Annotated in this window: 45 protein-coding genes, 1 tRNA gene and 3 rRNA genes; 31 read left to right on the forward strand and 18 right to left on the reverse strand. The window is 70.7% G+C overall.

Annotated features, from left to right (window positions below):
• The first annotated feature begins 12 nt into the window (after window positions 1-12).
• The 8 genes from F4556_RS09765 (at window position 13) to F4556_RS09800 (ending at window position 9,566) form a co-directional block, all read left to right on the forward strand.
• Window positions 13-1,137: a mechanosensitive ion channel family protein gene (locus F4556_RS09765; RefSeq protein ID WP_184913446.1), complete on the forward strand. Its 1,125-nt coding sequence runs from the start codon at window positions 13-15 to the stop codon at window positions 1,135-1,137.
• A 211-nt stretch (window positions 1,138-1,348) separates the two neighbouring features.
• Complete coding sequence (locus F4556_RS09770; RefSeq protein WP_376775676.1) at window positions 1,349-2,536, forward strand: ROK family transcriptional regulator; 1,188 nt, start codon at window positions 1,349-1,351, stop codon at window positions 2,534-2,536.
• Between the two features lie 92 nt (window positions 2,537-2,628).
• Window positions 2,629-3,975, forward strand: a complete 1,347-nt coding sequence (locus F4556_RS09775; protein ID WP_184913448.1) for an ABC transporter substrate-binding protein — start codon at window positions 2,629-2,631, stop codon at window positions 3,973-3,975.
• A gap of 7 nt (window positions 3,976-3,982) precedes the next feature.
• On the forward strand, window positions 3,983-4,942 hold the full coding sequence (locus F4556_RS09780; protein WP_184913450.1) for a carbohydrate ABC transporter permease: 960 nt from the start codon (window positions 3,983-3,985) through the stop codon (window positions 4,940-4,942).
• A 3-nt stretch (window positions 4,943-4,945) separates the two neighbouring features.
• Window positions 4,946-5,830 carry a carbohydrate ABC transporter permease gene (locus tag F4556_RS09785; protein ID WP_184913452.1) on the forward strand — a complete coding sequence of 295 codons (885 nt, stop codon included), beginning with the start codon at window positions 4,946-4,948 and terminating at the stop codon, window positions 5,828-5,830.
• 8 nt (window positions 5,831-5,838) lie between these two features.
• Window positions 5,839-7,119 carry a 6-phospho-beta-glucosidase gene (locus F4556_RS09790; RefSeq protein WP_184924462.1) on the forward strand — a complete coding sequence of 427 codons (1,281 nt, stop codon included), beginning with the start codon at window positions 5,839-5,841 and terminating at the stop codon, window positions 7,117-7,119.
• A gap of 54 nt (window positions 7,120-7,173) precedes the next feature.
• Window positions 7,174-8,193, forward strand: coding sequence for an N-acetylglucosamine kinase (locus F4556_RS09795; RefSeq protein ID WP_184913454.1), 1,020 nt, complete (start codon window positions 7,174-7,176; stop codon window positions 8,191-8,193).
• 362 nt (window positions 8,194-8,555) lie between these two features.
• Window positions 8,556-9,566, forward strand: a complete 1,011-nt coding sequence (locus F4556_RS09800; protein ID WP_184913456.1) for a quinone oxidoreductase family protein — start codon at window positions 8,556-8,558, stop codon at window positions 9,564-9,566.
• Window positions 9,567-9,657: 91 nt separating this feature from the next.
• On the opposite strand, the gene F4556_RS09805 is transcribed toward F4556_RS09800, so the two are convergent.
• Complete coding sequence (locus tag F4556_RS09805) at window positions 9,658-10,602, reverse strand: GlxA family transcriptional regulator (protein ID WP_184913458.1); 945 nt, start codon at window positions 10,600-10,602, stop codon at window positions 9,658-9,660.
• A gap of 71 nt (window positions 10,603-10,673) precedes the next feature.
• Between F4556_RS09805 and F4556_RS09810 the strand changes: the two genes are divergently transcribed.
• Window positions 10,674-11,264: a cysteine hydrolase family protein gene (locus tag F4556_RS09810; protein WP_184913460.1), complete on the forward strand. Its 591-nt coding sequence runs from the start codon at window positions 10,674-10,676 to the stop codon at window positions 11,262-11,264.
• A gap of 25 nt (window positions 11,265-11,289) precedes the next feature.
• Here the strand turns inward: F4556_RS09810 and F4556_RS09815 are convergent, their stop codons facing one another.
• Entirely contained in the window at window positions 11,290-11,865 is a 576-nt protein-coding gene (locus F4556_RS09815; protein WP_184913462.1) for a nucleosidase, read from the reverse strand.
• 253 nt (window positions 11,866-12,118) lie between these two features.
• Between F4556_RS09815 and F4556_RS09820 the strand changes: the two genes are divergently transcribed.
• From F4556_RS09820 to F4556_RS09855, 8 genes are all read left to right on the forward strand, one after another.
• Complete coding sequence (locus tag F4556_RS09820) at window positions 12,119-13,498, forward strand: GlnX family signal transduction membrane protein (protein ID WP_313068228.1); 1,380 nt, start codon at window positions 12,119-12,121, stop codon at window positions 13,496-13,498.
• Window positions 13,499-13,519: 21 nt separating this feature from the next.
• A complete protein-coding gene (locus tag F4556_RS09825; RefSeq protein WP_184913464.1) occupies window positions 13,520-14,458 on the forward strand; it encodes a glutamate ABC transporter substrate-binding protein in 939 nt (312 codons plus the stop codon).
• A 99-nt stretch (window positions 14,459-14,557) separates the two neighbouring features.
• Window positions 14,558-15,910, forward strand: a complete 1,353-nt coding sequence (locus tag F4556_RS09830) for a hypothetical protein (protein ID WP_246511428.1) — start codon at window positions 14,558-14,560, stop codon at window positions 15,908-15,910.
• Window positions 15,903-18,386, forward strand: a complete 2,484-nt coding sequence (locus F4556_RS09835; RefSeq protein ID WP_184913466.1) for a serine/threonine-protein kinase — start codon at window positions 15,903-15,905, stop codon at window positions 18,384-18,386. The genes F4556_RS09830 and F4556_RS09835 overlap by 8 nt, the downstream gene beginning before the upstream one ends.
• Before the next feature lie 4 nt (window positions 18,387-18,390).
• On the forward strand, window positions 18,391-19,530 hold the full coding sequence (locus tag F4556_RS09840; protein ID WP_184913467.1) for a PP2C family protein-serine/threonine phosphatase: 1,140 nt from the start codon (window positions 18,391-18,393) through the stop codon (window positions 19,528-19,530).
• Window positions 19,531-19,592: 62 nt separating this feature from the next.
• A complete protein-coding gene (locus F4556_RS09845) occupies window positions 19,593-20,921 on the forward strand; it encodes a vWA domain-containing protein (protein ID WP_184913469.1) in 1,329 nt (442 codons plus the stop codon).
• A gap of 46 nt (window positions 20,922-20,967) precedes the next feature.
• The gene (locus F4556_RS39030; protein ID WP_184913470.1) at window positions 20,968-22,176 is read left to right on the forward strand and encodes an FHA domain-containing protein; all 1,209 of its coding nucleotides are present in this window, start codon (window positions 20,968-20,970) and stop codon (window positions 22,174-22,176) included.
• A gap of 101 nt (window positions 22,177-22,277) precedes the next feature.
• Window positions 22,278-22,661: a globin gene (locus tag F4556_RS09855; RefSeq protein WP_184913471.1), complete on the forward strand. Its 384-nt coding sequence runs from the start codon at window positions 22,278-22,280 to the stop codon at window positions 22,659-22,661.
• Between the two features lie 21 nt (window positions 22,662-22,682).
• Here the strand turns inward: F4556_RS09855 and F4556_RS09860 are convergent, their stop codons facing one another.
• The 5 genes from F4556_RS09860 to F4556_RS09880 all read right to left on the reverse strand — a co-directional run bounded on the left by F4556_RS09860 (window position 22,683) and on the right by F4556_RS09880 (window position 28,152).
• Complete coding sequence (locus F4556_RS09860) at window positions 22,683-23,366, reverse strand: DUF8010 domain-containing protein (protein WP_184913472.1); 684 nt, start codon at window positions 23,364-23,366, stop codon at window positions 22,683-22,685.
• A gap of 49 nt (window positions 23,367-23,415) precedes the next feature.
• The gene (locus tag F4556_RS09865; RefSeq protein ID WP_184913473.1) at window positions 23,416-23,868 is read right to left on the reverse strand and encodes an acyl-CoA thioesterase; all 453 of its coding nucleotides are present in this window, start codon (window positions 23,866-23,868) and stop codon (window positions 23,416-23,418) included.
• A 120-nt stretch (window positions 23,869-23,988) separates the two neighbouring features.
• Entirely contained in the window at window positions 23,989-25,653 is a 1,665-nt protein-coding gene (ettA, locus tag F4556_RS09870; protein WP_184913474.1) for an energy-dependent translational throttle protein EttA, read from the reverse strand.
• A gap of 186 nt (window positions 25,654-25,839) precedes the next feature.
• Window positions 25,840-27,165 carry a Cys-Gln thioester bond-forming surface protein gene (locus F4556_RS09875; protein WP_184913475.1) on the reverse strand — a complete coding sequence of 442 codons (1,326 nt, stop codon included), beginning with the start codon at window positions 27,163-27,165 and terminating at the stop codon, window positions 25,840-25,842.
• Window positions 27,166-27,489: 324 nt separating this feature from the next.
• The gene (locus F4556_RS09880) at window positions 27,490-28,152 is read right to left on the reverse strand and encodes a single-stranded DNA-binding protein (protein WP_221503574.1); all 663 of its coding nucleotides are present in this window, start codon (window positions 28,150-28,152) and stop codon (window positions 27,490-27,492) included.
• Between the two features lie 556 nt (window positions 28,153-28,708).
• Between F4556_RS09880 and F4556_RS09885 the strand changes: the two genes are divergently transcribed.
• Window positions 28,709-28,784: transfer RNA gene (locus F4556_RS09885), tRNA-Arg, on the forward strand.
• A gap of 59 nt (window positions 28,785-28,843) precedes the next feature.
• Here F4556_RS09885 and F4556_RS09890 read toward each other — a convergent pair.
• Window positions 28,844-29,443: a TetR/AcrR family transcriptional regulator gene (locus F4556_RS09890; RefSeq protein ID WP_184913477.1), complete on the reverse strand. Its 600-nt coding sequence runs from the start codon at window positions 29,441-29,443 to the stop codon at window positions 28,844-28,846.
• 63 nt (window positions 29,444-29,506) lie between these two features.
• Here F4556_RS09890 and F4556_RS09895 point away from each other — a divergent pair, with 63 nt between their 5' ends.
• Genes F4556_RS09895 through F4556_RS09905 form a run of 3 tightly spaced genes read left to right on the forward strand, consistent with a single transcriptional unit; the run spans window position 29,507 to window position 31,334 of the window.
• Complete coding sequence (locus F4556_RS09895) at window positions 29,507-30,055, forward strand: GNAT family N-acetyltransferase (RefSeq protein ID WP_184913479.1); 549 nt, start codon at window positions 29,507-29,509, stop codon at window positions 30,053-30,055.
• Between the two features lie 51 nt (window positions 30,056-30,106).
• Complete coding sequence (locus F4556_RS09900; protein ID WP_184913480.1) at window positions 30,107-30,526, forward strand: RidA family protein; 420 nt, start codon at window positions 30,107-30,109, stop codon at window positions 30,524-30,526.
• 31 nt (window positions 30,527-30,557) lie between these two features.
• Window positions 30,558-31,334: an enoyl-CoA hydratase/isomerase family protein gene (locus tag F4556_RS09905; protein ID WP_184913482.1), complete on the forward strand. Its 777-nt coding sequence runs from the start codon at window positions 30,558-30,560 to the stop codon at window positions 31,332-31,334.
• On the opposite strand, the gene F4556_RS09910 is transcribed toward F4556_RS09905, so the two are convergent.
• Complete coding sequence (locus F4556_RS09910; RefSeq protein ID WP_184913485.1) at window positions 31,331-32,548, reverse strand: acyl-CoA dehydrogenase family protein; 1,218 nt, start codon at window positions 32,546-32,548, stop codon at window positions 31,331-31,333. The genes F4556_RS09905 and F4556_RS09910 overlap by 4 nt on opposite strands.
• A 128-nt stretch (window positions 32,549-32,676) precedes the next feature.
• Here F4556_RS09910 and F4556_RS09915 point away from each other — a divergent pair, with 128 nt between their 5' ends.
• Entirely contained in the window at window positions 32,677-33,306 is a 630-nt protein-coding gene (locus tag F4556_RS09915; RefSeq protein ID WP_184913487.1) for a TetR family transcriptional regulator, read from the forward strand.
• 97 nt (window positions 33,307-33,403) lie between these two features.
• A complete protein-coding gene (locus F4556_RS09920) occupies window positions 33,404-34,909 on the forward strand; it encodes a cellulase family glycosylhydrolase (protein WP_313068232.1) in 1,506 nt (501 codons plus the stop codon).
• A 6-nt stretch (window positions 34,910-34,915) separates the two neighbouring features.
• Here F4556_RS09920 and F4556_RS09925 read toward each other — a convergent pair whose 3' ends face one another.
• On the reverse strand, window positions 34,916-36,946 hold the full coding sequence (locus tag F4556_RS09925; RefSeq protein ID WP_184913489.1) for a M3 family metallopeptidase: 2,031 nt from the start codon (window positions 36,944-36,946) through the stop codon (window positions 34,916-34,918).
• Window positions 36,947-37,209: 263 nt separating this feature from the next.
• On the opposite strand from F4556_RS09925, the gene F4556_RS09930 reads away from it, so the two are divergent.
• Window positions 37,210-38,898 (forward strand): bifunctional 3'-5' exonuclease/DNA polymerase, encoded by a 1,689-nt coding sequence (locus tag F4556_RS09930; RefSeq protein WP_184913491.1) that lies wholly within the window; start codon window positions 37,210-37,212, stop codon window positions 38,896-38,898.
• A 7-nt stretch (window positions 38,899-38,905) separates the two neighbouring features.
• On the opposite strand, the gene dhaM is transcribed toward F4556_RS09930, so the two are convergent.
• Window positions 38,906-39,298, reverse strand: coding sequence for a dihydroxyacetone kinase phosphoryl donor subunit DhaM (dhaM, locus tag F4556_RS09935; protein WP_184913493.1), 393 nt, complete (start codon window positions 39,296-39,298; stop codon window positions 38,906-38,908).
• 130 nt (window positions 39,299-39,428) lie between these two features.
• Between dhaM and dhaK the strand changes: the two genes are divergently transcribed.
• Entirely contained in the window at window positions 39,429-40,424 is a 996-nt protein-coding gene (gene dhaK, locus F4556_RS09940) for a dihydroxyacetone kinase subunit DhaK (protein WP_184913495.1), read from the forward strand.
• Window positions 40,425-40,436: 12 nt separating this feature from the next.
• On the forward strand, window positions 40,437-41,018 hold the full coding sequence (gene dhaL, locus F4556_RS09945; RefSeq protein ID WP_184913497.1) for a dihydroxyacetone kinase subunit DhaL: 582 nt from the start codon (window positions 40,437-40,439) through the stop codon (window positions 41,016-41,018).
• Here the strand turns inward: dhaL and F4556_RS09950 are convergent.
• The gene (locus tag F4556_RS09950) at window positions 41,015-42,187 is read right to left on the reverse strand and encodes a PP2C family protein-serine/threonine phosphatase (protein WP_313068233.1); all 1,173 of its coding nucleotides are present in this window, start codon (window positions 42,185-42,187) and stop codon (window positions 41,015-41,017) included. The genes dhaL and F4556_RS09950 overlap by 4 nt on opposite strands.
• A gap of 129 nt (window positions 42,188-42,316) precedes the next feature.
• On the opposite strand from F4556_RS09950, the gene F4556_RS09955 reads away from it, so the two are divergent.
• From F4556_RS09955 to F4556_RS09965, 3 genes are all read left to right on the forward strand, one after another.
• Window positions 42,317-43,267 carry a PrsW family intramembrane metalloprotease gene (locus tag F4556_RS09955; protein WP_184913501.1) on the forward strand — a complete coding sequence of 317 codons (951 nt, stop codon included), beginning with the start codon at window positions 42,317-42,319 and terminating at the stop codon, window positions 43,265-43,267.
• A 212-nt stretch (window positions 43,268-43,479) separates the two neighbouring features.
• Window positions 43,480-43,698, forward strand: coding sequence for a heavy-metal-associated domain-containing protein (locus tag F4556_RS09960; RefSeq protein WP_184913503.1), 219 nt, complete (start codon window positions 43,480-43,482; stop codon window positions 43,696-43,698).
• A gap of 68 nt (window positions 43,699-43,766) precedes the next feature.
• The gene (locus tag F4556_RS09965) at window positions 43,767-46,028 is read left to right on the forward strand and encodes a heavy metal translocating P-type ATPase (protein WP_184913505.1); all 2,262 of its coding nucleotides are present in this window, start codon (window positions 43,767-43,769) and stop codon (window positions 46,026-46,028) included.
• Between the two features lie 197 nt (window positions 46,029-46,225).
• Here the strand turns inward: F4556_RS09965 and F4556_RS09970 are convergent, their stop codons facing one another.
• From F4556_RS09970 to recD2, 3 genes are all read right to left on the reverse strand, one after another.
• On the reverse strand, window positions 46,226-46,945 hold the full coding sequence (locus tag F4556_RS09970; protein WP_184913506.1) for an SDR family NAD(P)-dependent oxidoreductase: 720 nt from the start codon (window positions 46,943-46,945) through the stop codon (window positions 46,226-46,228).
• A gap of 464 nt (window positions 46,946-47,409) precedes the next feature.
• Complete coding sequence (locus tag F4556_RS09975; protein WP_184913508.1) at window positions 47,410-48,699, reverse strand: citrate synthase; 1,290 nt, start codon at window positions 48,697-48,699, stop codon at window positions 47,410-47,412.
• A gap of 225 nt (window positions 48,700-48,924) precedes the next feature.
• Window positions 48,925-51,162, reverse strand: coding sequence for an SF1B family DNA helicase RecD2 (gene recD2 / locus F4556_RS09980; protein ID WP_184913510.1), 2,238 nt, complete (start codon window positions 51,160-51,162; stop codon window positions 48,925-48,927).
• Window positions 51,163-51,253: 91 nt separating this feature from the next.
• On the opposite strand from recD2, the gene F4556_RS09985 reads away from it, so the two are divergent.
• A complete protein-coding gene (locus F4556_RS09985; RefSeq protein WP_184913512.1) occupies window positions 51,254-51,709 on the forward strand; it encodes a GNAT family N-acetyltransferase in 456 nt (151 codons plus the stop codon).
• Window positions 51,706-52,206 (forward strand): DinB family protein, encoded by a 501-nt coding sequence (locus tag F4556_RS09990; RefSeq protein WP_184913513.1) that lies wholly within the window; start codon window positions 51,706-51,708, stop codon window positions 52,204-52,206. Before F4556_RS09985 ends, F4556_RS09990 begins: the two co-directional genes overlap by 4 nt.
• Window positions 52,207-52,257: 51 nt before the next feature.
• Here the strand turns inward: F4556_RS09990 and rrf are convergent.
• From rrf to F4556_RS10005, 3 genes are all read right to left on the reverse strand, one after another.
• Window positions 52,258-52,374: ribosomal RNA gene (gene rrf / locus F4556_RS09995) — 5S ribosomal RNA — on the reverse strand.
• An 88-nt stretch (window positions 52,375-52,462) separates the two neighbouring features.
• Window positions 52,463-55,584, reverse strand: a 23S ribosomal RNA gene (locus tag F4556_RS10000).
• Between the two features lie 284 nt (window positions 55,585-55,868).
• Window positions 55,869-57,392: ribosomal RNA gene (locus F4556_RS10005) — 16S ribosomal RNA — on the reverse strand.
• The 16S, 23S and 5S rRNA genes sit together here, the layout of an rRNA operon.
• Window positions 57,393-57,671 lie beyond the last annotated feature (279 nt).

Genomic DNA, 57,671 nt, shown 5'->3' on the forward strand with positions numbered 1-57,671 from the left:
AGGACTCCGCTCGTGTCCAGCTCCGGCGCTTTCGGCCTCCTCGCCGACGCCTCGTCCTCGCCGTCCCCTTCGTCCGGGCCGTCCGACGATCCGCTGTCCAAGTTGCCGACCTCGCCCGCCGAGGCCGCCGAGGCGACCAGACAGGCGGCGGGTTGGCTGAGCAACAGTTGGCAGGGCTGGCTGGAGAACGGTCTGCGGATCATGCTGATCGTGGTGCTCGCGCTGGTGCTGCGGGCGGTGCTGCAGAAGCTGATCAGCAAGTTCATAGCCCGGATGGTCCGGCCCCCGGAGAGCGAGGCCGAGCTCGGCCGGCTCGGCGGGCTGCTGGCGAACAGCGGGGTGGTGAACACCGAGCGGCGGCAGCAGCGGTCGGCGGCGATAGGTTCGGTACTGCGCAGCGTCACCTCGTTCACCATTCTGGGGACCGCCGGGCTGATGGTGCTCTCCGCCCTGGGGGTGAACCTGGCTCCGCTGCTGGCGAGCGCCGGTGTGGCCGGTGTGGCGATCGGTTTCGGCGCGCGGAACCTGGTGACGGACTTCCTGTCCGGGGTCTTCATGATCATGGAGGACCAGTACGGCGTCGGCGACGAGATCGACACCGGGGTGGCGACCGGCACGGTGCTGGAGGTCGGCCTGCGGGTGACCAAGCTGCGCGGGGCGAACGGCGAGATCTGGTACATCCGCAACGGCGAGGTGAAGCGGATCGCCAACATGAGCCAGGGCTGGGCGACCGCCTCGGTGGACGTCCAGGTCGGCTACAAGGAGGACCTGCTCCGGGTCGAGGAGCTGATCAAGGAGACCGCGGCGCAGCTGGCCAAGGAGACCCCGTACGACGAGCTGATCTGGGGTCAGGTCAAGGTGCTCGGGGTGGAGTCGGTGGCCTTCGACTCGGTGGTGCTGCGGGTCGAGGCCCGTACCTCGCCGGGCAAGGCGCTGCTGGTCGCGCGGACGCTGCGGCAGCGGCTGAAGGCCGCCTTCGACGAGGCGGGCGTGAAGCTCAAGGAGGACGCGCCGGCCGCGGTCACGGTGGCGGCGCCGGCGGCCGAGGCAGCCGGTGCCGCGCCCTCGGCGCTGGCCGATCCGGGCTCCCCAGCCTCGCAGATCGCCAAGCCCATCCCGGTCCAGCCGGGCGAGTAGCGGGCTCGGCAGAGAACCCCGTCCCAGGCGCTGGGGCGGGGTTCCGCGCTGTCCGCACGTAACGCTTCGGCATCCTCCCGAGGGGGTCCCATTGACACCCTCGCACCCCGCGCCCTACCGTCCTTCTCAGCGATTGGAAAGTTTCCTAACTATTCACGAGAGCGCCACCCCGGCCGGCACGTCCGGGTGGCGAGAGGGGAGGATCTGGGCTGTGACCGACAACACCCGCACCCCCATCGCCGGTACTCCGAGCCTGCTCCGGGCGATCAACGACCGGGCGGCGCTCGAGCTGCTGCTCGCCCACGGCCCGCTCTCCCGGACCCAGATCGGCAGCCTGACCGGCCTCTCCAAGCCCACCGCCTCCCAGCTGCTCGGCCGGCTGGAGAGCGCCGGGCTGGTCCTGCCGGTCGGCACCACGGCCGGCGGCCCCGGGCCGAACGCGCAGCTGTACCAGGTCAACCCGGCCGCCGGGTACGTGGCCGGGCTGGACGTGACGACCACTCACATCCGCACCGCCGTCGCCGACATCACCGGCAACACGCTGGCCGAGAGCCTCACCCCGACCAAGGGCTGGCCCGCCGCCGAGACCGTACGGCGGACCGCCGAGGCGCTCGCCGGGACCGTCCGGGAGGCCGGGCTGACGCCGGGCGACCTGCACGGGATCGTGGTCGGGGTGCCCGGTGCGCTCGACCCGGTCAGCGGCAAGCTGCGGTACGCCTCGCACCTGCCCGGCTGGCACTCGCCGAAGCTGCTGGCCGAGCTGGAGACCGCGCTCGGCGCGCCGGTCACCATCGAGAACGACGTCAACCTGGCCGCCGTGGCCGAGCAGGCGTTCGGCGCGGCGCAGGGCTGCGAGGACTTCGTCATGCTCTGGGCCGAGGAGGGCCTCGGCGCCGCGATCGTGCTGGCCGGACGGCTGCACCGCGGTTTCACCGGCGGTGCGGGCGAGGTCGGCTACATGCCGGTGCCCGGCGCCCCGGTGGTGTACAACGTCCGGCGCAAGAACTCCGGCGGCTTCCAGGAGCTGGCCGGTGCCGAGGCGGTGCTGCTGCTGGCCCGGCAGCACGGCCTCGGCGGTGGCAGCACCGAGGCCGCCGTGGCCCGCGCGCTGGAGACCCCGGGCGCCGGCGACGAGTTCCTGGACGAGCTGGCCGAGCGGCTCGCGGTCGGCCTGGCCTCGATCGTCGCCGTGGTCGACCCGGAGCTGGTGGTGCTCTCCGGCGGCACCGTCACGGCCGGCGGCGACCGCCTGCGCGCACTGGTCCAGGACGCGCTGGCGCGGATCTCGATCCCCCGGCCCGAGGTCCGCAGCAGCACCGTCCCCGGCTCCCCCGTCCTGCACGGCGCCCTGCAGCGCGCCCTCGCCTCGGCCCGCGAGTCGGTGTTCTCCACCCACTGACCCCGGCTGCCGTCATGATCCACCGTCACCTCGTCGCCCGCTCACCGCCCGTGCGATTCCGCCTGCCCGCACCGTCCCAGGAGGACCCTCCGATGCTTTCCCGCAGACCGTCCCGCCTGCTCGCCGCCGTCACCGGCAGCGCCGTTCTGGCCCTGCTCGCCACCGCCTGCACCGGCACCAACTCCACCGGTGGCCAGGACGATTCGGCCGCCGGCAAGGACGTGACCATCACCTTCTGGCACGGCTGGAGCCAGGACAGCGAGACCAAGGCCATCGAGGACAACGTGGCCGCCTTCCAGAAGGCGCACCCGAACATCCACGTGAAGATCGTCCCGCACATCGAGGACGAGAAGAGCGAGCAGGCGCTGCGGGCCGGCGGCGCGGACGCACCGGACGTGGTCTCCTCGTTCACCACCGACAACGTCGGCAAGTTCTGTTCGGCCAAGGTCTGGGCCGACCTGAACCCGTTCCTGAAGAAGGACGGCATCGACCCGGCCAAGACCTTCCCCGCCGCGATGCTCAAGTACAGCCAGTTCCAGGGCAACCAGTGCTCGCTGCCGCTGCTCGGCGACGCGTACGGCCTGTACTACAACAAGACCGCCTTCGCCGCCGCCGGGATCACCGCGCCGCCGAAGACCTTCAGCGAGTTCGAGGCGGCGGTCGCCAAGCTGACCGTGGCCGAGGGCGACGGCTTCAAGCAGCTCGGCTTCATGCCGAACTACCACGGCTACGAGACCAGCATCGCGCACCTGCTCGGCCAGTACGGCCCGAGCTACTTCGACGGCGAGGGCAAGTCCACCATCGCCGCCGACCCCAAGGTCGCCGCGCTGCTGGACTGGCAGAAGAGCCTGGTCGGCAAGCTCGGCGGCTTCGAGAAGCTGGAGAAGTACCGGACCGGCTTCGGCGACGAGTTCAGCGCCAAGAACCCGTTCCACACCGGCCAGGTGGCGATGGCGATGGACGGCGAGTGGCGGACCGCCGCGCTGGCCGAGGAGAAGCTGCCCTTCGAGTGGGCCACCGCGCCGTTCCCGGTGCCGGACGACCAGGCCGCCACGTACGGCCGGGGCTACCAGACCGGCACCATCATCGGCATCGCCCGGGGCAGCCAGAAGCAGACCGCCGCCTGGGAGTTGGTGAAGTACCTGACCACCAACACGGACGCCGTGGTGAGCTTCGCGAACGCGATCCACAACGTGCCGAGCACCTTCGAGGCGCTCAACTCGCCGAAGCTGACCCCCGATCCGAACTTCCGGACCTTCATCGACATCGCCAAGAACCCGAACTCCGGCACCACCCCCGCCAGCCTGAACGGCGGCGCGTACCAGGTGAGCCTGCAGAACCTCGGCTTCGACTACGAGTCCGGCAAGCAGACCGACCTCAAGGCCGGGCTCGCCGCCACGGCCAAGGAGATCGACGCGGCCGTCAACCAGGCCAAGTGACGTCGCCATGGCACTTGTCGGCATCCCCGTCCCGGCGGCGCTGAAGCGCAAGCGCCGCCGGGAGGCGCTCCGTACCTTCGCTTTCCTGTCGCCCTGGCTGATCGGCTTCTCGGTCTTCTTCGCCTACCCGCTGATCTCCACGGTCTACTTCTCGTTCATGAAGTACGACGGCTTCAGTGCGCCGACCTTCAACGGTCTGCAGAACTGGAGCTACGTCTTCAACGACTACCCGTCGTTCTGGCAGGGCCTGCGCAACACCCTGTGGCTGGTGGTCGTGATGGTCACCCTGCGGGTCGCCTTCGGGCTCGGCATCGGTCTGCTGATCACCAAGGTGAAGACCGGGGCCGGGATCTTCCGCACCCTGTTCTACCTGCCCTACCTGGCCCCGCCGGTGGCCGCCACGATCGCCTTCGCCTTCCTGCTCAACCCGGGCACCGGGCCGGTCAACGCGTTCCTCGGCGACCTCGGGCTGCCGACGCCGGGCTGGTTCAACGACCCCGACTGGTCGAAGCCGGCCCTCACCATGCTGGCGATGTGGGGCATCGGCGACCTGATGGTGATCTTCATGGCCGCCCTGCTGGACGTCCCCCGGGAGCAGTACGAGGCGGCCGAGCTGGACGGGGCCGGGCCCTGGCAGAAGTTCCGGTTCGTCACCATGCCGAACATCTCGCCGATCGTGCTGTTCGCGGTGGTCACCGGCGTGATCCAGACCATGCAGTACTACACCCAGGCGATCGTGGCCGGGAAGGTGGCCAGCGGCGTGATCGGCGGCTCCGGCCAGCAGTTCGAGCCCGGCTACCCGAACGGCTCCACCTGGACCCTGCCGCAGATGGTCTACAACCTCGGTTTCCAGCGCTTCGACACCGGCTCGGCCTGCGTGATCGCGCTGATCCTGTTCGTGATCTCGATGGCCTTCACGTCGCTGCTGCTGCGCCGGAAGTCGGGTCTGCTGGCGAGTGAGGACTGATCCATGACCGCAACCATCTCCCTTCCGCTGACCCGCAAGGACGCCGCCGTCCGGGTGGCCCGCCGCCGGGCCGCGCTGCACTGGGTCGCCGTCCACTCGCTGGCGATCGCGGCCGCGCTGTTCTTCGTGCTGCCGTTCGTCTTCGTCTTCCTCACCGCAGTGATGAGCGACCGTCAGGCGATCACCTCCGACCTGTGGCCGCGCTCCTGGCAGTGGAGCAACTTCATCGAGGTCTGGCACACCGAGGGCTTCCTCAGCTGGTGGCGCAACACCCTGCTGTACGCGGGCCTGGGCACCGTACTGACCGTGCTCTCCAGCCTGCCGGTCGCCTACGCGCTGGCCAAGTTCCGCTTCCGCGGCCGGAATCTGGCGCTGATGGCGGTGATCTCGATGATGATGCTGCCGCCCCAGGTGATCATCATCCCGATGTACCTGTTCTGGGCCAAGCAGCTCCATCTGACCGGCACCCTCTGGCCGTTGATCATCCCGATGGCCTTCGGTGACGCGTTCTCGATCTTCCTGCTCCGGCAGTTCCTGCTGACCGTGCCCAAGGAGTACATCGAGGCGGCCCGGATCGACGGCTGTGGCGAGTTCCGCACCCTGCTCAAGGTGGTAGTGCCGATGGCCAAGCCGGCCATCGCGGCCGTCGCGCTGTTCCAGTTCTTCTACTGCTGGAACGACTACTTCGGCCCGCAGATCTACGCCAGCGAGAACCAGGGCGCCTGGACGCTGAGTTACGGCCTGGCCTCGTTCAAGGCCTCGCACCACACCAACTGGAACCTCACCATGGCGGCCACGCTGCTGGTGATGGCACCGGTGATCGTTCTGTTCTTCTTCGCACAGAAGGCCTTCATCGAAGGCGTGACACTGACAGGGGTCAAGGGCTGATGTCCGCACTGAAGTTGGCAATCGTCGGCGGCGGTTCCACCTACACACCCGAGCTGATCGACGGCTTCGCCCGGCTCCGCGACACACTGCCGATCGGCGAGCTGGTGCTGATCGACCCGGCCGCCGAGCGGCTGGAGCTGATCGGCGGGCTGGCCCGGCGGATCTTCGCCAAGCAGGGCCACGGCGCGACGGTCACCACCACGACCGACGTGAGCGCCGGGGTACAGGGCGCGGACGCGGTGCTGCTCCAGCTCCGGGTCGGCGGGCAGGCCGCGCGCAACCAGGACGAGACCTGGCCGCTGGAGTGCGGCTGCGTCGGCCAGGAGACCACCGGCGCGGGCGGGCTGGCCAAGGCGCTGCGCACCGTCCCGGTGGTGCTGGACATCGCCGAGCAGGTCCGCCGGGCCAACCCGGACGCCTGGATCGTCGACTTCACCAACCCGGTCGGCATCGTCACCCGGGCACTGCAGACCGCCGGCCACAAGGCCGTCGGCCTGTGCAACGTGGCGATCGGCTTCCAGCGCAAGTTCGCCGCCCACCTGGGCGTGGCACCGGAGTTGGTCCGCCTGGACCACGTCGGGCTGAACCACCTGACCTGGGAGCGCGGAGTCACCCTGCTGGATGCACCGGACGCCGTCTCGGGGCGCGAGGTGCTGCCGGAGCTGCTGGCCGGCTTCGGCAAGGAGATCGCCGACGACCTGCACCTGCCGCTGCCGGTGATCCAGCGGCTCGGCGTGGTGCCCTCCTACTACCTGCGCTACTTCTACCAGCACGACGCCGTGGTCGAGGAGTTGAAGGTCCAGGGCTCCCGGGCCGCCAAGGTCTCGGCGATCGAGGCCGAACTGCTGGGGATGTACGCCGACCCCACCCTGGACACCAAGCCGGAGCTGCTCGGCCAGCGCGGCGGCGCCTTCTACTCCGAGGCCGCCGTCCAGCTGATCGCCTCGCTGCTCGGCACCGACGGCGGCACCAGCGTGCAGGTGGTCAACACCCGCAACGACGGCGTGCTGCCCTTCCTGCCCGACGACGCGGTCATCGAGGTGCCCGCCGAGGTGGACGCGAACGGGGTCCGCCCGCTGCCGCAGCGGCCGGTCGAGCCGCTGTACGCCGGCCTGATCGCCGGGGTCACCGCGTACGAGCAACTCGCCCTGGAGGCAGCCCTCCTGGGCGGCCGGGACCGGGTCTTCGACGCCCTGCTGGCCCACCCGCTGGTCGGGCAGATCGAACTCGCCGACCAGCTGACGGACCGTCTGCTCGCGCACAACCGGGCTCACCTGCCGTGGGCGTGAGCTTTCTGTCCATGCCCGGCCGGGACGGCCGGGGTACGTACGAGCGGGGACCTGATGCAGCAGCTTGAACAACTCCCGGGCGTCCTCGCCATCGACGCCGGGAACAGCAAGACCGACGTCGCGCTGGTCGGCGCGGACGGCACCGTGCTCGGCCACGCCAGGGGCGGCGGCTTCCAGCCGCAGACCGTCGGCGCCGAGGCGGCGATCGGCGAACTGGCGCCGCTGGTCGCCTCGGTGGCCGCCCAGGCCGGACTCGACCCGGCCGCCGGCCCGCTGGTCTCGCACGTCAGCGCCTGCCTGGCCAACGCCGACCTGCCGGTCGAGGAGGCCGCCCTGCTGGCCGCCCTCACCGACCGCGGCTGGGGCGTCGGCAACGCCGTGGCCAACGACACCTTCGGCCTGCTGCGGGCCGGCACCGACGGCCCGCGCGGCGTCGCGGTGGTCTGCGGCGCCGGCATCAACTGCGCCGGCCTGCTGCCCGACGGCCGCACCGCCCGCTTCCTCGCCCTCGGCAAGCTCAGCGGCGACTGGGGCGGCGGCTCCGGACTGGCCGGCGCCGCGATGTGGCACGCCGTCCGGGCCGAGGACGGCCGGGGCGGCCCGACCGCGCTCTCCGTCGCGATCGCGGCGCACTTCGGACTGCCGTCCGCCACCTCACTGGCCGAGGAGATCCACCTCGGACGGGTGTCCGGGACCCGGCTGCACGAGCTGGTGCCCGTGCTGTTCGCCGCCGCCGAGGCCGGGGACGAGACGGCGCTCGCGCTGATCGACCGTCAGGCGGACGAGATCGTCCGGCTCGCGGTGGTCGCGCTCGGACGGCTCGACCTGCTCGGGGAGGCCGTCCCGGTGGTGCTCGGCGGCGGGGTGCTGGCCTCGCGGCAGCCGCTGCTGCTCGACAACGTCACGGCGCGGCTCGCCGCAGCGGCGCCGTTGGCCGAGGCGCGGGTCGTGGTGGCACCGCCCGTGCTCGGCGCCGCCCTGCTCGGCCTCGACCAGCTCGGCGGCGACCCCGTCGCGCAGCGGCGGCTGCGGGCCGCCTACGCTTCCGCGGCGCCGGTGGGAGCGCTCCGCTGAGCCATTTACGGTCCGGGGGCTCGGGGAACTGCGACGCATCGGCAAGGAGTTGGAGAACCACGGCCTGGAGGCCCGGTGGGCTGTCGTGGCTACGGGCCTTCCGCCTCGCGGCATGATCTCGAGTGGCGCGATGCGGCGCGGGTGCCTGGAACGTCGTTGGCTGCCGGATCTTGCGGGGCGTGGGGATGACTTCGGTCGAGCGGACTGCGTGTCCGCGTTTCAAGCGGCTGGTCAGTGCGCATGAGCTGCATCTGTTCTTCGCGCCGACGCGGGAGGCGGCGGGGGCGGCGGGCTGGTCTGCGTGCCGGGAATCGGATCGCCATCAACGGGGTTGGTGGGGGACGAGCCGTTATAGGAGAGCCATGCGAGCGATTCAGGTGTACGAAGTGGGCGGTCCCGAGGTGCTGCAGGAGGCCGAGGTGGACCTGCCGCGGCCGGGTCCGGGCGAGGCGATCGTGGAGGTCGCCGCATCCGGGGTCAACTTCCTCGACGTCTACCACCGCGAAGGCCGGTACAGTCTCCCGCTGCCCTTCACCCCGGGCGCTGAGGGCGCCGGCACGGTCGTCGAAGTTGGACCCGGCGTCGCCGACGTCGCAGTCGGGGACCGGGTCGGTTGGGTGGAGATTCCCGGCACGTATGCCGAGCGGGCCGTCGTGGACTCCTCCCGGCTGGTGCCGCTGCCCGACGATATCGGCTTCGAGACAGCCGCCGCCGTGCTCCTCCAAGGCATGACCGCGCACTATCTCATCAAGGACGCCTACCCGGTCCAGGGGGGCGACACGGTGCTCGTGCATGCGGCTGCCGGTGGCATGGGGCTGCTTCTGACCCAGCTCATCACCCATCTCGGCGGCAGGGTGATCGGCACGACGTCGACCACGGCGAAGGCCGAGCTGGCGAAGCGTGCCGGGGCCGCTGAGGTGATCCTTTCCTCCGCAGTCGACGATCTCGCGGCCGAGGTGAGGCGGCTCAACGGCGGTCAGGGACTGCCGGTTGTCTTCGACGGCGTCGGCGCGGCCACCTTCGACGCGAGCCTCGCCAGCCTGCGAACCCGCGGCCATCTCGTGCTCTTCGGCGCGGCAAGTGGTGCCGTGCCGCCGTTTGATCCGATTCGGCTCGCCCACGGCGGTTCGCTGACCCTGATCCGGCCCAGCCTCGGGGACTTCATCACCGATCGGTCCGAACTGCTCCGACGGGCCGCCGATGTGTTCGAGTGGGTGCGCTCCAAGGCACTTGAGGTCACCGTAACGGGCCGCTACGCATTGTCCGAGGCCGCCCAGGCCCACAGCGATCTGGAGGCTCGGCGTACCACCGGCAAGCTGCTCGTCGTACCCGATGCGGCCGCTGTCGGACGCCGCGAGGAGACGCAGAGCTGATCGCGGGTGACGAGGTCGAGGATCTTGGAGACCGAGATGTCGAGGGCATGGCCGACCGTCATCGCCAAGATCCCCTCCCGGGACAGAACAGCTAGCGCCAGGTGCGCCGGTAGTCGCGGGGGGCGACACCGACGCGGCGGGTGAAGGCGGGGCGGAGCGAGACCGCGGAGCCGAAGCCGCAGCGGACGGCGATCTCGTCCACCGGGAGGTCGGTCTCCTCCAGCAGGCGCTGGGCGGCCAGCACGCGCTGCTCGGAGAGCCAGCGCAGTGGGGGGACGCCCGTCGTCTCGGTGAAGCGGCGGGCGAAGGACCGTTCCGACATGGTCGCCAGCCGGGCCAACTCGCCCACCGTCCAAGGGTGTTCCAGAGCACCGAGGACCGCCGCCCGGACCCCGGAGAGCGGGTCGTCGGCGGTGGCGTCCGGCACGGGGGTCGGGATGAACTGGGCCTGGCCGCCCGAGCGGAACGGTGCGGTGACCATCGCCCGGGCGATCGCGGCGGCCGCCTGCTGGCCGTGCGCCGCGCGGACCAGGTGCAGGCAGAGGTCGATCCCGGCGGCCACCCCGGCCGAGGTCCAGACCTGGCCGTCACCGGTGAACAGCACCTCCGGGTCGACCTGGACCGCCGGGTGACGGTGCGCCAGGTCGGCGGCCAGGTACCAGTGCGTGGTGGCCCGGCGGCCGTCCAGCAGGCCCGCGTCGGCGAGCAGGAAGGCCCCCGCGCAGAGTGAGGCGATCGGGATCCCGGCGGCGTGTACGGCGCGCAGCGCGTCCAGCACCTCCTCCGGGGCCCGGACGGTGGGCTCCTGCACGCCCGGCACCACCACCAGGTCGCAGGTCAGCAGGGCGTCCAGGCCCGCGTCCGGCACCCGTTCCAGCCCGCCGCCGAACCGGACCCGGCTGCCCGGCGGACCGCAGACCCGCAGCTCGAAGGTCGGACAGCCGAGCCGGCTCCGCCGGTCGGACCACACCTCGCCGATCACCGCGTAGTCGAACGCCCGGACGCCGTCCAGGATCAGACACCCCACCGTCTTCATGGCAGGAATCTATCGATCACCGGCGGTCCGCCCGCTCACCCCCGGTCGGGTGCGGCCCGCAGCATGGAGTCATGACCAACACCAGCGCGTTCGACGCCCCCCTGACCATCGCCCCCGACGCCGTCCTGATCGTGATCGACGTCCAGCAGGGCTTCGAGGACGAGGAGTACTGGGGCCCCCGGGACAACCCGGAGGCCGAGCAGCGGATCGGCGAACTGCTCGACGCGTGGCAGCGCACCGACCGGCCGGTGGTCGTGGTGCAGCACCAGACGGCACGCGGGCCGCTCACCCCTGGCACCCCCGGGTACGAACTCAAGCCCGTGGTGGCCGGGGTGAGCGCCGACCTGCACATCACCAAGACCGTGAACAGCGCCTTCTACGGCACGCCGGACCTGCACGAGTGGCTGCAGCAGCGGGGCGCCACCCAGCTGGTGACGGTCGGCATCATGACCAACGTCTGCAACGAGACCACCGCCCGGATGGGCGGCAACCTCGGCTACGACGTGGTCTTCCCGATCGACGCCATGCACACCTTCGCGATGGCGGGCCCGGACGGCGAGCTCATCCCGGCCGAGCAACTGGCCAAGGGCACCGGGGCGGTGCTGCACGCGATGCGGTTCGCCAAGGTGGTCGACACCGCGGCGGTACTCAAGGCGGTCTGACCCGGCGTCATCCTTTGACGGAGCGTCAGTGGCCCTGGTCGCGGAGCCAGGCGGCGAGCTGCTTGGCGCAGGAGTCCACCGACTCGCGCCAGGTGCGGTCCGCGCCCGCGCCCGCCTCGTCGCTCACGTGCTTGACCAACCGCAGTGGCACACCGGCCCGTTGGGCCACGGTGGCGATCGCGTAGCCCTCCATGTCGACCAGGTCGGCCTGCTCCGCCAGCCGGTCCCGGGCGGCCGGGTCGGAGACGAACAGGTCACCGGTGGCCAGCACCGGGCCGCCGGCCACGTCCAGGTCGATCGGGGCGCCGTACGTCCGGCCGGTGAGCGCGCGCAGCACCGGGGTGTCCAGGTCGTGCTGGAGCACCCGGGCGATCTCGTGGGTGCCCTCCCAGCCGGAACGCAGCGCGCCCGCCGTGCCGAGGTTGAGGATCTCGGCGGGCCGCTCGCCCCGCGCGAGCACGGTGGCCAGGGCCACCGAGGCGTTGATCTTGCCGACGCCGGTGAGCAGGATCGGGAGCGAGTCACCGAAGTGGGTGGCCTCCTCCTCGACGGCGACCACGAGCAGCGGGCGGTCGGGGGTGATGGTTCCGAGCAGACGCATGCCGTCCATCGTAAGGTGACCGGCCCTCCCCTCCCGAGGGCCCCGGTCTGGTAGTGATCGACGGGAACCGCATAGGGTGCGTCCCGCGTCGCCCGTGACGGAGAACACCTCCGACGGCGACCGGCCGGGCTCCTGGGAGCCGCCGGTACCTCAAGATCGGCGCAACTCGAGTGTGGCGGTCGGACCCGGCGGCCATACTGCTCGCAACGGACCGCACTCCGAACGCGGAGGGTCCAGGGGGAGGGTGGGGCAGGTGGCGACACCGGTGGTGACAGGCGAGCGGGCGCCGTCGGCGACAACGACGGCCACGACGGCGGCGACGGTCAGGACGGCCACGCAGCAGCGGCTGCGGCAGTTGACCGGCACCGCGCCGGCCCGGCTGCGCGCGGCCGGGGTGGTGCTGACCACCCTGGTGCTGCTGTTCGGGGCGCTGACGGCCTGGCAGGTGAGTGTCCGGGCCAAGGCGGCCGGGCAGGTGGTGACGCACAGCCAGCCGCTCAGCCAGGACGCCGCCGAGATCTACCGCTCGCTGGCCGACGCCGACACCACGGCGGCCTCCGCGTTCCTGCTCGCCGGGGACGCCCCGCCGGCCCTGCGCGAGCGGTACGAGGGCGACCTGGCCACCGCGGCCCGGCTGCTCGCCCAGGCCGCCGCCCGGACCGACGCCAGCTCGGACGCCCAGCGCTGGGTGGCCGAGCTGAACCAGCAACTCCCGAAGTACGCGGGCCTGGTGGAGACCGCCCGGGCCAACGACCGGCAGGGGCTGCCGCTCGGCGGCGCCTACCTGCGGTACGCCTCCAAGCAGATGCAGGGCACCATGCTGCCCGCCGCGCAGAAGCTCGCGGAGGCGGAGAACCAGCAGCTGGACCGGGACTACGCGGCCGCCGAGTCCTTCCCCTGGACGGCGCTCGTGCTGGGTCTGCTGACGCTCGGGATGCTGGCCTGGTGCCAGGTGCTGCTGCTGCGCCGGACCAACCGGGTCTTCAACATCGGGATGCTGGGCGCCTCGGCGGCGGTGCTGGCCGGGCTGCTCTGGCTGACCGTCGGCACCGTCTCGGCCGGGCTGGACCTCGGCGACAGCCGGGCGCAGGGCGCCGTCCCGCTCCGGGTGCTGAACCAGGCCCGGATCGAGGCGCTGCAGTCCCGGGCGGCGGAGAACCTGGACCTGGTGGCCCGGGGCGGCTCCGACTCGTACGACAAGGACTGGCTGAAGTACACCGGCGCGCTGGCCGGGGCGCCGGTCGCGGACGGCCGGACCAGGGCCGGCCAGGGCACGCTGGCCCAGGCTGCGGCCGGGGCGCCGAAGGACGCGGCCGCCGCGCTGGAGCAGGCCGGGAAGCTGTTCCCGAGCTGGGACGCCAGGCACCGGGCCGCCGAGGAGGGCGACGACTACGCCGCCGCCGTGAAGGCCGTGGTCGGCCCGGGCGGGACGGACACCAGCGAGGCCGTGTTCAGCGCGCTGGACGGGCAGTTGGGCAAGGCCGCGGCGGCCGAACTGGCCGCCTTCGAGCGCTCGGCGGACGGCGTCGGCGGCGGGCTCACCGCGCTTGCGGTGGGCGCCGCGGTGCTGGCGCTGCTGGCGGCGGCGGGTGTGGCGGTCGGCCTCGGCCGCCGTCTGGCGGAGTACCGGTAGCGGGCGATGGGGGACTTGACTGTGCGTACGGTTCGGGCCAGGGCACTGGTCGTCGCTGCGGCACTGGCCGCCGGTCTGGTGGGGGCCGGAACCTCCCACGGTGTGCCGGGAGTCGGCACCGCCGCTCCGGCCGCGGCCCCGCAGGCGCCGGCCCTCGAAGCCGCCGGGGACTGCTCCGAGCAGACCCCGGCACCCAGCTCCTCGCTGACCGGCCGGAAGGTGCAGGAGATCAAGAACCGGGGCGCCAACGGCACGCTGGTCGTCGGCGTGGACCAGAACAGCTACAACTGGGGCTTCCGCAACCCGCAGAGCGGGCAGCTGGAGGGCTTCGACATCCTGCTGTCCCGGGCGATCGCCAAGGCCGTGCTGGGTGACGCGAACCGGGTCACCTTCCGGACGGTGACCACGGCCAAGCGGATCGAGGCGATCCGCAACGGCACCGTGGACATGGTCGTCCGCACCATGACCATCAACTGCGAGCGGCGCAAGGACATCGCGTTCTCCGCGCCGTACTTCTCCACCGGGCAGCGGCTGGTGGTGCCGAAGTCGGACAAGTCGACCACGGTGGCCGAGGCGCTGAAGGGCAAGCGCGCCTGCGCGGCCCAGCAGTCCTCCTCCGAGACCGAGTTGAAGAAGCCCGGGTACGGCACCAGCTCGGTCACCATCGTGGAGAACCAGCTCGACTGCCTGGTGCTGATGCAGCTCGGCAAGGTCGACGGGACGCTGACCGACTCCTCGCTGGCCGCCGCCCAGGCCGCCCAGGACCCCGCCGTCCGGCTGGTCGATGAGAACATCATCCCGGCGAAGATCGGGATCGGACTCAAGCAGGAGGACACCGACCTGACCGCGCTGGTCAACCAGATCCTGCTGGACTACCGGGCGAACGGCGGCTGGCAGGCCGCTTACGACCGCTGGCTGGCCCCCAGCATGGGCGCCAACTCGGCGCCCTACCTGCCGTAGGCGTAACACCGGGAGCTGGAACACCGTGAGATCGCGCACCGAAGCACGGCGAGACTGGAGAGGAATGACGTGGCGTTCGCAGGAGCTGCCGGCCCGGTGATGAGCCGGGAGGAGGTGGACCGCGCGCTGGCGCGGCTGGGGGCGGAGCGCGACGCGGTGGAGGCCGCGCTGCTGGCTCTGCAGGAGCACCCGGGCCGCCGGTTGCTGGAGGGTGCCACGCTGAGCGGGCGGACGCTGGAGCGCTGGTCGGTGGCCGAGCCGGGGCTGACGCTGCTCTGGGCACTGTTCGACCGCTACGCGGAGGCGCTGGCCTCGGCGGTGGCCGTCCGGGCCCGCCGCAGCCGGCCCGGCGGGGCGGAGCTGGCCGAGCTGAGCGAGCTGCTCGGCGGCCCGGCCGTCACCGTCTCGGGCAGCCAACTCCCGGACACCGGTGGCCCGGTACCGGTCCGGCTGGTCGAGCGGATCAGCCTGGCCGAGCTGCTGGAGCGGATGAACGCCTGGTACGCCATGGTGTACGAGGTGGTGGCCGCCACCGACGCGGTCTGGTCCGCGCTGCCCGCCCGGATCGACCTGCTGCTGGCCGAGCTGGGCCGGGTCCGGATGCTCTCCGGTTCGGTCGGGGTGCGCTCCGGGGCCCACCCGCTGGCCGACGATCTGGACGGCCTGGAGCGGGAGTTGACCGACCTGCGGGCCGAGGTCCGGACCGACCCGCTGGCACTCTGGCGACCCGGCCGGGTCCCCGCGCAGCGGGGTGCCGCCGGGCCGTTGACGCCGGGCGCGGTGGCCGGGGTGGTGGACACCGAGCGGTTCGACCGGGCCGGCCGGGCGCTGGACGGCGTCCGGATGGAGCTCGACGGGCTGCTCCGGCTGCGCGACGAGGCCCACGACCGGCTCCAGCAGGTCGGCGACCTGCTGCAGCGGGCCGACGCCACGCTGGCCGAGGCGCGCCGGGCCCGCGGCGAGGTGCTCGCGAAGATCGCCGCCACCGAGGTGCCCGCCGTACCGGGCCCGGCCTCGGCGCTGCGCGAACGGATCGGCCTCGCGGTCGAGTTGCAGCAGACCGGGCAGTGGCACCGGCTGGCCCCGCTGCTGGACACCCTGGAGGACGTGGCCGCCAAGGAGCTCGGCCGGGCCAGGCAGTCGCTCACCGAGGTGGCCCAGCCGCTGGCGATACGGGCCGAGCTGCGCGGGCGACTGGAGGCGTACAAGGCGATGGCCGCCCGGCTCGGGGTGGCCGAGGACCCGGTGGTGATCGAGCGCTTCGAGAAGGCCCGTTGGCTGCTCTGGAGCGCGCCGTGCGACCTGCGGGCGGCGGCCGAGGCGGTGGCCCGGTTCCAGCAGGCGCTGCGGCCGGCGGCTCCGGCCGCCCAGGCCGCTCCGATGGACCGGGTGGAGCGGGTGGAGCGGGTGGACCAGTACCAGGACGGACAGGGGGATCAGGGCAATGGGTGAGACCTGCACCCGGCCGGAGTGCTCCGGCTCGGGGACGATCGACGGCGACGGCTACTGCGACGAGTGCGGGCTGGCTCCGCTGGCCGCGACCGCCACGGCTTCGGCCAAGGCGGCGGCCGTGACGGCCTCGGCGTCGAGTTCGGTGTCGGGCTCGGCGTCGGGCTCGGTCAAGGTGGTGACCGGGGCTGCCTGCACCCGCGGCTGCACCGGGACGATCGACACCGACGGCTACTGCGACGAGTGCGGCCTGGCCGCCGAGGCCGGGGCGCTGCCCCTGGTGCCCTCGGCCAGGACCGAGCCGTACTCGGGCTCGGTCTCCTCCCGGACCATGTCAGGACGCTCCCGCTCGCACCGGTCCACCCGGACCGGCAGCGGCCGTTCGGTCTCGGTCCGCAGCGGCACCAGCAGCTCCGGCAGCGGCACCGGACGGCGCGGCAACCTGGGCGCCGGCCTGGTGACCGTCCCGAGCATCCCCTCGGCGGACCCGGGCGCGGCGGTGCTGACCGACCCTCAAGTGCCCGAGCGCAAGCGGTTCTGCAGCAAGTGCGACGCCCCGGTGGGCCGGGAGAAGAACGGCGTCCCGGGCCGCCCGGACGGCTTCTGCACCAAGTGCGGCACGCCGTACTCGTTCACGCCCAAGCTGACCCGGGGCGACCTGGTCGGCGGTCAGTACGAGGTGCTGGGCTGCCTGGCGCACGGCGGGCTCGGCTGGATCTACCTCGCGGTGGACCGCCGGGTGAACGACCGCTGGGTGGTGCTCAAGGGCCTGCTGGACACCGGCGACCAGGACGCGCTCGCGGTGGCCATCGCCGAGCGCCGCTTCCTGGCCGAGGTGGACCACCCGAACATCGTCCGCATCATCAACTTCGTCGAGCACCCCGACCTGCGCTCCGGCTCCATCGACGGCTACATCGTGATGGAGTACATCGGCGGCAAGTCGCTCAAGGACATCGCCAACGAGCGCCGCACCCCGGACGGCCGGCGCGAGCCGCTGCCGGTCGAGCAGGCGATCGCGTACGCGCTGGAGGCGCTGCCCGCGCTCGGCTACCTGCACGCGCGGGGGCTGGTGTACTGCGACTTCAAGATCGACAACGTGATCCAGAGCGAGGACTCGCTGAAGATCATCGACCTCGGCGCGGTCTCCCGCTCCGGCGACGACGGCCCGGTCTACGGCACCGTCGGCTACCAGGCCCCGGAGATCGCCACCGACGGCCCGTCGGTCGCCTCCGACCTCTACACGGTGGCCCGCACGCTGGCCGTGCTGACCTTCGACTTCCAGGGCTACAACACCACCTTCAAGTTCGAGCTGCCCGGCCCCGAGCGGGTGCCGCTGTTCGCCCGGTACGAGTCGTACTACCGCCTGCTGGTCCGGGCCACCGACCCGGACCCGGCGCGCCGGTTCGGCTCCGCCGAGGAGATGGCCGACCAGCTCACCGGTGTGCTCCGGGAGCTGCTCGCACTCCAGGACGGGCGGCCGCGCCCGGCGCTCTCCACCCTGTTCGGCCCCGAACTGCGGGTGGTGGACACCGAGCTGACGCCCGATCCGCTCGACCCGAGCGCCGCCGCGCTGGCCCTGCCGGTCCCCCGCGTCGACCCCGCCGACCCCGGGGCCGGCTTCCTGGCCACCCTGGTGGCCAGCGCCCCCGCCGAGGCCCTGGCCGCGCTGGCCACCGCCCCGGCCGGCTCGGTCGAGCTGCGGCTGCGGGCGCTCCGGGCCCATCTGGAGCTCGGCGCCCGGGAGGATGCCGAGGTGCAGCTGCTCGCCCTCGAAGAGGACCGCGGCGACGACTGGCGGGTGGTCTGGTACCGCGGGCTGGCCGAGCTCTCGGCCGGCCGGGCCGAACAGGCCGCCGCCGCCTTCGACGCGGTCTACGACGCCTTCCCCGGCGAGGCCGCCCCCAAGCTGGCGCTGGCCGTCTGCGCCGAGCTGCTCGGCAACACCCAGGACGCCGCCGAGTTCTACCGCCTGGTCGGCAGCACCGACCGGGCGTACGTCAGCGCCGCCTTCGGCCTGGCCAGGGTGCTGCTGGCGGCCGGTGACCGGCCCGGTGCGGTGACCGCCCTGGAGACGGTGCCCGAGGCGTCCGCGCACTACACCGCCGCCCGGATCGCCACCCTGCGCGCCCGGCTGCGCGGGCGGGCCCCGGAGGAGCCGCTCGGGCCCGAACTGGCCCGCTGCTCGGCGCAGCTGACGGCCCTGTCGCTGGACGCCCGGCGGACCGAGGAGCTCTCGGTCGAGATCCTGAACGCCTCGCTGGGCTGGGTGCTGGCCGGCTCGGCGGGCGGCGCGGCGGGCAGCTCGGCCGAAGGTGTGAGCGGCACGCTCGACGTCCTGGGACATCGGGCCGCTGAACGGGAACTGCGCTTCGCCCTGGAACACTCCTATCGAGTACTGGCACGGTTGACCGACCGGGCCGAGATCAGGATCGAGATGGTGGAGCGGGCGAACCGTGCCCGCCCCCGGACGTGGGTGTGAACCGATGCCGCAGCAGCAGACCAGGTGCCCGAGCTGTGCCGAGCCGCTGGACCCCGAGGACGACTACTGCGGGGCCTGCGGCCTGAACGTGACCGGTGACGTGCCGTCGGCCGCCGCCACGCCCGAGACCGCCACCGCCACCGCCCCGGCGCCGGGCTGCGTGCACTGCGGCTCGGCCGAGCTGGCGGCGGACGGGTACTGCGAGAGCTGCGGTGGCGCGCAGCCCCGCCCGCGCGATCACCAGGAGCTGACCGCGGACGGCGTCGCCGGGGTCACCGACCGCGGCCTGCGGCACCACCGCAACGAGGACGCCTTCACGGTGGCCGCCACCCACCTGCCCGGCGGCGAACCGGCCGTGCTCGCGGTGGTCTGCGACGGGGTCTCCTCCTCGGCCCGTCCTGACGAGGCGTCGGCCACCGCGGTCGAGGCGGCCTCCGCCCACCTGCTGACCGCGCTGCAGCGCGGGCGGCGCCCCGACCAGGCGATGCGGGAGGCGATCGGCGAGGCGGCCCGCGCGGTGGCCGAGCTGGCCAAGGACGGCACCCGGACGCCGAGCGGCAGCCAGAACGCCCCCGCCTGCACCTACGTCAGCGCGATCTCCGCCGCCGGTCTGGTCACCATCGGCTGGGTCGGCGACACCAGGGCGTACTGGATCCCGGACGACCGGGAGTCCGCCGTGGCGTACCGGCTGACCGAGGACGACTCCTGGGCGGCCCGGGTGGTGGCGATCGGCCTGATGAACGAGGCCGAGGCGTACGCCGACCCCCGCGCGCACGCGATCACCGGCTGGCTGGGCGCGGACGCCGAGGAGATCGAGCCGCACACCGTGAGCTTCACCCCGCACGTGCCCGGCGTGCTGCTGGTCTGCACCGACGGCCTGTGGAACTACGCCGAGGCCGCCGCCGACCTGGCCGAACGCGTCCGCCCCGACGCCAGGACCGAACCGCTGGCCGCCGCGCGCGAACTGGTCGACTTCGCGGTGACGGCGGGCGGCCACGACAACATCACGGTGGCGGTGCTGCCGATCAGCCCGCCGGCCGAGACCACCCTGCGGACCGTCCCGCTGCAGTCCGCCAGCGCCGGGGCCGCGCCGTTGCACTCCTCGCCGACCCTCCAGCTCCACCGGCCCGGCAGCGGAAGCTGACGGCCGCTCAGCAGACTTGTCCACCCGCCCGCCGAACCACTGATTGCCCGTCAGGAGCAGCGATGGCCGTTCTGTCCCGGTCCCACCCGAGTTTCAGCGTCGACATCTTCCAGAACGAGTACCTGGCCGAAGGCGCCCGCGAGGTGAACGCGATCGTCACCGTCACCGCGACCGGCGGCGGCACCTCGGGCGGGCAGCCGCTGGCCCGGGACGCCGGTGCGGCCGCCGCCGTAGTGATCATGGTCGACTGCTCGGGGTCGATGGACTACCCCGCGGCCAAGCTGCGCAACGCGCGGGAGGCCACCGCCGTCGCCGTCGACACCATCCGCGACGGCGTCGCCTTCGCCGTGGTGGCCGGCACCCACGAGGCCAAGGACGTCTACCCGGGCGGCGGGAAGCTGGCGATCGCCGACCAGGCCACCCGCGCGCAGGCCAAGGAGGCGCTGCGCAAGCTGACCGCCAACGGCGGCACCGCGATCGGCACCTGGCTGACCAAGGCCAAGCAGCTCTTCGAGAGCCGGGCCGACATAGCGATCCGGCACGGCATCCTGCTCACCGACGGCCGCAACGAGCACGAGAAGGCCGCCGACCTGGAGCGGGTGCTCGGCCAGGCCGCGGGCTTCTTCACGGTGGACTGCCGGGGCGTCGGCACCGACTGGGAGGTGACCGAGCTGCGCAAGATCGCCTCGGCCCTGCTGGGCACCGTGGACATCGTCGCCGAACCGTCCGGACTGGCCGAGGACTTCCAGCAGATGATGGTGCAGGCGATGGGCAAGCAGGTCGCCGACGTGGCGCTGCGGGTCTGGACGCCGGCCAACGCGGTGGTCAAGTTCGTCAAGCAGGTCACCCCGAACCTGGAGGACCTGACGGATCGTCGGGCCGACGCCGGGCCCCGGGCCGGGGACTACCCGACCGGTTCCTGGGGTGACGAGAGCCGCGACTACCACGTCTGCGTCGAGGTGCCCGCCGCCGAGGTCGGCAACGAGATGCTGGCCGCCCGGATCAGTCTGCTGCTGCCGCAGCCCGACGGGACGACCGAGGTGCTCTCCCAGGGCCTGGTCCGCGCGGTCTGGACGGACGACCTGGCCTCCTCGACCCGGATCAGCCCGCAGGTCGCCCACTTCACCGGCCAGGCCGAGCTGGCCTCCTCGATCCAGGAGGGTCTCGAGGCGCACCGCGCGGGGGATGTCGACCTGGCAACGGCCAAGCTCGGCGCGGCCGTTCGGATCGCCCACCGGACCGGCAACGAGAGCACCTTCAAGCTGCTGCAGAAGGTGGTCGACGTGGTGGATCCGAAGGAGGGTACCGTTCGGTTCCGTAAGAACGTGAGCGAGGCCGACTCGATGACGCTGGACACCCGGTCGACCAAGACCGTCCGGGTGAAGAAGTGACCGGCTCGGGGGGCCGAACCGGAACGCTGGAGATGTGGGGGACCTGATGCCGATCTGCCCTAGGGGCCACGAGTCGCAGGCCGAGGACTGGTGCGACTTCTGCGGCTTCCCGATGACTCCGCCGCCGGGGCTGGCCGTGCCGGGCTCGTCGCCGTTCGTCAGCGGGCACACCCAGCCGCAGGGCGTACCGACCGGCCAGCCGCACACTCCGCCGGCGCCGCAGTACACCCAGCCGGGGCAGCCCGGTCAGCACGGGCAGCCGGAGCAGGGGGCGGCACCGCAGTACACCCAGCCCGGTCACCCCGCTCAGCCCGCGCCGTACCCGCAGGCCGGGGCCGGTCAGTTCACCCAGTCCGACCTCACGGCCGGCCTGCTCACCTGCCCAATCTGCCGGACCCCGCAGACCGGCCGGTACTGCGAGGAGTGCGGCTTCGACTACGAGCTCTCCTCGCCCGCGAGCCAGCAGCAACAGCAGCGGCCGACCTCCGGGTACGGCTTCCCGCCGCCTGCCCCCGCGCCGGTGCCCACGCCCGCCCCGTACCAGCCGCCGGTGCCGCCGCCCCCGCCGATGCCCAGCCCCTACCAGCCGCCGGTACCGCCGCCCGCGCCGACCCCGGAGCCCTCGCCGTTCCCGCCGCTCGGTGCTCCGGCTGCTCCGACCGGCCACGGGCAGTTCGAGCCGCAGGCCGGGCAGTTCCGGACGAACCCGGCCAACCCGGCCTTCCAGGGCTCGGAGGGCCTGGAGAGCTTCGACTCGGGCCCGACCTACGCGCAGCCGGGCAGCGCCCCGGGTGACGAGTTCGGCACTTCCTTCCACCTGCAGCCGCCGGGGGCTCCCCCGGCCAGGTCGACCTGGATCGCGGTGGTCACGGCCGACCGCGAGTACTTCACCGACATGATGGCCCGCAGCGGCCCGGAGGCAGCCGGACTGTTCTTCCCGCCGTACTGCCCCGAGCGCCGGATCCCGCTCACCGGCCGTGGCCAGCTCCGGATCGGCCGCCGCAGCCAGCACCGGGGCACCGTGCCGGAGATCGACCTCTCCGTCCCGCCGGAGGACCCGGGCGCCTCGCACCAGCACGCGCTGCTGGCCGAGCAGGCCGACGGCAGCTGGGTGCTGGTCGACCAGGACTCCACCAACGGCACCACGGTGAACGGCGGCCCGGAGGCGGTTCCCCCGCACACCGCGATCCCGCTGAACGACGGCGACCGGGTGCACATCGGCGCCTGGACCACGATCACCCTGCACCGCGCCTGACGGACCGTCGGTGGGGGCTCCGGCCCCCACCGACCGGGCCCTTGGTCCTCGTCCCCAGGTCCTGGTGTACGACCGCCGGACCGGTCTGCGACCATGGTCAAGTGACTGACGAGGCGACGTTCTTCGAACAAATCGGCGGCGAGCCGACCTTCCGGCGGCTGGTGCACGTCTTCTACCAGGGTGTCGCCGGGGACGAACTGCTGCGCCCGATGTACCCGGAGGAGGACCTCGGCCCGGCCGAGGAGCGGCTGACCCTGTTCCTGATGCAGTACTGGGGCGGGCCCCGCACGTACAGCGACGAGCGCGGCCACCCCCGGCTGCGGATGCGCCACGTCCCGTTCAAGGTCGACCAGGCCGCCCACGACGCCTGGCTGCGCCACATGCGCACGGCCGTGGACGCCCTCGAGCTCCCGACCGACGCCGAGCGCCAGCTCTGGGACTACCTCACCTACGCCGCCGCCTCGATGGTCAACACCGCGGGTTGAGCGCGGCCGGGCCGGGCGGCTTCAGCGCAGCGGACTGAGCCCGAGGCCGCCGCCCGGGACGGTGGTGCGCAGCGCGACCGAGCCGGCCGGGGCGCTCAGCCGCAGCCAGGTGCCGGAGCGGTGCGCGGTCAGGGTGGCGTCCGGGGTCAGGAAACCGACCACATAGGCGGCATGCGCGGCCCGGAGCGGGAGCTCGGGCATGGCGCCGAGCGGGCGGGCCCAGATCTCGTCGGCCAGCGCGTCCAGCGCCGAGCGGGTGCGGTGGTGCTCCGGGATCTCGACGGTGCGCTGCTTGAACTCCCGTACGGCGGACATCAGTTCCGGCATCACCGCGGGCGCGGTGGTGGCGCCGGTGCGCTCCCAGCGCGAGCGCGGCGGCAGGAGGCCGGCCCAGGCGGGGCCGGTGACCGGGGCCGGCAGGCCGAGCGTGGCGGCCGGCTCGTCGATGCTCTCCAGCAACTGACCGGCCGAGACGGTCAGATCGGCCTCCGCCGCACCGTCCCCGAGCCGGGCGCTGCGCACGGCCAGCACCCCGGAGCTGCCGAGCGGCAGCCGCCCGAACACCGCCAGCACCGGCCCGTGCTCGGCCCGGACGGCCTGCAGACGGACGGCGGCGGCCCGGTCGAAGCGCAGCAGCCGCTCCAGGAACGCCGCCAGGTCGGCGGCCTCCGTGGTGTCGGCGAGCGGAAGGCTGGGGGCGGTCAACGGATCAGCTCACTCGGGTACGAAGACGGGACAAGGACGGGGACAGGGCTCAGGCGGCCGCGGCGGCCTGGACCTGCTCGGCCCCGTCCACGAACCGGCCGAGGAACTCCCGCTCCACCGGGCTGATCCGGCGCGGCCGGCCGGCCGCCAGGTCGTACGGGACCACCACGGTGGAGGCCCGGACGTAGACCGTCTCGGTGCCGTCCTCGGCGGTGTCCTTGATCTCGTAGGAGACGGTCAGCGAGGCGCCGCCGATCTTCGTCACCCAGGTCTCGATGGTCACCGGCTCCGGCCGGTGCACCAGCGGGCGCTTGTAGTCGATCTCGTGCCGGGCCACCACCGAGCCGCCCGCGAACTCCCCGGCGCCGGCGGCGGCGGCCTGGGTGAACATGAAGTCGATCCGGGCCTCCTCCAGGTAGCGCAGGAAGACCACGTTGTTCACGTGTCCGAAGGCGTCCATGTCGGACCACCGCAGGGGGCAGGCGTAGATGTGGCGTGCCACGGTCGATCTCCTCAAGAATCCGATTGCCCGTCAGGACCGGGTACCCGCCGGTAGCTCACGGGCGGCGGCCCGGCAGGCCACCCCAGGGGCAGCCTGCCGGGCCGGTGTTGCACCGGCGTGTCAGCCCCGGGTCAGCTTCCGGTAGGTGGCCCGGTGCGGGCGGGCGGCGTCGGCGCCGAGCCGCTCGATCTTGTTCTTCTCGTACGACTCGAAGTTGCCCTCGAACCAGAACCACTTGCTGTCACCCTCGTACGCGAGGATGTGGGTGGTCACCCGGTCCAGGAACCACCGGTCGTGGGAGATCACCACGGCGCAGCCGGGGAACTCCAGCAGCGCGTTCTCGAGCGAGGACAGGGTCTCGACGTCGAGGTCGTTGGTGGGCTCGTCGAGGAGCAGCAGGTTGCCGCCCTGCTTGAGGGTCAGCGCCAGGTTGAGGCGGTTGCGCTCACCACCGGAGAGCACCCCGGCCGGCTTCTGCTGGTCCGGACCCTTGAAGCCGAACGCCGAGACGTAGGCGCGGGACGGCATCTCGACGTTGCCGACGTTGATCCAGTCCAGGCCGTCGGAGACGACCTCCCAGAGCGTCTTCTTCGGGTCGATGTTGGCGCGCGACTGGTCGACGTAGCTGATCTTGACCGTCTCGCCGACCTTGACGCTGCCGGAGTCCGGCGTCTCCATGTCGAGCAGCATCTTGAACAGCGTGGTCTTGCCGGCGCCGTTCGGGCCGATCACGCCGACGATGCCGTTGCGCGGCAGGGTGAAGCTCAGGTCGTCGATCAGCAGCTTCTCGCCGAAGGACTTCGAGAGGTTGTTGGTCTCGATCACGATGGCGCCCAGGCGCGGGCCCGGCGGGATCTGGATCTCCTCGAAGTCCAGCTTCCGCATCTTGTCGGCCTCGGCCGCCATCTCCTCGTAGCGGGCGAGGCGGGCCTTGGACTTGACCTGACGGCCCTTGGCGTTGGAGCGGACCCACTCCAGCTCCTCCTTGAGCCGCTTGGCGCGCTTGGCGTCCTTCTGGCCCTCGACCTTGAGACGGGTCTGCTTCGTCTCCAGGTAGGTGGAGTAGTTGCCCTCGTAGGGGTAGGCGCGACCGCGGTCGAGCTCCAGGATCCACTGGGCGACGTTGTCCAGGAAGTACCGGTCGTGGGTGACCGCGACCACGGTGCCCTTGTACTTCTCCAGGTGCTGCTCCAGCCAGTTCACCGACTCGGCGTCGAGGTGGTTGGTGGGCTCGTCGAGCAGCAGCAGGTCGGGCGCCTCGAGCAGCAGCTTGCAGAGCGCGACGCGGCGGCGCTCACCACCGGAGAGCTTGGTGACCGGCCAGTCGCCGGGCGGGCAGCCCAGCGCGTCCATGGCCTGCTCCAGCTGGGCGTCCAGGTCCCACGCCTCGGCGTGGTCCAGGTCCTCCTGCAGCTTGCCCATCTCGTCGAGCAGCGCGTCGGAGTAGTCCGTCGCCATCAGCTCGGCGATCTCGTTGAAGCGGTTGAGCTTCCCCTTGATCTCCTTGACGCCGTCCTCGACGTTCTCCAGGACGGTCTTGGACTCGTCGAGCGGGGGCTCCTGCAGGAGCATGCCGACGGTGTAGCCGGGGGAGAGGAAGGCATCGCCGTTCGAGGGCTGCTGCAGGCCGGCCATCATCTTCAGCACCGTGGACTTACCAGCACCGTTGGGGCCGACGACACCGATCTTCGCCCCAGGGAGGAAGCTCAGCGTCACGTCGTCAAGGATGACCTTGTCGCCGATGGCCTTGCGCACCTTGCGCATGGTGTAGATGTATTCCGCCACGTGAGATCGCTCCGGCGTCGTCGGTGAGTATTCGGGTTGCAGCCTTCCATTGTGCCGCACGCGGCGGACGCCCCCTAACGCCCTGTCCGGGGACGGCACCGGCCCCGCCCCCTCGACTGCGGAGGGACCGGGGCCGGATGTGCTCCGGGCTGTGGCCCCACCGTTCGGTGGGACCGGCTCAGCCGGTCAGGCGCGGCTGTGGCGGCCGCGGCGGCGCAGGGTGAAGACCGCGGCGGCACCGGCGATCACCAGGGCGCCGGCGATACCGGCGACCAGCGGGGTCTGGCCGCCGCCACCGGTGTTGGCCAGCACCGGGCCGGACGGGCTGGCCGACGGGGCCTTCGGGGTGGGCGAGGCCGCGGTGTCGGTCTTGCAGTTCAGTACGCCCTTGAACTCCGCCTTGAAGCCGTTCGGGCCGCTGACCACGATGTCGTACGCGGTGTCCTCGGCGACCTTGACCGGGACGCTCTTGGTGCCGCCCGGCGGGACGGTCACGGTCTGGCCGGACAGGGTGAAGGTGAAGTCCTGGTCGCCCTTGTTGGTGGCGGTGACCACCACGGCGCCCTCCACACAGTCGACCTTGGCGGTGACGGCCGGGATCGGGCCGGCGGGCGCCCAGTTGAGGGCCACCGTGGCGGCTGCCGGGACGGGCTCGGAGCCGGCCAGGATCAGCGTCTGGCTGTGCTCGTTCTGGGCGTTGACGCCGGTGAAGGCGCGGCCGACCGAGACCTCGGCGGAGGTGGTGGCCTTGATGGTGGCGGTGCCCGGGTTGGCCCCGGCCGGGGCCTTGGCGTAGATCTCGTCGCCGGTCTTGGCGGTCTTGACCGCCTTGCCCGCCTTGTCGGTGATGCTCAGGCCGGCCTTGGTGCCCGCCTCGTCCAGCGCCAGCGCGACGGAGGCGCCGTTGGTGGTGACGGTGATCGGGCCGAGCAGGTCGCCGCTCTTGCCGGAGACCGCGCTCGGGTTGAGGGTGAGGGTCGGCTTCGGCTCCTCGAGCTTGACCGCCTTCTGGCGCAGGTACTCGGTCAGCTGCTTGGCCTCGGCGTCGTCCGGGACGGCGTTGACGCCGTCCGAGAAGTACCAGATCGCGGCCTGGGTGCCGACTGCGGCGTCGTCCTCCGAGAGGTCCTTGATCTTGCTGCTCTCGCGCAGCTGCGCGAGGTTCAGCTGCGGGTAGGAGTTGCGGAGGATCCAGAGGATCTTCCCGGCCTGCTCGGGCTTGCCGGCCAGCGAGCTCGAGGCCCAGCCGGTCTCGGTGTAGTCCGCGCTCGGCTTGGTCGGGCTGAGCAGGTCGATGCAGTAGGTGTCGAGGATCTTCTTGTCCTCGGTCTCCAGCTGGAGGATGCCGCCCTGCACCTCCTTCTGATGCCCGTTCAGCTCGTACCTGACGGTCCCGCTGTGCCGGAGACCGTCCTTCAGCTTCGCCTTGGTGCCCGTCGACTCCTGCGACACGGCACTGGCCGAACCCGCCAGCATCATCCCGCTGCCGAGCAGCATGCTCGACGCGAGCATGACACCGGCTATGCGGGAGAGAGCCCGCCCCTGCTTGAACATCTAGTGACCCCTCCGGGCTGGGCCTTGCCGATGGCAGCCCGCCTTGCAAAGCGACGCACCCTGTGACACCGCCGCACTTGTGTGAACCAGACGCATCCTATTGACCGGAGGCCGCTGGCAAACCTCCGTGCCAAACGCGGACGGTTCCGTATCTATATTGTTATCAAGCAGCTGATCGCAACGGTGTACTGACGACCCGCCAGTTTCTCACTCCCAATCAGGAGCCTTTCCACCCGGGCACTCCGACGGACCCGAAGTGTCGAACGGTGAGCAGCTTCGGTCTCAGCCGATCGCTACTCGATCACTGCTTGCAATTTCACCACCTTCCGGTTTCACCTCCCGCACACCAGCGGGCACTTCGACCCCAGCCGCCTCCTCCGCCACCTCCCCCGCGCCGGCCGCCCGGACCGCCGGCGCCGCGACCGCCGCCTGCCGGGACTCGACCGCGGCGACGATCCACCCCGGCACCGCCTGACCCGCCGACGCCGGACCGGGCAGCGCACCGGCGAGCCCGGCGGGCGAGCCGGCGGGCAGGGCCGCGGACTCCTCCCGACCCGAACGACCCAACACCAGTTCGGGTTTGGCCTGCACCGCCCAGCGGAACGCGGTCGTCCCGCGGCCGAGGTCGTGGCCGACCACCCGGGCGTCGATCTCCACCACGCAGCGCCGCTTCTCCTCCTCGCCCCACTCCCGGACCCGCAGCCGCCCGCTGACCACCACCGGGTCGCCCTTGCTGAGCGAGCTCACCACGTTGGCCGCCAGCCAGCGCCAGGCGGTGACGGTCACCCAACTCGTCTCGCCGTCCACCCAGTCGCCCTTCTCGCGGTCGTAGCGGCGCTCGGTGGCGGCCATCCGGAAGTTCGCCACCGGGACTCCGGCGGCCGTTTGCGAGTAGCTCACCACTGTGGCGACATTGCCGATCATGGTCACCATGGTCTCGTTCATCGGGACACTCTCCGTCCATCGGGAATCACCGGGTGAAATCACCCGCCGAGGAGAGGATGCCGGTCCGGGAAAAACGATCCTGGTCGTTTCGAAATCCTGGGGAAAACTCGCACATGTGGATAACCGGCCTCACTCTCCGGAGTGAATCGGCTCCGATTTCCGGCTGACTCGACGTCAGTTTATCGAGGCCATGACAACTGGCGGACGGGCCCGCCGCCGGGCGCCGCTCCCCGAAGGGGTGGCCGGTGGGCGCATCCGCGCACGTCATCCGACCGAAGGAAGCCAAAACCTTCCCCCACCCGGCCCTCCGGCCGGCCCATTCTCCGCACCGAATCCATAACAGGTGGGGCGACAGCCCCGTAACGACTGCACAACGTCCGGCGTCAGAAGCGGTCAGGGCGCTGCATGCCCGGCCGCCACCTGCGATTATCGGACCGCTCAACCGGTGCCGACACACCACGCACGGTGCTTGAAGACCCGGCTGAGTATCTGGGCACCCTTATCCTGTCCCGGACCCCGCAGGCCGGCCGAAGCCCACCCGGGCGGATGTCGTCACGCCCCCATAGCTCAGCGGATAGAGCACCCGCCTTCTAAGCGGTAGGTCGCAGGTTCGAATCCTGCTGGGGGCACCAGCACCACCCCTCCCTCGCGGGCGCCGCCGCTCCCCCGCCCCGGCCGCCTCCCCGGAGCCTCAGAGCCCGTCCAGGTACCGGTCCAGCAGCTCGACCTGCCGCTCCGGCGGGAACTCGGCCGGGGCGAACAGTGCCTGCACCACCAACCCCAGCACGAAGCTCTGGGCCCCCGCCGCCACCTCCGCCACGCTCGCCTCCCCCGTCAGGTCGCCCTGCTCCCTGGCCTGGGCGACCAGCTCGGTCAGCCGCTCCCTGGCCCGGCGGTAGCGGGCGGCGTGGTCGGCCGCCAGTTCGGGGTCGGTCAGCGCCGCGTCCCAGGAGCCGACCCAGATCCGGTTGCCGGCCACCCCCTCCGGCGTCAGCGGCAGGATGTCCAGCAGGGTCGCCCGCAGCAGCGCCCGCCCGCCGTCGGCCGGCGAGGTCCGCTCGGCCGCCGGGCGCGGCCGGTCCACCGTGTGCCGGTCGAGCAGGTCCAGCGCGTACGCCAGCAGGGCCCGCTTGTTCGGGAAGTAGTGGGTGAGCAGCCCGGTGCTGGCGTTCAGTTCGGCCGCCACCGCACGGAGCGTCAGACCGCCGAAGCCGCGGTCGGCCAGCACCCGCCAGACCGCCGCGGAGACCTCGGAACGGCGGGCGTCATGGTCTCCACGAGCTGGCGTCATGGCGCTAGGGTACCTACCAAACGTTTGTTATGTACGTTCGACCATCCGCCCGGGGAGGGCCCCTTGTACGCCGTACCGCTCACCGACGACGCCGAGCTGCGCCCCCTCCAGCCGTGGCAGGCCGCCGAGTTCCTGGCCCACATGGACCGGGCCAGGACCAACGTCGACCCGTGGATCCCGTGGGCCACCTTCAGCACGGACCTGGACTCCGCCCGGGCCACCCTGCAGCGCTACGCCGACCGGCAGGCCACCGACAGCGGGGAGCTGTTCGGCATCTGGCTGGACGGGACGCTGGTCGGCGGCGTGATGTTCGTGTCCTTCGACGCCAAGGGCGGCAAGTGCGAGATCGGCGCCTGGTGCGAACCGGCCGCCCAGGGCCGGGGCCTGATCACGGCCGCCGTCCGGCGACTGCTCGACCACGCCTTCACGGTGCGCGGCCTGCACCGGGCCGAGTGGTGGAACAGTACGGTCAACACCCGCAGCCGGGCGGTGGCCCGGAAGCTCGGGATGCACCACGACGGGACGCTGCGCGAGTGGTGCGAGTTCCAGGGCGCCCGGCAGGACTACGAGGTCTGGTCGATGCTGGCCCACGAGTGGCAGAAAACCAAGTGACAGCAGGGCCAGGCCGGTTGAGGATGGCCGCCCGACTACCTACGGAGCGCCATGGCCGAGCACCGCACCGTCCCCGCCCTGTTCCCGCCACCGGGCTACGCGCACGCCGTCCTGGTCGAGGCCGGTGAGCGCCTCGCCTTCCTGGCCGGCGGGGTGCCGCTGGACGCCGACGGCAAGCTGGTAGGCCCGGGTGACTACGAGGCCCAGACCCGGCAGGTGCTCGCCAACCTCGAGACCGCGCTGGCCTCGGTCGGCAGCGGCCTGGAGAAGGTGGTGGCCAGCACCGTCTACGTGGTGGCCGACCGGCCCGAGCCGCTCTCCGAGGTCTGGGAGCTCGTCAAGGCCTCGGCGCTGAGCGCCGGACCGCACAGCTCGACCCTGCTCGGCGTCACCACCCTCGGCTACACCGGCCAGTTGGTGGAGATCACACTCACCGCCGTGGTCCCGGACCAGCCCACTGTGGAAGGGTGAACCGACACCCCTGACGATCCCGGAGGCGGCCGTGCCCCAGCAGTTCGACACCGGTACGGCCGGCCTGCGGGCCTCGGTCGACGGCGCCGTCGCCACCCTGGTGCTGGACCGCCCGGAGCGCCGGAACGCCGTCACCGGGGCGATGTGGCGGGCGCTGCCCGGCGTACTGGACCGGCTGGCCACCGCGCCCGGGGTCAGGGTGCTGCTGCTGACCGGTGCGAACGGCACCTTCAGCGCCGGGGCGGACATCAGCGAGCTGACCCGGGTCTACGCCGACCCGGACCTGGCCGACACCTACCACGCCGAGAACGTCGCGGCCGAGGAGGCGCTGGCCGCCTTCCCGCACCCCACCATCGCCGTGGTGCACGGCCACTGCGTGGGCGGTGGCTGCCAGTTGGCGGCCGCCTGTGACCTGCGGTTCGTCGCCGAGGACGCCCTGCTGGGCATCACCCCGGCCAAGCTCGGGGTGGTCTACCCGGCCGTGCCGACCGTCCGGCTGGCCCGGCTGGTCGGCCCGGCCCGGGCCAAGTACCTGCTGTTCTCCGGCGAGTTGGTGGGCGCCCGGCGGGCCGAGCTGTTCGGCCTGGCGGACGAGGTGCTGCCCGCCGACCGACTGGACGCCCGCGCCCGGGAGTTCGCCGAGCTGCTGGCGACCCGCTCACCCCAGACCATCGGCGCCGCCAAGGCCGCGCTGGCCGCGGACGACCCGGCGGCGGCGCTGGCCCCGTGGGAGCGCAAGTCCCGCCAGTCGCCGGACGTCCGCGAGGGGTTGGCGGCGTTCCTGGAACGCCGCCAACCGAAGTTCTAACGGATCGGCAGACCCGAGATGGCCCGCGCGATCACCAGCCGCTGGATCTCGCTGGTGCCCTCGAAGATGGTGTAGATCGCGCTGTCCCGGTGCATCCGCTCCACCGGGTACTCCCGGGTGAAGCCGTTGCCGCCGAGGATCTGCATCGCCTGCGCCGTCACGTACTTGGCGGTCTCGCCCGCGTACAGCTTGGACATCGAGCCCTCGGCCGAGGTGAACGGCTGGTTGTTGGCCGCCATCCAGGAGGCCCGCCAGACCAGCAGCCGGGCCGCGTCGATCCGGGTCTTCATGTCGGCCAACTGGAAGGCCACGCCCTGGTTGTCGATGATCGGGCGGCCGAACTGCACCCGGGTCTTCGCGTAGTCCAGCGCCACCTCGTACGCGGCCCGGGCGATGCCGATCGCCTGCGCCCCGACGGCGGGACGGGACGCCTCGAAGGTGGCCATGGCGGCGTTCCGGCCGCCCTTCTTGACGCCCTCCCGGGCCCTGGCCAGCCGCTCGTCCAGCTTCTCCTTGCCGCCGAGCAGGCAGCTGCCGGGGATCCGGACCCCGTCCAGCACCACCTCGGCGGTGTGCGAGGCGCGGATGCCGTGCTTCTTGAACTTCTGACCCTGGCTCAGCCCGGGCGTGCCCGGCGGCACCACGAAGGACGCCTGCCCGCGCGAGCCGAGCGCCGGGTCGACGGTCGCCACCACCACGTGCACGGCGGCGATCCCGCCGTTGGTGGCCCAGGTCTTGGTGCCGTTCAGCACCCACTCGTCCTTGGCCTCGTCGTACACCGCGCGGGTGCGCAGCGCCGAGACGTCCGACCCGGCGTCCGGCTCGGAGGAGCAGAACGCGGCCACCTTGACGTCGTCCGGCGTACCGAACATCTGCGGGGCCCAGGTGCCGATCTGCTCGTCGGTGCCGTTGGCCAGCACGGCGACGGCGGCCAGCGTGGTGCCGACGATCGCCAGGCCGAGGCCGGCGTCGCCCCAGAACAGCTCCTCCATGGCGATCGGGATGCCGACGCCGGAGGGGTCGAAGTACTGCTGGGCGTAGAAGTCCAGCGAGTAGATGCCGATCTTGGCGGCCTCCTGGATGATCGGCCAGGGGGTCTCCTCGCGCTCGTCCCACTCGGCGGCGGCCGGGCGCATCACGTCGGCGGCGAAGCCGTGCAGCCAGTCCCGGACGGCGAGCTGGTCCGGGCCTGGGTCGAGGGAGAAGGTGCTCATGCGGGTTGCCTCCGGGACGGGAGTGCGGACCGAAAGGCCCACGCCATCGGGGTGTTACCCCGGGTAACATGCCGCGAGTCTGCTACTGATTGGTAATCCGTGTCAACGGCCGAGCGAGGAGCCGCACCGTGTCCCCAGAGCCCCGCCGCGAGCAACCGTCGAACGCCGTGGAGCCGCGCCGCGAGCAGTTGCTGAACGCGGCCGACCGGGTCATCCAGCGCGAGGGCCCCGGCGCGAGCATGAACGCGATCGCCGCCGAGGCGGGCATCACCAAGCCCATCCTGTACCGGCACTTCGGCGACCGGACGGGCCTGATCCGGGCTCTGACGGAGCGTCACACCAGCGGCCTGCTGGCCGCCGTCCGGGCCGCGCTGAACGAACCGCTGGAGCGCCGCGACCGGGTCGAGCACGTGCTGGACGTCTACCTGGCGGGCATCGAGTCCCGCCCGCAGGTGTACCGGCTGCTGACCCACCCGGAGTCCGGCGACCCGGCCGGGGCGGGCCAGGCGCTGGCGCCCGCGCTGCGGCAGATCGCCGAGGAGATCACCCGGGCGGTCCGGGCGCAGGTCGACCTCGGCCCGGACGCGCCGCTGCTCGCCGAGACCTGGGGCCGGTCGATCACCGGGATGGTGCTGGCGGCCGGCGACTGGTGGCTGGACCAGCGGCCCTGCTCCCGGGCCCGGATGGTGCAGGCGCTGGCCGATCTGCTCTGGGGCCGGCTCGCGGCGGCGGCACCACTGCCAGGGGCACCCGCCTGACGGCTCGGAACATGAGGGCTACTCACCTCTTGTGCCCGCCATCGCGGTGCGGCAGGATCGGCGCACCCCACCCCCATGCCCCGCCGCGAGGTGCCCCGTGCGTGTTCGCCGTACCGCCGCCGCCCTGTCCCTGGCCACCGCCGCCGTGCTGTCCGGCGCCGCGATGCCGGTCGAGGCCGCCGCGCACCAGGCTTCCTACCCTCAGGGCGACCGCCACCAGCGGGCCGACTTCCCGACCGGCACGGTGACCACCGCCGACGGCCGGACCCACCTGACCGACTCCGCCGGGCGGGTGCTCCAGCTGCGCGGCTTCAATGTCGACAAGTACGCCGAGGCGACCGAGGCCGACCTGCGGTCCGCCGCCGAACACGGCTTCACCCTGGTCCGGGTGGCGATCTCCTGGAACCGGCTGGAGCCGACCCGGGGCCGGCTGGACCGGACCGAGCTGGACCGGCTGCACCGGGTGCTCAACTGGGCGGAGAAGTACGGCCTGTTGGCCCTGGTCGACTTCCACCAGGACGTCTACGGGCCGAAGTTCGGCGGCGGCGACCGGGGCATCCCGCTCTGGGCCACCCGGGACGACGGCCTGCCGTTCGAGGAGGACCCGGACGACTGGTTCGCCGGGTACTTCCAGCCCGCCGTGCAGGCCGCCTTCACCCACCTCTACGACGACCCGGACCTGCGCCGCTGGCAGGCCGACTTCTACACCCGGCTGGCCCGCGAACTCCGGGACCACCGCTCACTGCTGGGCTACGACCTGTTCAACGAGCCGTCAGGACCGATCCCCGGCGACCCGACCGACCCAGCCGTACTGGTGGCCGCCTCGGCCGAGCTGGAGCAGGGGCGGCTGGCCGAGATGTACCGCCGCCTGATCACGGCCGTCCGCCAGGTCGACAGCCGCTCCTGGCTGTTCGTCGAACCGACCGTGCTGGTCGGCCAGGGCGTGCCCACCCAGCTGCCCGGCTTCGGCGACCCGCGCTCCGGGGCCGACCGGCTGGGCTACGCCCCGCACTTCTACGACACCGCCGTCGAGGCGGGCCGGGACTGGGACCCGTCCGGCGGCTTCGTGGAGAACTACCTCGCCGCGATCAGCGCCTACCCGCGGGCCAACCACCTGCCGGTACTGGTCGGCGAGTGGGGCCCGCCGAACTCCCGCACCCCGGGCAACACCGAGCTGGTGAAGCGTCAGGTCGCCGCGATGAACGGCTTCGCCTCCGGCTGGGCCATGTGGTACTGGTGCAAGGGCGGCGGCGGCTACTGCGCGCTCGGCCCGGACGGCCGCCCGGCCCCCGGCAACGAGCCGGTCTTCGGCCCGTACGCCCGGGCCCTGGCGGGCACCCCCGGCACCGAGAGCTACCAGGGCGGCAGCTACACCCTGACCTTCGTCACCGGCGGCCGCACCGCCGGGGGCAGCGGCGGCTGGACCGAGATCAGCCTGCCCGGCACCGCCTACCCCAACGGCGTCAAGGTCACCGTCAGCGGCGCCCGGGCCTCGGTGCTGGACGTCGACCAGCCCCGGGGCGACCGGGCCGGGGTGGCCCGGGTCCTGCTGCCGCTGGTCCGCCCCGGCACGGTCGTGACGGTCCGGATCAGCGGCAGCTGAAAGGCGTCAGCCGTTCAGACCGCGCCGGGTGAGCAGCGGGGTGATCTCCGGGTCCCGGCCGACCACGGCGCGGAAGCAGTCCAGCGCGTCCACGCTGCCGCCCCGGGAGAGCAGTTCGGCCCGGAAGGTCTCGCCGCTCTCCCGGACACCGCGGCCGTTGGTCTCGAACCAGCGCACCGTGTCGGCGTCCAGCACCTCGGACCAGATGTACGCGTAGTACCCGGCGCTGTAGTCGTTGGAGAACACGTGGCTGAAGTAGGTGCTCCGGTAGCGCGGCGGCACCAGCGGGTCGGCCAGCCCGGCCTTGGCCAGTGCGGCCGCCTCGAACTCCTGGGCGTCCTCGATCACTTCACCCACCGGCACGGTGTGCCAGGCCCAGTCCAGCAGCGCGGCGGCCAGGTACTCCACGGTCCGGAAGCCCTGCCCGAACCGGTCGGCCGCGGCCATCCGCTCGACCAGCTCGGCGGGCAGCGGCTCGCCGGTCAGGTGGTGCTTGGCGTAGTTGGCCAGCACCTCCGGCCTGGTCATCCACATCTCGTTCACCTGGGACGGGAACTCAACGAAGTCACGCGGCACTTCGGTGCCCGAGAACAGCGGGTAGCGCACCGCCGAGAACAGCCCGTGCAGGGCGTGGCCGAACTCGTGGAACAGCGTCCGCACCTCGTCCCAGGTCAGCAGGGCGGGCTCACCGTCCGCCGGGTGGGCGATGTTGAGGTTGTTCACCACCACCGGCCGCTGCCCCAACAGCTCGGACTGCTGGACGAGTTCGTTCATCCACGCGCCGCCGCCCTTCGACTCCCGGGCGTGGAAGTCGCCGAGGAACAGACCCAGCGAGGAGCCGTCCGCCTCGAACACCTCGAAGACCCGGGCATCCGGGTGATACCCCGTCAGGTCGGCCCGCTCGGTGAAGGTCAGCCCGTAGGCGAGCCCGGCGGCGAAGAACACCCCGTCGTGCAGCACCCGCTCCAGCTCGAAGTACGGGCGCAGCTCGGCCGCGTCCAGGCTGTACTCGGTCTGCCGGACCAGCTCCGAGTAGTACAGCCAGTCGTGCGCGCCGAAGTCCCCGACCCCGTCGGCCCGTTCGGCGAACTCCGCCAGCTTCCGGCCCTCCGCCCGGGCGTTCGCCACGGCCGGCGGGATCAGCCGCGCGAACAGCTCCTCCACCGCCTCGACCGTCCCGGCCGTCTCGTCGGCCACCACGTACGCGGCGTGGCTCGGGTACCCGAGCAGCTCGGCCCGCTCGGCCCGCAGCCCGGCCAGCTCGATCGCCAGCGGCCCGTTGCTCTCGACCGCCCGGTCCACCGAGGCCGCCAGCAGCCTGGCCCGCAGCTCCCGGTCGGTGAGCGCGGCCAGTTCGGACTGGTTGGTGAAGTTCTTCAGACTCAGCACGTACGAGCCGTCCTGACCCAGCGCCCGACCGTTCGCGGCGGCCGCCGCCACCGCGTCGGCCGACAGACCGGCCAGCTGCTCGGCACCCTCCACCACCACGGCCCTGGCCCGGGTGTCGGTGAACACGTTCTGCCGGAACGCCGCCTGGGCCGACGCCAGCCGGCCGTTGATCTCCCGCAGCCGCAGCTGCCCCTCGGTCGGCAGCCGGACCCCGGCCCGGACGAAACGGGTGTGGTGCCGCTCCAGCAGCCGCAGGCTCTCGGCGTCCAGTCCGAGCTCGGCACGCGCCTGGAACAGCGTCTCGAACCGGGCGAACAGCGCCGGGTCCAGCAGGATGGTGTCCAGGTGCGCGGCCAGCCGGGGGCTCAGCTCGGCGTCCAGCGCCTGCAGCCCCGGCGTGGTGTCGGAGCTGTTCCGGTTGTCGAAGACCAGCCGGACCCGGCGCAGCAACGCACCCGAACGCTCCAGCGCCACCACGGTGTTGTCGAAGCTCGGCGGCTCCGGGTCGGCGGTGATGGCGGCGATCTCGGCAAGCTGGTCGGCCATACCGCGGTCGAAGGCGGGCAGGTAGTGCTCTTCCCGGATGGCGGCGAAGGGCGGAAGTTCGAACACCAGGGTGCTGGGCACGAAGAATGGGTTGTCGCTCATACGTCAGACCCTAGGCACTCGGGCACACCCTCCGGAAGACAGGGGCACACGGTGGACCACCAGGGGCTCGGGGAACTGCGACGCCAACCTCGGAAAAGGTGATCCGTGCGTAAGTGGTCAGGCACTTTCGCATTTTGCCCCACCAGCCACGAACCGTCGCCGTTCCCCGAGCCCCTGTCGTCCGCCCCGCCTGCCTCACAGGAAGTGTCGGCACCTCCCGGTACGGTCGGGGCGAACCTGTGTCCGATGTCTGAGGAGAGCCCGTGGCACCCCGGATCGCCGTTGTGCCCGCTCCGCACGGCCCCGGCGGGCGGCTCCAGCCGCTCGGCGAGGACGGCGTCCCGCTCGGGCCGCCCGAGCAGGTCGCCGACCTCGCCGCCGCGATGGCGCAGCGCGAGGCGGCCGGCCGGCCCCGCTGGGTCTGGGCGGCGGCCGACAGCGCGTACGCGCCGCTGCTGCCGCTGCGGGTGGCCCGCTGCCACGACCTGCGGCTGGTGGAGGCGCTGCTGCTCGGCCACGAGGGGGCCTGGGGCGAGCCCCGTTCGCTCGGCGCCGCGTGGGCGCGGCTGCGCGGGCTGCCGGTGCCGGCCGACCTGCCGGAGACCGGTGGCGCCGGCGGCGAGGAGCAGGACAGCCTGTTCGCGCCGGACCGGCTGCAGCTGCCGCCCGGCACCGACCAGCTGACGGCGGTGGTGGCGGTGCACGCCGAACAGCTGCGCCGGATCGCCCTGGTCGAGCAGCCGGGGCTGTTCCGGCTGCTGGTGGCCGCCGAGTCGGCCGGTGCGCTGCTGGCCACCGAGATCACGTACGACGGCCTGCCCTGGCGGACGGACCGGCACGACCGGCTGCTGACCGACCTGCTCGGCCCCCGTCCGCACATCCCCGGCACTCAGCCCAAGCTGCTCGCCGAGCTGTCCGTCGAGCTGCAACAGGCGCTCGGCTCCCGCCCGTTCAACCCCGACTCGCACGCCCAGGTGCTGAAGGCGTTCGCCGACCAGGGCATCCGGCTGAGCTCCACCCGGGTGTGGGAGCTGCGCGAGATCGACCACCCGGCGGCCCGGCTGATGATCCGTTACAAGGAGCTGTCCCGGATCCACGCCGCGCACGGCTGGGCCTGGCAGGACGCCTGGGCACGCGGGGGCAGGTTCCGCCCCGAGTACGTGGTCGGCGGGGTGGTCTCCGGCCGGTGGGCCAGCCGGGGCGGCGGGGCGCTGCAGATCCCGCGCATCCTGCGCGGCGCGGTGGTGGCCGATCCGGGCTGGGCCCTGGTGGTGGCGGACGCGGCCCAGCTGGAGCCCCGGGTGCTGGCCGCGCTCTCCGGCGACGCCGGGCTGGCCCGGTCGGCGGCCGAGGGCGACCTGTACGACGCGCTGGCCGCCAGCGCCTTCCAGGGCGACCGGGACAAGGCCAAGCTCGGCCTGCTCGGCGCGATGTACGGCCAGACCAGCGGGGACATCGGCCCGCTGCTGGCCACCCTGCGCCGCAAGTACCCGACCGCGATGGGCTACGTGGAGGCGGCCGCCCGCACCGGCGAGGAGGGCGGCATCGTCCGCTCCCGGCTGGGCCGGACCTGCCCGCCGCCGTCCGCCGACTGGCTGGATCTGACGGAGGCTCCGGAGACCGCCGGGGAGGCGGGCGGCCGGTCCGCCCGGGCCCGCGGCCGGTTCACCCGCAACTTCGTGATCCAGGCCAGCGGGGCGGACTGGGCGCTCGCCCTGCTGGCCTCGCTGCGCCGCCGGCTGACGGCGCTGAGCACCGGTCCGGACCGGCCGCACCTGGTCTTCTTCCAGCACGACGAGGTGATGGTGCACACCCCGGTCAACCTGGCCGACCAAGTGGTCGAGGCGGTCGCCGAAGCGGGCGAGGAGGCCCGGCGGCTGGTGTTCGGCGACACCCCGGTGCGCTTCCCGCTCAGCACCGCCGTGGTGGACTGCTACGCGGACGCCAAGTGACGGAGGCTCAGAACTTCCGGTAGCCCCGGGCGTCCTCGGCCGCCGCCACCACCTCGGCCACCGAGGCCCCGGTCGAGGCGGTGACCACGGCCGCCACCGCGCCCTCCACGAACGGCGCGTCCACCAGCCTGGCGTGCTCCGCCGGGTGGTCCTCCAGCGCGGCCAGCGTGGTCAGCACCGAGCTGCCCAGGTCCGCCAGCACCACCACCCCGGCCCCGGCGTCGGCCGCCGCGACGGCCGCCACGATCAGGTCGTAGCTGGTGCCGAGCGAGCCGTCCTCGGTGCCCGCCGCGAGCAGCACCGGGACGTCCCCGGAGCCGAGTTCGGCGAGGAGTTCACGGAGCCCGGCCGCCAGGCCGGGGCTGTGCGAGACCAGAACGATGCCCACGTACGCGCCCATGCCCCGACCCTACCCAGCCCCACCGGCCGCCCACCCACCATCAGTTCGGCCCTGGCGTGTCGTCCCGCAGGACGGGCGGCCCCGGTTGACGTAACGTCGGCCGGGGGATCCGTCGGGAGGAGAGCCGGTCTTGAAGAAGCTGATCAACACCCCGGAGACGGTGCTGGCCGACGCGCTGGCCGGATTCAGGGCCGCCCACCCCGAACTGAGTGTCGATCAGGAGAACCGGGTGATCACCAGGGCCGGCCGCCCGGCCGCCCCGAAGGTCGCGCTGGTCTCCGGCGGCGGCTCCGGGCACGAGCCGCTGCACGCCGGCTTCGTCGGCCCCGGCATGCTCGACACCGCCTGCCCGGGCGAGGTGTTCACCTCCCCCGTCCCCGACCAGCTGCTGGCCGCCGCGCAGGCCGTGCACAGCGGCGCGGGCGTGCTCTTCGTGGTGAAGAACTACACCGGCGACGTGCTGAACTTCGAACTCGCCGCCGAACTGGCCGCCGAGGAGGGCATCGAGGTCCGCACCGTCCTGGTGAACGACGACGTCGCGGTGGAGGACTCCACCTGGACGGCCGGCCGCCGGGGCACCGGTGCCACCGTCCTGGTCGAGAAGATCGCCGGTGCACTGGCCGAGCGCGGCGCCGATCTCGACCGGGTGGCCGCCCTCGGCGACCGGGTCAACGCCGCCTCCCGCTCCTTCGCCATCGCGCTCACCGCCGCCACCGTCCCGGCCGCCGGGAAGCCCGGCTTCGACCTGCCGGAGGACGAGATCGAGGTCGGCGTCGGCATCCACGGCGAACCCGGCCGCCGCCGCGAGCCGCTCCGCCCGGCCGCCGAACTGGCCGCGGAGGTGGTCGACACCATCCTGGCCGACCACCACCTCACCGCCGGGGACGAGGTGATCGCCCTGCTGAACGGCCTCGGCGGCACCCCGCTGATCGAGCTGTACGTGGTGTACGGCGCGGTCGCCGACCGGCTGGCCGAACGAGGCATCCGGATCGCCCGCAACCTGGTCGGCAACTACGTCACCAGCCTCGACATGGCCGGTTTCTCCCTCACCCTCACCAAGGCCGACCCCGAGCTGCTCGAACTCTGGGACGCCCCGGTGACCACCCCCGCCCTGCGCTGGTCCTGAGAGGACGCCGCCATGGACAGCACCCTCGCGCAGACCTGGCTGCGGGCCGTCGCGGCCGCCGTCGACCACCGGCAGCAGGAGCTGACCGAGCTGGACGCGGCGATCGGCGACGGCGACCACGGCTCGAACCTGCACCGGGGCTTCACCGCCGTGCTGCCCGCGATCGAGGGCCTGGACTCGGCCGGAGCGGTGCTGACCAAGGCGGGCTCCACCCTGATCTCCAAGGTCGGCGGTGCCTCCGGGCCGCTGTACGGCAAGGCGTTCCGGGCGATGGGCGGCACGCTCACCGAGGGCGGCGACTTCGGCGCGGCACTGGCCGCCGGGCTGGCCGCGATCGAGAAGCTGGGCGGCGCCGCACCGGGCGACAAGACCATCGTGGACGCCTGGGCCCCGGCACTGGCCGCCTTCGAACGGACCGGCTCGTACGCCGACGCGGCGGCCGCCGCCGAACAGGGCGCGCTGGACACCGTCCCGCTCCAGGCCCGCAAGGGCCGGGCCTCCTACCTCGGCCCGCGCAGCGTCGGCCACCAGGACCCGGGGGCCACCTCCACCGCCCTGATCCTCCGCGCACTGGCGGACTCGGCCCCGGGTTAGAGGTCCGTACGGCTGATCAGCAGCAACAGCGCGTCGTCCCCCAGCTCGCCGCCGGTGTGCTCCAGCAGGTCGGCGTACAGCCGCCCGACCGCCACCTCCAGCTCGGCCGCCGAGCGGGCGGCCTCCCGGACCAGCGGGCCGACCCGCTCAGCCAGCGGGTAGAACTCACCGCTGCGGTGGTGCCTGGCCTCGATCACCCCGTCGGTGCAGAGCACCAGCACGTCCTCCGAGCCGAACGCCGTCTCCATGCTCTGCGGCTCGCCGGCCGCCATCCGCCCCAGGCCGAGCGGCACCCAAGGGTCGCTGGCCTCCAGCACCGTCACCGTCCCGTCCAAGGCCACCATGATCGGTGGGACGTGCCCGAAGTGCAGCAGCTCCACCGCTCCCGGGCGCCGGACCTCGGCGAACAGCGCGGTGGTGAACTCCCCGTCCGGCACGTGCCGCTCCACGCTGGCCTCGACCCGGGCCGCCACCGCGAGCAGCCCGCTCTCGTCGTACGCCGCCTCCCGGAAGGCGCCGAGCACCACGGCCGCGGTCTGCACCGCGCCGAGCCCCTTGCCCCGGACGTCGCCGACCAGCACCCGGGTGCCGTGCGGGGTCTCCAGCACCGAGTACAGGTCGCCGCCGATCCGGGCCGCGTCGGCCGCCGAGGCGTAGCGGACGGCCAGCCGGAGCGGTCCGACCGCCGGTCCCGGTGGTCGGAGCAGGGCGCGCTGGGCGGCCTCCGCCACCGAGGAGACGGCGGCGAAGGCCGCGGCTCTGCGCATCCTGATCCGGGCCACCCAGGCGCTGAACGCCGAGAGCACGACATAGCTGACCACCGCGCCGAACAGGAACTGACCGTTGTTCAGATCGGCCACCTGGTCGTAGTGGCCGAGACCGATCAGCGCGCCGAAGCCGACCGCGCAGACCATCAGCAGCTCCAGCGGCCGCAGGGTGAGCGCCGCCAGCGAGGGGACCACCACCATCAGCGGGGCCAGATAGCTCTCCCGCCCGGTCACCAGGTCCGCGAACACCACCAGCAGCAGGGCCAGCACGGCCGGGGCGGCCCGGCGCCGCCAGGACAGGTCCTGCAGGTCGGCGGCGAGCAGGGCCCGCTCCCGCCGGGCGGGCGAGAGCCCCGCGGCCTTGGGGACCGTCGGCGACTGGGCTCGGGTGAACCGGGACACATACCGAACATAGCGGAGGAATCGGTCTTCGCATCCGCGCGTCATCCCAGGCAATCACGTCCGAATTACCCCTTTTGTCATACCGTACGGGGAACGTGACGCCCACTCATCGAGGGAAGGTCCCCGCCGATGTCCGGATACGGCAGCCCAACACCACCGCCTACCCCGCCGTCCAGCCCGCAGTGGTCCGCACCGGCCGCCGCCCCACCGGTCCAGCAGTCACGCCACTGGCTCAAGCTCTTCCTGATCGGCCTGGCGCTCTGGGCGGCGACGGTGATCGTCACCTTCTTCACCGACAACAGCAACCTGGTGCCGACCATCGTGCTGCTGGGCAGCTTCCTGGTCCCCGGCACCTTCGTGGTCTGGGCGTACGAGCGCTACGCCGCCGACGTCGGCCCCGAGCGGATCGCGGCCTGCTTCGGCATCGGCGGCATCATCGGCGTGCTCGGCGCCTCGGTGCTGGAGACCTACCTGCTCTCCCCCTCGATCTGGATGTACCTCGGCGTCGGCCTGATCGAGGAGGCGGTCAAGCTGGCCGCCCTGATCATGGTCGCCCGCCGGATCCCGGTGGCCGGCCTCCGGCACGGCCTGGTGCTCGGCGCCACCGTCGGCGCGGGCTTCGCCGCCTTCGAGAGCGCCGGCTACGCGTTCAACGCGGTGCTGAGCATCCACGGCCTCGCACTCAAGGACCTGGTGGAGACCGAGATCCTGCGCGGCGTACTCGCGCCGGTCGGCCACATCCTGTGGACCGCGATCATGGGCGGGGTGCTGTTCCGCGAGCGGCGCGACGGGCGCTTCCGGTTCAACGCCCCGGTGATCCTCACCTACCTCGGCGTCTCCCTGCTGCACGCGCTCTGGGACAGCACCAGCGGCATCGCGGTCTGGCTGGTGGCCCGGACCACCACGAGCGACTTCCAGCGGGCCATCTTCGAGCTCGGCTACATGCCCGACCCGACCAGCGAGCAGGTCCACCTCTACACCCTGTACGACACCCTCGGGCTGATCGTGGTCTCGCTCGGCGGCCTGATCTGGCTCCGGGCACTGATCAGCCGGAACCGGGCGGCCGCACCGGCCGACTAACCGGGCGGGCGCGGCAGGACGGGTGGTTCCCGGAATTCCCGGGGACCACCCTTTCCCGTGTCCCGATGCCCACTCTGCGTCCCCATGCGGTTACCCTCTGCTGGCGATCAAGCGGATCGCCGGCACCCCACTGGCGCAAGGAATACCCCCAGGGGGTATGGTGTTGTCACAGTCAGCCCCAGCGCGGGGCGACCGAACCTCCGGAGGCCCCGATGTCGAGCACCGTCACCTACTCCGTCAGCGGTATGAGCTGCGGCCACTGCGAGAAGTCCGTCAGTGCCGAGGTGGCCGGCCTGCCCGGCGTGACCGACGTCGCCGCCGACGCCAAGGCCGGCACCGTGACCATCTCCTCGCAGGCCCCGCTGGACGACGAGCAGATCCGCGCCGCCGTGGACGAGGCCGGCTACGAGCTGGTCGGCCGCTCAGCCTGAGCACCCTCCCGTACGGGGCCGCCCGCCGGGCCCGGCCCCGTACGCTTTCCTCAAGGAGCAGTGAGTCCATGAGCACCACCACCCCAGGCATAGGGCCCGGCGCGCTCCGCGACCGGGTGGAACTCGCCATCGGCGGGATGACCTGCGCCTCCTGCGCGGCGCGGATCGAGAAGAAGCTCAACCGGATGGACGGCGTCGAAGCCACCGTCAACTACGCCACCGAGAAGGCGCAGGTCGACTTCGCGCCCGAGGTCAGCGTGGCCGACCTGATCGCCACCGTGGAGCGCACCGGCTACACCGCCGAGCTGCCCGCCCCGCCGACGCCCGCTGCCGAGGACACCCCCGCCGAACAGCCCGATCCCCTGCGGGAGCGCTTGCTGATCAGCGCCGCGCTCTCGGTCCCCGTGGTGCTGCTCTCGATGATCCCGGCGCTGCAGTTCGACAACTGGCAGTGGCTCGCCTTCGCGCTCACCGGCCCGGTCGTGGTCTACGGTGGCCGGCCCTTCCACCGCGCCGCCTGGACCAACCTCCGGCACGGGGCGGCCACCATGGACACCCTGGTCTCGCTCGGCACCCTGGCCGCCTTCGGCTGGTCCGTCTGGGCCCTGTTCTTCGGGCACGCCGGGATGACCGGCATGCGGCACGCCTTCACCCTCGGGGTCGGCGCCGGTGACGCTTCGTCAACCCTGTACCTGGAAACCGCCGCCGCCGTCACCACCCTGATCCTGCTCGGCCGCTGGCTGGAGGCCCGCTCCAAGCGCCGCGCCGGCGCCGCCCTGCACGCCCTGCTCGACCTCGGCGCCAAGGACGTCGCCGTCCTCCAGGACGGCCGCGAGGTACGGCTGCCGGTGGACCGGCTCACCGTCGGCCTGCGCTTCGTGGTCCGGCCCGGCGAGAAGATCGCCACCGACGGCACCGTGGTCGAGGGCACCTCCGCCGTGGACGCCTCGATGCTCACCGGCGAGGCCGTCCCGGTCGAGGTGACCGTCGGCGACACCGTCACCGGCGCCACCGTCAACGCCGGCGGCCGCCTGGTGGTCGAGGCCACCCGGGTCGGCGCCGACACCCAGCTGGCCCGGATGGCCAAGCTGGTCGAGGAGGCGCAGAACGGCAAGGCCGCCGCCCAGCGGCTGGCCGACCGGATCTCCGCGGTCTTCGTGCCCGTGGTCATCCTGATCGCGCTCGGCACCCTGGTCACCTGGCTGCTCGTCAGCAACAGCCCCACCGAGGCGTTCACCGCCGCCGTCGCGGTACTGATCATCGCCTGCCCCTGCGCCCTCGGCCTGGCCACCCCGACCGCCCTGATGGTCGGCACCGGACGCGGCGCCCAGCTCGGCATCCTGATCAAGGGCCCGGAGGTCCTGGAGACCACCCGCAAGGTCGACACCATCGTGCTCGACAAGACCGGCACCGTCACCACCGGCCGGATGTCCCTGACCGCCGTGCACACCGCCGACGGCGTCTCCGAGACCGAGGTGCTCCGGCTGGCCGGCGCCCTGGAGCACGCCTCCGAGCACCCGATCGCGGCCGCCATCGCCACCGCGGCCGCCGACCGGCTCGGCGAACTCCCGCCGGTCACGGGCTTCGAGAACGTCCCCGGCCGGGGCGTCCAGGGCGTGGTCGACGGCCACGCGGTGATCGCCGGACGCGAACTGCTGCTCGCCGACTGGGCCCAGCACCTGCCTGCGGAGCTGGCCGCCGCCAAGGCCGCCGCCGAAGCCACCGGGGCGACCGCCGTCTCGGTCGGCTGGGACGGGCAGGCCCGGGCCGTCCTGGTGGTCTCCGACACCGTCAAGCCCACCTCGGCCGCCGCCGTCGCCGAACTCCGGGCACTCGGCCTGCGTCCGGTCCTGCTCACCGGCGACAACCGGAGCGCCGCCGAGGCGGTCGCCGCGGAGGTCGGCATCGACGCCGCCGACGTGATCGCCGAGGTGCTGCCCGAGGACAAGGTCGCCACCATCCGCAGGCTGCAGGCCGAGGGCCGCTCGGTCGCCATGGTCGGCGACGGGGTCAACGACGCCGCCGCCCTCGCCCAGGCCGACCTCGGCCTCGCCATGGGCACCGGCACCGACGCCGCCATCGAGGCCGGCGACCTCACCCTGGTCCGCGGCGACCTGCGCTCGGCCGCCGACGCGATCCGGCTCTCCCGCCGCACCCTGGCCACCATCAAGGGCAACCTGTTCTGGGCCTTCGCCTACAACGTCGCCGCGATCCCGCTCGCCGCGGCCGGGCTGCTCAACCCGGTGGTCGCGGGGGCCACGATGGCCTTCTCCTCGGTCTTCGTGGTCACCAACAGCCTCCGCCTCCGCAGGTTTGCTGCCGCAAGCTGAGTGTCTGCAGGCGCTCGACTGTTGGCAGGGCGCTCGGTTGCACTGTCCAGGGGCTCGGGGCTCTGCTGATTTGCGGCTCCGCCGCGCGGGCGAGGAGATCTGGCGTTCGGGTCACTGCGAAAGTGCCTGACCACCTACGCAACGATCACCTTTTTCGAGGTCGGCGTCGCAGTTCCCCGAGCCCCTGCCTTCCGGACCTATCTGCCGAGAAGTTCCCCGCCGTTGCAGTGCAGGATCTCCCCGGTGATGAAGCCGGCCTCGGCGGAGGCCAGGAAGTAGACCGCGGCCGCCACCTCGCCCGACTCGCCGATCCGCCCGAGCAGGGTACGTGCGGCGCGCCGGGAGACCTCCGCCTCGTCCAGCCGGGGACCGAAGAACTCGGTGCCCGAGACGGTGCCGGGGGCCACGATGTTGGCGGTGATGCCGGAGGCGCCGAGCTGGGCGGCCAGGAAGTGGTTCCAGGCGTGCAGCGAGGCCTTGGCGGCCCCGTACGAGCCCGCTCCGCGCAGGGCCGCGATCGAGCTGACCGTGACCACCCGCCCGCTGCCCTGGGTGAGCCGGTCCCGGAGCGACTCGGTGAGCAGCACCACGGTCAGCACGTTGCGCTCGAAGTCCCCGCGCCAGCGGGCCAGCACGGCGTGCGGCCCGGCCCCGATCACGGTCTCCCGGCTGCCGGCGTTGTTGACCAGGACGTCGATCTCGGCGGGCAGCGCGTTCAGGGCGTCCTCGACCGCGTCGGGATCGGCCAGGTCGCAGACCAGCGGGGTGACGTTCGGACCGAGGTCGGCGGCGGCTCTCTCCAGGACCGCCCGCCGACGGCCGACGATCACCACGCGCTCGCCCGCCTCGGCGAAGCGGCGTGCCACCTCGTACCCGATGCCGGTGCCGCCACCGGTGACTACGACGTTCCTGGCCATCTGCGCACTCCCTCCCTGGCATGCCGCCGCGGCTGAGGATGCGCGGGCGGTCCGTACCGGAATGAGACGATTCCTATCACGCTGGGTTGCGGCGGCTGCGGGGAGGGTGACGTCGCCCGGCTGGGATCGTGTGGTATGGGACAGGCACCGGCCGGACACGGAGCGTGGAGAGAGCCAACTCACACCCCCCGAACGTAACTTTGCGCCCCCGAATACGTCTTACCTTTGTAGTACGACGGTTCATGACCGCCGTGAACGGGGCTCCGGCGGGCCCCGGTACGACTGCCGAGTTCTCGGCGGTCTCGCGCACGACGCCGGGGAGCGGCAGCCGCCAGGGGCGCTTTGAGCGGCCGCTCCCGGCAACCAGGGCCGCCCCCGGGCGTCGTGCGCCGCTTCTTCCGGTAGGAAAACGCAGCAGGGCCCGGCCACCAGTGGTGGCCGGGCCCTGCTGCGTCAGGCGTGGGTCAGCGCGCGTCGAGCTCGACGTAGTCGCGGATCTCGACGCCGGTGTAGATCTGGCGCGGACGGCCGATGCGGCTGCCCGGGTCGTTGATCATCTCGTGCCAGTGGGCGATCCAGCCCGGCAGCCGGCCGAGCGCGAACAGCACGGTGAACATGCTGGTCGGGAAGCCCATCGCGCGGTAGATCAGGCCGGTGTAGAAGTCCACGTTCGGGTAGAGCTTGCGCGAGACGAAGAAGTCGTCCTTGAGCGCGTGCTCCTCCAGCTTGAGCGCGATCTCCAGCAGCTCGTCGGACTTGCCGAGCTGGCCGAGCACCTCGTGCGCGAGGATCTTGACCTGCGCGGCGCGCGGGTCGAAGGCCTTGTAGACGCGGTGCCCGAAGCCCATGAGCTTCACGCCGTCCTCGCGGTTCTTCACCTTGCGGATGAAGGTGTCGACGTCACCGCCGGACTTCTGGATCTCCTCCAGCATCTCCAGCACGGCCTGGTTGGCGCCGCCGTGCAGCGGGCCCCAGAGCGCCGAGATGCCGGCCGAGATCGAGGCGAACTGGTTGGCGTGGCTGGAGCCCACCAGACGGACCGTGGAGGTCGAGCAGTTCTGCTCGTGGTCCGCGTGCAGGATCAGCAGCTTGTCCAGCGCGTTCACGATGACCGGGTTGATCTCGTAGTCCTCGGCGGGGACCGCGAAGGTCATCCGGAGGAAGTTCTCGACGTAGCTCAGGTCGTTGCGCGGGTAGACGAACGGCTGGCCGACCGACTTCTTGTACGCGTACGCGGCGATGGTCGGGAGCTTGGCGAGCAGCCGGACGGTCGACAGGTGGCGCTGGCCGGCGTCGAACGGGTTGTGGCTGTCCTGGTAGAACGTCGAGAGCGCGCCGACCACCGAGGAGAGCATCGCCATCGGGTGGGCGTCCCGGGGGAAGCCCTGGTAGAAGCGCTTGACGTCCTCGTGCAGCAGGGTGTGCTGAGTGATCTCGTTGCCGAACACCGCCAGCTGATCGGCGTTCGGGAGCTCGCCGTTGATCAGCAGGTACGCGGTCTCGATGAAGCTGGCCTTCTCGGCCAGCTGCTCGATCGGGTAGCCGCGGTAGCGCAGGATGCCGTTGTCACCGTCCACGAAAGTGATCGCGGACTTGTAGGCGGCGGTGTTGCCGAAGCCGTTGTCCAGGGTGACCAGGCCGGTCTGCGGGAGCAGCTTCGAGATGTCGAAGCCGGCGTTGCCCGCAGTGCTCTCGACGACGGGGTACTCGTACTCGCCGTCCTGGTACCGCAGTACTACCGAGTTGTCGCTCACGTCTTCCTCACCGACGAAATGAATCCTCTTCCAAGGTGCCCTGACTGTCTCTACGATCCCCCATCCGCAGGACCGCCGTGCACCCGGGGTGGGCCGAGAAGGCCCTTGCCCTACAAAAGCTGTCGCCGCAGCCGGTATGAACCGGACAAGATCGGCACAGACCAGGTTCCGCCGTAAATCTCTTCACGTCAAGACAACCCCTCGGTAGGGCAGCCCCTTGGACGATCATCCAGTTGCCAGCCGATGATCGAGCGCGGAGTGCCTGCGACCAGCACTGACGGCCCGAACCGCCTGCGCGATCGCTCTCCGTGAGCCGACCAGCACCACCAGTTTCTTCGCCCTCGTCACAGCGGTGTAGAGCAGGTTCCGCTGCAGCATCGTCCAGGCCGAGGTGGTGACCGGAATCACCACCGCCGGGTACTCGCTGCCCTGCGAACGGTGGATCGTCACGGCGTACGCGTGGGCCAGCTCGTCCAGCTCGTCGAAGTCGTACGGCACCTCCTCGTCCTCGTCCGTCCGGACGGTCAGCCGCTGCTCGTCGACACTGAGGTCGGTCACCACTCCGACGGTGCCGTTGAAGACCCCGTTCCGCCCCTTCTCGTAGTTGTTGCGGATCTGGGTGACCTTGTCGCCGACCCGGAACGTCCGGCCGCCGAAACGGCGCTCCGGCAGCCCGTCCCTGGCCGGCGTCACCGCCGCCTGCAACAGCGTGTTCAGCGCGCCCGCACCGGCCGGGCCCCGGTGCATCGGGGCCAGCACCTGGACATCACGGCGGGCGTCGAGACCGAACCGCTGCGGGATCCGCCGGGCCACCACGTCCACCGTCAGACCGGCGGCCGCCTCCGCGTCCTCCTCGGCGAACAGGAAGAAGTCCGGCAGGCCGTCGGTGATCGGCGGCAGGCCCTCGTTGATCCGGTGCGCGTTGGTCACCACACCGGACTGCTGGGCCTGCCGGAAGATCCTGGTCAGCCGGACCGACGGGACCGGACTGCCGGCCGACAGCATGTCCCGCAGCACCTCGCCCGCACCGACCGAGGGCAGCTGGTCCACATCCCCGACGAAGAGCAGGTGGGCCCCCGGCGCGACCGCCTTCACCAGCTTGTTCGCCAGGATCAGATCCAGCATCGAGGCCTCGTCCACCACCACCAGATCCGCGTCCAACGGCCGGTCCCGGTCGTACGCCGCCTCACCGCCCGGCCGCAGCTCCAACAGCCGGTGCACGGTGGACGCCTCAGCCCCCGTCAGTTCCGCCAGCCGCTTGGCCGCCCGCCCCGTCGGCGCCGCCAGCACCACCTTGGCCCGCTTCGCCAGCGCCAGCGTGACGATCGACTTCACCGTGAACGACTTGCCGCAGCCCGGACCACCGGTCAGCACCGCGACCTTCTCGGTCAGCGCCAGCTTCACCGACTCCCGCTGCTCCGGCGCGAGTTCGGCCCCCGTACGCGTCGCCAGCCAGCCGAGCGCGGCCTCCCAGTCCACCCCCGCGAAACCGGGCATCCGGTCGACGTCCGCGGTCAGCAGCCGCAGCAGCTGATTCGACAGCGAGACCTCGGCCCGGTGGAACGGCACCAGGTACACCGCCGTGATCGGCAGCCCGCCCTCCCCCGGCACCTGCTCCCGCACCACGCCCTCGGCCGCCACCAGCTCGGCCAGGCAGTCGATCACCAACCCGACGTCGACCTGCAGCAGCTTCACCCCGTCGGCGATCAGCCGCTCCTCCGGGAGGAAGCAGTGCCCCTGGTCGCTGCTCTGCGAAAGCGCGTACTGCAGACCCGCCTTGACCCGCTCCGGGCTGTCGTGCGGGATGCCGACGGCCTGGGCGATCCGGTCCGCCGTCAGGAAGCCGATGCCCCACACGTCGGAGGCCAGCCGGTACGGCTCGTTCTTCACCACGCCGATGGAGGAGTCGCCGTACTTCTTGAAGATCCGCACGGCCAGCGAGGTGGAGACGCCGACCGTCTGCAGGAAGACCATCACCTCCTTGATGGACTTCTGCTCCTCCCAGGCCGCGGCGATCATCTTGGTCCGCTTCGGCCCGAGACCGGGGACCTCGATCAGCCGCTTCGGCTCGTTCTCGATCACCTCCAGGGTCTCCACCCCGAAGGCCTCCACGATCCGCTCCGCGAAGCGCGGGCCGATGCCCTTGATCAGGCCCGAGCCCAGATAGCGCTGGATGCCCTGCACGGTGGCCGGCAGGACGGTGGTGTAGTTCTCCACCATGAACTGCCGCCCGTACTGCGGGTGCGAGCCCCACCGCCCGAACAGCCGCAGCGACTCCCCCGGCTGCGCCCCCAGCAGGGCCCCGACGACCGTCAGCAGGTCGTTCGCCCCGCGCCCGGTGTCGACCCGGGCCACCGTGTAGCCCGTCTCCTCGTTGGCGTACGTGACCCGCTCCAACACGCCCTCCACCTGGGCAAGCTGACGCTGCGGCGGCTGTGTGCTCTGCGCACTCTGCGTACTCACAGGGCGCCCCCTCGGGTCGGTGACGGTGCGCTACGCACCGTACCCTCCCGCACCGACAGTGCGGGTACGGTCATGGCTTATCGTCCTGATCATGAACGACCTGACAATCCGACCGGCGGAGGCCACCGACCTCCCCGCCATCGTGGCCATGCTCGCCGACGACCCGCTCGGCGCCACCCGCGAGTCCCCCGACGACCTGACGCCCTACCAGGACGCCTACGCCCGGATCGCCGCCGACCCGCACCAGCACCTGGTGGTCGCCGAGTCGGCCGGCCGCACCGTCGGCACCCTCCAACTGACCGTCATCCCCGGCCTCTCCCGCCGCGGCGCCACCCGCACCCTGATCGAGGCCGTCCGGATCCACGCCGACGCCCGCGGCACCGGCCTGGGCACCGTGCTCATCGAATGGGCCGTCGAGCAGTCCCGCACCCTCGGCGCCGAACTCGTCCAGCTCACCTCGGACGCCACCCGCACCGACGCCCACCGCTTCTACGAACGCCTCGGCTTCACCGCCTCCCACCTCGGCTTCAAGCTGGACCTCCGATGAGCCCCCGCCCGGCAGACCTCAGCACCGACACCGAACGGGAGGCCCTGGTCGGCTTCCTCGACAAGCAGCGCGCCAGTTTGCTGCGCAAACTCGACGACCTCAGCGACGAGGACGCCCGTCGAGTGCCCACCGCGAGCTCGCTCTCCCTGCTCGGCCTGCTCAAGCACTCCGGCATCTGGGAACGCCGCTGGTTCCAGATCATCCTGGCCGGCCACGAACACCCCGCCGAATGGCCCGCCGTGGACGAGGAGGAGGGCGCGGACTTCGCCCTCGGCGCCAACGACACCGTCGCGCAATGGCGAGCCTTCTACGAGACCCAGGTCGCGATCAACCGGGAACTCGTCGCCGGAATGCCCTTGGAGACCCGGTGCGCCTGGCCGAAGATGGCCGGCCGCAACCTGCGCTGGGTCCTGCTGCACATGATCGAGGAGACCGCCCGGCACGCCGGCCACGCGGACATCATCCGCGAAACGCTGGACGGGGAAACCGGCATCTGAAATGCAGAAAGCCCCTCCGGGAGACCCGGAGGGGCTTTCTGACCAAAGATTGTTCGGCGGCGTCCTACTCTCCCACAGGGTCCCCCCTGCAGTACCATCGGCGCTATGAGGCTTAGCTTCCGGGTTCGGAATGTAACCGGGCGTTTCCCTCACGCTATGACCACCGAAACACTATGAAACTGTATGACCGCACCACACCCGTGACCAAACGGTGTGGGGTCGTTGTTTCAGAACAACACAGTGGACGCGAGCAACTGAGGACAAGCCCTCGGCCTATTAGTACCGGTCAGCTCCACCCCTTACAGGGCTTCCACATCCGGCCTATCAACCCAGTCGTCTACTGGGAGCCTTACCCTCTCAAGGAGGTGGGAATATTCATCTCGAAGCAGGCTTCCCGCTTAGATGCTTTCAGCGGTTATCCCTCCCGAACGTAGCCAACCAGCCATGCCCTTGGCAGAACAACTGGCACACCAGAGGTTCGTCCGTCCCGGTCCTCTCGTACTAGGGACAGCCCTTCTCAATATTCCTACGCGCACAGCGGATAGGGACCGAACTGTCTCACGACGTTCTAAACCCAGCTCGCGTACCGCTTTAATGGGCGAACAGCCCAACCCTTGGGACCTACTCCAGCCCCAGGATGCGACGAGCCGACATCGAGGTGCCAAACCATCCCGTCGATATGGACTCTTGGGGAAGATCAGCCTGTTATCCCCGGGGTACCTTTTATCCGTTGAGCGACGGCGCTTCCACAAGCCACCGCCGGATCACTAGTCCCGACTTTCGTCCCTGCTCGACCCGTCGGTCTCACAGTCAAGCTCCCTTGTGCACTTACACTCAACACCTGATTGCCAACCAGGCTGAGGGAACCTTTGGGCGCCTCCGTTACTCTTTAGGAGGCAACCGCCCCAGTTAAACTACCCACCAGACACTGTCCCTGATCCGGATCACGGACCCAGGTTAGACATCCAGCACGACCAGAGTGGTATTTCAACGACGACTCCACAACAACTGGCGTTGCTGCTTCAAAGTCTCCCACCTATCCTACACAAGCCGAACCGAACACCAATATCAAGCTATAGTAAAGGTCCCGGGGTCTTTCCGTCCTGCTGCGCGAAACGAGCATCTTTACTCGTAATGCAATTTCACCGGGCCTATGGTTGAGACAGTCGAGAAGTCGTTACGCCATTCGTGCAGGTCGGAACTTACCCGACAAGGAATTTCGCTACCTTAGGATGGTTATAGTTACCACCGCCGTTTACTGGCGCTTAAGTTCTCAGCTTCGCCAACCCGAAGATTGACTAACCGGTCCCCTTAACGTTCCAGCACCGGGCAGGCGTCAGTCCGTATACATCGCCTTACGGCTTCGCACGGACCTGTGTTTTTAGTAAACAGTCGCTTCTCGCTGGTCTCTGCGGCCGGCCCCAGCTCAGAGTGCAAGACTCATCACCAGTTCCGGCCCCCCTTCTCCCGAAGTTACGGGGGCATTTTGCCGAGTTCCTTAACCATAGTTCACCCGAACGCCTCGGTATTCTCTACCTGACCACCTGAGTCGGTTTGGGGTACGGGCCGCCATGAAACTCGCTAGAGGCTTTTCTCGACAGCATAGGATCATCCACTTCACCACAATCGGCTCGGCATCAGGTCTCAGCCTTAATGAGTGACGGATTTGCCTATCACTCGGCCTACACCCTTACCCCGGGACAACCACCGCCCGGGCTGGACTACCTTCCTGCGTCACCCCATCGCTCACCTACTACAGACTTGGTTCAGCGGCTCCACCACGTCCCATTGTCCGAAGACTCCGGGCCGGCTTCGCGGCCTTAGCATCACCTGGTTCGACGTTGGCGCTTCAAAGCGGGTACGGGAATATCAACCCGTTGTCCATCGACTACGCCTGTCGGCCTCGCCTTAGGTCCCGACTTACCCTGGGCAGATCAGCTTGACCCAGGAACCCTTGGTCAATCGGCGCAAGAGTTTCCCACTCTTGTATCGCTACTCATGCCTGCATTCTCACTCGTGAACCGTCCACAACTGGATTCCTCCGCTGCTTCACCCGGCACACGACGCTCCCCTACCCATCACAGCGGGCGTTGGCCCTATAGCTGCAATGACACGACTTCGGTGGTGTACTTGAGCCCCGCTACATTGTCGGCGCGGAATCACTTGACCAGTGAGCTATTACGCACTCTTTCAAGGGTGGCTGCTTCTAAGCCAACCTCCTGGTTGTCTCTGCGACTCCACATCCTTTCCCACTTAGCACACGCTTAGGGACCTTAGTCGGTGTTCTGGGCTGTTTCCCTCTCGACCATGGAGCTTATCCCCCACAGTCTCACTGCCACGCTCTCACTTACCGGCATTCGGAGTTTGGCTAAGGTCAGTAACCCGGTGAGGCCCATCGCCTATCCAGTGCTCTACCTCCGGCAAGAAACACGTGACGCTGCACCTAAATGCATTTCGGGGAGAACCAGCTATCACGGAGTTTGATTGGCCTTTCACCCCTAACCACAGGTCATCCCCCAGGTTTTCAACCCTGGTGGGTTCGGTCCTCCACGAAGTCTTACCTCCGCTTCAACCTGCCCATGGCTAGATCACTCCGCTTCGGGTCTTGGGCATGCAACTGAATCGCCCTATTCGGACTCGCTTTCGCTACGGCTACCCCACACGGGTTAACCTCGCTACACACCGCAAACTCGCAGGCTCATTCTTCAAAAGGCACGCAGTCACGAGATGTAAGGCAAGCCTCACATCCGACGCTCCCACGGCTTGTAGGCACACGGTTTCAGGTACTATTTCACTCCGCTCCCGCGGTACTTTTCACCATTCCCTCACGGTACTATCCGCTATCGGTCACTAGGGAATATTTAGGCTTAGCGGGTGGTCCCGCCAGATTCACACGGAATTTCTCGGGCTCCGTGCTACTTGGGAGAAGCTCAAGTGAGCCGCACAGATTTCGTCTACGGGGGTCTTACCCTCTACGCCGGACCTTTCGCATGTCCTTCGACTATCCATACGGTTTCTGACTCACCGACCGGCCGGCAGACCAATCAAGAACTTTCCCACGACCCCGCTCTGGCAACCCCTGCCGGGTCTCACACCAAAACGGTTTAGCCTCATCCGGTTTCGCTCGCCACTACTCCCGGAATCACGGTTGTTTTCTCTTCCTGAGGGTACTGAGATGTTTCACTTCCCCTCGTTCCCTCCACACACCCTATGTGTTCAGGTGCGGGTGACAGCCCATGACGACTGCCGGGTTTCCCCATTCGGAAACCCCCGGATCAAAGCCTGGTTGACGGCTCCCCGGGGACTATCGTGGCCTCCCACGTCCTTCATCGGTTCCTAGTGCCAAGGCATCCACCGTGCGCCCTTAAAAACTTGGCCACAGATGCTCGCGTCCACTGTGCAGTTCTCAAACAACGACCAGACACCCACCCTCAGACACCATGAAGATGTCATCAAGTAGGACCGGCACTGAAGCAACGACCATGACGGCCGTTCCCTCAGGACCCAACAACGTGCCCGACACACCCGACCTCGCTTGGTCTCACTTTCCACGCCGAAGCAGTACTTGTGAGGCCAACAGACCGTGTGTGCCGAATAGTCAACGTTCCACCCATGAGCAACCGTGTGAGACATTCGCTCACATCCGGCTATGTGCTCCTTAGAAAGGAGGTGATCCAGCCGCACCTTCCGGTACGGCTACCTTGTTACGACTTCGTCCCAATCGCTGGTCCCACCTTCGACGGCTCCTCCCCTTACGGGTTAGGCCACCGGCTTCGGGTGTTACCGACTTTCGTGACGTGACGGGCGGTGTGTACAAGGCCCGGGAACGTATTCACCGCAGCATGCTGATCTGCGATTACTAGCAACTCCAACTTCATGGGGTCGAGTTGCAGACCCCAATCCGAACTGAGGCCGGCTTTTTGGGATTCGCTCCGCCTCGCGGCATCGCAGCCCTTTGTACCGACCATTGTAGCACGTGTGCAGCCCAAGACATAAGGGGCATGATGATTTGACGTCGTCCCCACCTTCCTCCGAGTTGACCCCGGCAGTCTCCTGTGAGTCCCCATCACCCCGAAAGGCATGCTGGCAACACAGAACAAGGGTTGCGCTCGTTGCGGGACTTAACCCAACATCTCACGACACGAGCTGACGACAACCATGCACCACCTGTATACCGACCACAAGGGGGCGACTATCTCTAGCCGTTTCCGGTATATGTCAAGCCTTGGTAAGGTTCTTCGCGTTGCGTCGAATTAAGCCACATGCTCCGCTGCTTGTGCGGGCCCCCGTCAATTCCTTTGAGTTTTAGCCTTGCGGCCGTACTCCCCAGGCGGGGAACTTAATGCGTTAGCTGCGGCACCGACGACGTGGAATGTCGCCAACACCTAGTTCCCAACGTTTACGGCGTGGACTACCAGGGTATCTAATCCTGTTCGCTCCCCACGCTTTCGCTCCTCAGCGTCAGTAATGGCCCAGAGATCCGCCTTCGCCACCGGTGTTCCTCCTGATATCTGCGCATTTCACCGCTACACCAGGAATTCCGATCTCCCCTACCACACTCAAGCCTGCCCGTATCGAATGCAGACCCGGGGTTAAGCCCCGGGCTTTCACAACCGACGCGACAAGCCGCCTACGAGCTCTTTACGCCCAATAATTCCGGACAACGCTCGCACCCTACGTATTACCGCGGCTGCTGGCACGTAGTTAGCCGGTGCTTCTTCTGCAGGTACCGTCACTTGCGCTTCTTCCCTGCTGAAAGAGGTTTACAACCCGAAGGCCGTCATCCCTCACGCGGCGTCGCTGCATCAGGCTTTCGCCCATTGTGCAATATTCCCCACTGCTGCCTCCCGTAGGAGTCTGGGCCGTGTCTCAGTCCCAGTGTGGCCGGTCGCCCTCTCAGGCCGGCTACCCGTCGTCGCCTTGGTAGGCCATTACCCCACCAACAAGCTGATAGGCCGCGGGATCATCCTGCACCGCCGGAGCTTTCCACCAACCCCCATGCAGAGGAAGGTCATATCCGGTATTAGACCTCGTTTCCAAGGCTTGTCCCAGAGTGCAGGGCAGATTTCCCACGTGTTACTCACCCGTTCGCCACTAATCCACTCCGAAGAGCTTCATCGTTCGACTTGCATGTGTTAAGCACGCCGCCAGCGTTCGTCCTGAGCCAGGATCAAACTCTCCGTGAATGTCTGCAGGTAATCCTGCAACCACTCGCGTTGAGCGGCGCGGCAACCACCGGAATAGGCGGCCCCGCGCACTGCGTCCTCGCTAGTGTTTTACTTCATAAAGGAATCTCCAACCCCACCAAAAGGTGAGGCCGGGGATGTCAACATATCTGGCGTTGACTTTTGGCACGCTGTTGAGTTCTCAAGGAACGGACACTTCCTTCGAGCCGCTTATCAGGCGGACCCTCCGGGCGCTTCGTTCTTTCGTGTTCCGAGCTTATCAGATGTTTTCCGCTCCGT

The sequence above is a fragment of the Kitasatospora gansuensis genome, from assembly GCF_014203705.1.
GTDB lineage: Bacteria > Actinomycetota > Actinomycetes > Streptomycetales > Streptomycetaceae > Kitasatospora > Kitasatospora gansuensis.

What these genes read in the sequence shown, in the direction of transcription:
- F4556_RS09775 (WP_184913448.1), top strand. Translation starts at nt 2,629, where the DNA reads ATGCTTTCCCGCAGACCGTCCCGCCTGCTCGCCGCCGTCACCGGCAGC.
- F4556_RS09780 (WP_184913450.1), top strand. Translation starts at nt 3,983, where the DNA reads ATGGCACTTGTCGGCATCCCCGTCCCGGCGGCGCTGAAGCGCAAGCGC.
- F4556_RS09785 (WP_184913452.1), top strand. Translation starts at nt 4,946, where the DNA reads ATGACCGCAACCATCTCCCTTCCGCTGACCCGCAAGGACGCCGCCGTC.
- F4556_RS09795 (WP_184913454.1), top strand. Translation starts at nt 7,174, where the DNA reads ATGCAGCAGCTTGAACAACTCCCGGGCGTCCTCGCCATCGACGCCGGG.
- F4556_RS09800 (WP_184913456.1), top strand. Translation starts at nt 8,556, where the DNA reads ATGCGAGCGATTCAGGTGTACGAAGTGGGCGGTCCCGAGGTGCTGCAG.
- F4556_RS09805 (WP_184913458.1), bottom strand. Translation starts at nt 10,602, where the DNA reads ATGAAGACGGTGGGGTGTCTGATCCTGGACGGCGTCCGGGCGTTCGAC.
- F4556_RS09810 (WP_184913460.1), top strand. Translation starts at nt 10,674, where the DNA reads ATGACCAACACCAGCGCGTTCGACGCCCCCCTGACCATCGCCCCCGAC.
- F4556_RS09815 (WP_184913462.1), bottom strand. Translation starts at nt 11,865, where the DNA reads ATGCGTCTGCTCGGAACCATCACCCCCGACCGCCCGCTGCTCGTGGTC.
- F4556_RS09830 (WP_246511428.1), top strand. Translation starts at nt 14,558, where the DNA reads ATGAGCCGGGAGGAGGTGGACCGCGCGCTGGCGCGGCTGGGGGCGGAG.
- F4556_RS09835 (WP_184913466.1), top strand. Translation starts at nt 15,903, where the DNA reads ATGGGTGAGACCTGCACCCGGCCGGAGTGCTCCGGCTCGGGGACGATC.
- F4556_RS09840 (WP_184913467.1), top strand. Translation starts at nt 18,391, where the DNA reads ATGCCGCAGCAGCAGACCAGGTGCCCGAGCTGTGCCGAGCCGCTGGAC.
- F4556_RS09845 (WP_184913469.1), top strand. Translation starts at nt 19,593, where the DNA reads ATGGCCGTTCTGTCCCGGTCCCACCCGAGTTTCAGCGTCGACATCTTC.
- F4556_RS39030 (WP_184913470.1), top strand. Translation starts at nt 20,968, where the DNA reads ATGCCGATCTGCCCTAGGGGCCACGAGTCGCAGGCCGAGGACTGGTGC.
- F4556_RS09875 (WP_184913475.1), bottom strand. Translation starts at nt 27,165, where the DNA reads ATGCTCGCGTCGAGCATGCTGCTCGGCAGCGGGATGATGCTGGCGGGT.
- F4556_RS09880 (WP_221503574.1), bottom strand. Translation starts at nt 28,152, where the DNA reads ATGAACGAGACCATGGTGACCATGATCGGCAATGTCGCCACAGTGGTG.
- F4556_RS09890 (WP_184913477.1), bottom strand. Translation starts at nt 29,443, where the DNA reads ATGACGCCAGCTCGTGGAGACCATGACGCCCGCCGTTCCGAGGTCTCC.
- F4556_RS09900 (WP_184913480.1), top strand. Translation starts at nt 30,107, where the DNA reads ATGGCCGAGCACCGCACCGTCCCCGCCCTGTTCCCGCCACCGGGCTAC.
- F4556_RS09910 (WP_184913485.1), bottom strand. Translation starts at nt 32,548, where the DNA reads ATGAGCACCTTCTCCCTCGACCCAGGCCCGGACCAGCTCGCCGTCCGG.
- F4556_RS09925 (WP_184913489.1), bottom strand. Translation starts at nt 36,946, where the DNA reads ATGAGCGACAACCCATTCTTCGTGCCCAGCACCCTGGTGTTCGAACTT.
- dhaM (WP_184913493.1), bottom strand. Translation starts at nt 39,298, where the DNA reads ATGGGCGCGTACGTGGGCATCGTTCTGGTCTCGCACAGCCCCGGCCTG.
- dhaL (WP_184913497.1), top strand. Translation starts at nt 40,437, where the DNA reads ATGGACAGCACCCTCGCGCAGACCTGGCTGCGGGCCGTCGCGGCCGCC.
- F4556_RS09955 (WP_184913501.1), top strand. Translation starts at nt 42,317, where the DNA reads ATGTCCGGATACGGCAGCCCAACACCACCGCCTACCCCGCCGTCCAGC.
- F4556_RS09960 (WP_184913503.1), top strand. Translation starts at nt 43,480, where the DNA reads ATGTCGAGCACCGTCACCTACTCCGTCAGCGGTATGAGCTGCGGCCAC.
- F4556_RS09965 (WP_184913505.1), top strand. Translation starts at nt 43,767, where the DNA reads ATGAGCACCACCACCCCAGGCATAGGGCCCGGCGCGCTCCGCGACCGG.
- F4556_RS09970 (WP_184913506.1), bottom strand. Translation starts at nt 46,945, where the DNA reads ATGGCCAGGAACGTCGTAGTCACCGGTGGCGGCACCGGCATCGGGTAC.
- F4556_RS09985 (WP_184913512.1), top strand. Translation starts at nt 51,254, where the DNA reads ATGAACGACCTGACAATCCGACCGGCGGAGGCCACCGACCTCCCCGCC.
- F4556_RS09990 (WP_184913513.1), top strand. Translation starts at nt 51,706, where the DNA reads ATGAGCCCCCGCCCGGCAGACCTCAGCACCGACACCGAACGGGAGGCC.